This is a genomic window from Providencia sp. 2.29, assembly GCF_015832305.1.
GTDB lineage: Bacteria > Pseudomonadota > Gammaproteobacteria > Enterobacterales > Enterobacteriaceae > Providencia > Providencia stuartii.
Map to the genome: position 1 here is coordinate 2650237 of NZ_CP065420.1, position 57671 is coordinate 2707907.

Annotated in this window: 54 protein-coding genes and 3 tRNA genes (2 of these 57 only partly in view); 30 read left to right on the plus strand and 27 right to left on the minus strand. The window is 41.6% G+C overall.

The window, feature by feature from the left end:
* The 6 genes from I3B46_RS12185 to pspA form a co-directional block, all read right to left on the minus strand.
* Positions 1-13, minus strand: partial view of a YcjF family protein gene (locus tag I3B46_RS12185; RefSeq protein ID WP_004919253.1) — the 5' portion only. 1043 nt of this gene lie to the left of the window's left edge; 13 of the gene's 1056 nt are visible here — the first part of the coding sequence; it begins with the start codon at positions 11-13; its stop codon lies beyond the left edge, outside the window.
* Positions 10-1407 (minus strand): YcjX family protein, encoded by a 1398-nt coding sequence (locus I3B46_RS12190; RefSeq protein WP_060561304.1) that lies wholly within the window; start codon positions 1405-1407, stop codon positions 10-12. The genes I3B46_RS12185 and I3B46_RS12190 overlap by 4 nt, the downstream gene beginning before the upstream one ends.
* 120 nt (positions 1408-1527) lie before the next feature.
* Positions 1528-1710, minus strand: coding sequence for a hypothetical protein (locus I3B46_RS12195; RefSeq protein ID WP_004919249.1), 183 nt, complete (start codon positions 1708-1710; stop codon positions 1528-1530).
* Between the two features lie 89 nt (positions 1711-1799).
* Positions 1800-2153, minus strand: a complete 354-nt coding sequence (gene pspC, locus I3B46_RS12200; protein ID WP_014658236.1) for an envelope stress response membrane protein PspC — start codon at positions 2151-2153, stop codon at positions 1800-1802.
* A complete protein-coding gene (gene pspB / locus I3B46_RS12205) occupies positions 2153-2383 on the minus strand; it encodes an envelope stress response membrane protein PspB (protein ID WP_004919244.1) in 231 nt (76 codons plus the stop codon). Before pspB ends, pspC begins: the two co-directional genes overlap by 1 nt.
* Positions 2384-2463: 80 nt before the next feature.
* The gene (pspA, locus tag I3B46_RS12210; protein WP_004919242.1) at positions 2464-3135 is read right to left on the minus strand and encodes a phage shock protein PspA; all 672 of its coding nucleotides are present in this window, start codon (positions 3133-3135) and stop codon (positions 2464-2466) included.
* Positions 3136-3419: 284 nt separating this feature from the next.
* On the opposite strand from pspA, the gene pspF reads away from it, so the two are divergent.
* The 8 genes from pspF (at position 3420) to fabI (ending at position 12214) form a co-directional block, all read left to right on the plus strand.
* The gene (gene pspF / locus I3B46_RS12215; protein WP_004919240.1) at positions 3420-4433 is read left to right on the plus strand and encodes a phage shock protein operon transcriptional activator; all 1014 of its coding nucleotides are present in this window, start codon (positions 3420-3422) and stop codon (positions 4431-4433) included.
* 550 nt (positions 4434-4983) lie between these two features.
* The gene (locus tag I3B46_RS12220; RefSeq protein WP_004919238.1) at positions 4984-5592 is read left to right on the plus strand and encodes a hypothetical protein; all 609 of its coding nucleotides are present in this window, start codon (positions 4984-4986) and stop codon (positions 5590-5592) included.
* A gap of 366 nt (positions 5593-5958) precedes the next feature.
* Positions 5959-7632: an ABC transporter substrate-binding protein SapA gene (gene sapA / locus I3B46_RS12225; protein ID WP_053110861.1), complete on the plus strand. Its 1674-nt coding sequence runs from the start codon at positions 5959-5961 to the stop codon at positions 7630-7632.
* Between the two features lie 2 nt (positions 7633-7634).
* Entirely contained in the window at positions 7635-8600 is a 966-nt protein-coding gene (gene sapB, locus I3B46_RS12230) for a putrescine export ABC transporter permease SapB (RefSeq protein WP_004919233.1), read from the plus strand.
* Positions 8587-9477, plus strand: a complete 891-nt coding sequence (sapC, locus tag I3B46_RS12235; protein WP_004919231.1) for a putrescine export ABC transporter permease SapC — start codon at positions 8587-8589, stop codon at positions 9475-9477. Before sapB ends, sapC begins: the two co-directional genes overlap by 14 nt.
* Positions 9477-10472: a putrescine export ABC transporter ATP-binding protein SapD gene (sapD, locus tag I3B46_RS12240; RefSeq protein WP_004919228.1), complete on the plus strand. Its 996-nt coding sequence runs from the start codon at positions 9477-9479 to the stop codon at positions 10470-10472. The genes sapC and sapD overlap by 1 nt, the downstream gene beginning before the upstream one ends.
* On the plus strand, positions 10472-11275 hold the full coding sequence (gene sapF, locus I3B46_RS12245; RefSeq protein ID WP_014658233.1) for a putrescine export ABC transporter ATP-binding protein SapF: 804 nt from the start codon (positions 10472-10474) through the stop codon (positions 11273-11275). Before sapD ends, sapF begins: the two co-directional genes overlap by 1 nt.
* A 150-nt stretch (positions 11276-11425) precedes the next feature.
* Positions 11426-12214, plus strand: a complete 789-nt coding sequence (gene fabI / locus I3B46_RS12250) for an enoyl-ACP reductase FabI (RefSeq protein WP_004919224.1) — start codon at positions 11426-11428, stop codon at positions 12212-12214.
* A gap of 64 nt (positions 12215-12278) precedes the next feature.
* On the opposite strand, the gene I3B46_RS12255 is transcribed toward fabI, so the two are convergent.
* Entirely contained in the window at positions 12279-13145 is an 867-nt protein-coding gene (locus I3B46_RS12255; protein WP_040133071.1) for a DUF817 domain-containing protein, read from the minus strand.
* Positions 13146-13394: 249 nt separating this feature from the next.
* Here I3B46_RS12255 and gstA point away from each other — a divergent pair, with 249 nt between their 5' ends.
* On the plus strand, positions 13395-14000 hold the full coding sequence (gene gstA, locus I3B46_RS12260) for a glutathione transferase GstA (protein WP_014658232.1): 606 nt from the start codon (positions 13395-13397) through the stop codon (positions 13998-14000).
* 54 nt (positions 14001-14054) lie between these two features.
* Here gstA and pdxY read toward each other — a convergent pair whose 3' ends face one another.
* The 4 genes from pdxY to anmK form a co-directional block, all read right to left on the minus strand.
* Complete coding sequence (gene pdxY / locus I3B46_RS12265) at positions 14055-14918, minus strand: pyridoxal kinase PdxY (RefSeq protein WP_036940029.1); 864 nt, start codon at positions 14916-14918, stop codon at positions 14055-14057.
* A 238-nt stretch (positions 14919-15156) separates the two neighbouring features.
* Positions 15157-16431 (minus strand): tyrosine--tRNA ligase, encoded by a 1275-nt coding sequence (gene tyrS, locus I3B46_RS12270; RefSeq protein ID WP_004919214.1) that lies wholly within the window; start codon positions 16429-16431, stop codon positions 15157-15159.
* A 159-nt stretch (positions 16432-16590) separates the two neighbouring features.
* Complete coding sequence (pdxH, locus tag I3B46_RS12275; RefSeq protein WP_004919212.1) at positions 16591-17244, minus strand: pyridoxamine 5'-phosphate oxidase; 654 nt, start codon at positions 17242-17244, stop codon at positions 16591-16593.
* Positions 17245-17268: 24 nt separating this feature from the next.
* Entirely contained in the window at positions 17269-18387 is a 1119-nt protein-coding gene (anmK, locus tag I3B46_RS12280) for an anhydro-N-acetylmuramic acid kinase (RefSeq protein WP_041705626.1), read from the minus strand.
* 542 nt (positions 18388-18929) lie between these two features.
* On the opposite strand from anmK, the gene I3B46_RS12285 reads away from it, so the two are divergent.
* The gene (locus I3B46_RS12285) at positions 18930-19397 is read left to right on the plus strand and encodes a glycine zipper 2TM domain-containing protein (RefSeq protein ID WP_014658229.1); all 468 of its coding nucleotides are present in this window, start codon (positions 18930-18932) and stop codon (positions 19395-19397) included.
* Positions 19398-19892: 495 nt separating this feature from the next.
* Here the strand turns inward: I3B46_RS12285 and slyA are convergent, their stop codons facing one another.
* Together slyA and I3B46_RS12295 are read right to left on the minus strand one after the other, a co-directional pair.
* Entirely contained in the window at positions 19893-20327 is a 435-nt protein-coding gene (gene slyA, locus I3B46_RS12290; RefSeq protein ID WP_036940025.1) for a transcriptional regulator SlyA, read from the minus strand.
* A 555-nt stretch (positions 20328-20882) separates the two neighbouring features.
* Positions 20883-21122 carry a DUF1289 domain-containing protein gene (locus I3B46_RS12295; RefSeq protein ID WP_004919204.1) on the minus strand — a complete coding sequence of 80 codons (240 nt, stop codon included), beginning with the start codon at positions 21120-21122 and terminating at the stop codon, positions 20883-20885.
* Positions 21123-21293: 171 nt separating this feature from the next.
* Between I3B46_RS12295 and gloA the strand changes: the two genes are divergently transcribed.
* Together gloA and rnt are read left to right on the plus strand one after the other, a co-directional pair.
* A complete protein-coding gene (gene gloA, locus I3B46_RS12300; RefSeq protein ID WP_014658227.1) occupies positions 21294-21701 on the plus strand; it encodes a lactoylglutathione lyase in 408 nt (135 codons plus the stop codon).
* A 118-nt stretch (positions 21702-21819) separates the two neighbouring features.
* On the plus strand, positions 21820-22461 hold the full coding sequence (rnt, locus tag I3B46_RS12305; RefSeq protein ID WP_004919199.1) for a ribonuclease T: 642 nt from the start codon (positions 21820-21822) through the stop codon (positions 22459-22461).
* Between the two features lie 80 nt (positions 22462-22541).
* On the opposite strand, the gene I3B46_RS12310 is transcribed toward rnt, so the two are convergent.
* Positions 22542-22889, minus strand: a complete 348-nt coding sequence (locus tag I3B46_RS12310; protein ID WP_014658226.1) for a Grx4 family monothiol glutaredoxin — start codon at positions 22887-22889, stop codon at positions 22542-22544.
* 701 nt (positions 22890-23590) lie between these two features.
* On the opposite strand from I3B46_RS12310, the gene sodB reads away from it, so the two are divergent.
* Positions 23591-24169 carry a superoxide dismutase [Fe] gene (gene sodB, locus I3B46_RS12315; RefSeq protein WP_014658225.1) on the plus strand — a complete coding sequence of 193 codons (579 nt, stop codon included), beginning with the start codon at positions 23591-23593 and terminating at the stop codon, positions 24167-24169.
* 75 nt (positions 24170-24244) lie between these two features.
* Here the strand turns inward: sodB and cydH are convergent, their stop codons facing one another.
* Positions 24245-24328 carry a cytochrome bd-I oxidase subunit CydH gene (cydH, locus tag I3B46_RS22690; RefSeq protein ID WP_101495216.1) on the minus strand — a complete coding sequence of 28 codons (84 nt, stop codon included), beginning with the start codon at positions 24326-24328 and terminating at the stop codon, positions 24245-24247.
* A gap of 269 nt (positions 24329-24597) precedes the next feature.
* On the opposite strand from cydH, the gene purR reads away from it, so the two are divergent.
* Positions 24598-25623 carry an HTH-type transcriptional repressor PurR gene (gene purR, locus I3B46_RS12325; RefSeq protein WP_014658224.1) on the plus strand — a complete coding sequence of 342 codons (1026 nt, stop codon included), beginning with the start codon at positions 24598-24600 and terminating at the stop codon, positions 25621-25623.
* On the opposite strand, the gene punR is transcribed toward purR, so the two are convergent.
* Positions 25624-26529 (minus strand): DNA-binding transcriptional activator PunR, encoded by a 906-nt coding sequence (gene punR / locus I3B46_RS12330; protein ID WP_040133068.1) that lies wholly within the window; start codon positions 26527-26529, stop codon positions 25624-25626. It lies immediately after the preceding gene.
* Between the two features lie 123 nt (positions 26530-26652).
* Here punR and punC point away from each other — a divergent pair, with 123 nt between their 5' ends.
* The 4 genes from punC (at position 26653) to I3B46_RS12350 (ending at position 30594) form a co-directional block, all read left to right on the plus strand.
* Entirely contained in the window at positions 26653-27876 is a 1224-nt protein-coding gene (gene punC, locus I3B46_RS12335; RefSeq protein ID WP_004919190.1) for a purine nucleoside transporter PunC, read from the plus strand.
* Positions 27877-28235: 359 nt separating this feature from the next.
* On the plus strand, positions 28236-29384 hold the full coding sequence (gene cfa, locus I3B46_RS12340; protein WP_014658221.1) for a cyclopropane fatty acyl phospholipid synthase: 1149 nt from the start codon (positions 28236-28238) through the stop codon (positions 29382-29384).
* Positions 29385-29536: 152 nt separating this feature from the next.
* On the plus strand, positions 29537-30292 hold the full coding sequence (locus I3B46_RS12345) for a helix-turn-helix transcriptional regulator (RefSeq protein ID WP_004919186.1): 756 nt from the start codon (positions 29537-29539) through the stop codon (positions 30290-30292).
* 26 nt (positions 30293-30318) lie between these two features.
* Complete coding sequence (locus I3B46_RS12350) at positions 30319-30594, plus strand: putative quinol monooxygenase (RefSeq protein ID WP_004919184.1); 276 nt, start codon at positions 30319-30321, stop codon at positions 30592-30594.
* A 160-nt stretch (positions 30595-30754) separates the two neighbouring features.
* Here the strand turns inward: I3B46_RS12350 and I3B46_RS12355 are convergent, their stop codons facing one another.
* Positions 30755-31411 (minus strand): riboflavin synthase, encoded by a 657-nt coding sequence (locus tag I3B46_RS12355; RefSeq protein ID WP_004919182.1) that lies wholly within the window; start codon positions 31409-31411, stop codon positions 30755-30757.
* A gap of 284 nt (positions 31412-31695) precedes the next feature.
* Here I3B46_RS12355 and I3B46_RS12360 point away from each other — a divergent pair, with 284 nt between their 5' ends.
* From I3B46_RS12360 to I3B46_RS12385, 6 genes are all read left to right on the plus strand, one after another.
* Positions 31696-33069: an MATE family efflux transporter gene (locus tag I3B46_RS12360; protein ID WP_004919178.1), complete on the plus strand. Its 1374-nt coding sequence runs from the start codon at positions 31696-31698 to the stop codon at positions 33067-33069.
* Between the two features lie 158 nt (positions 33070-33227).
* Positions 33228-33304: transfer RNA gene (locus I3B46_RS12365), tRNA-Val, on the plus strand.
* 27 nt (positions 33305-33331) lie between these two features.
* A tRNA-Val gene (locus tag I3B46_RS12370) sits at positions 33332-33408 on the plus strand.
* Between the two features lie 26 nt (positions 33409-33434).
* A tRNA-Val gene (locus tag I3B46_RS12375) sits at positions 33435-33511 on the plus strand.
* Between the two features lie 403 nt (positions 33512-33914).
* Positions 33915-35327 carry a pyruvate kinase PykF gene (gene pykF / locus I3B46_RS12380; RefSeq protein ID WP_104873422.1) on the plus strand — a complete coding sequence of 471 codons (1413 nt, stop codon included), beginning with the start codon at positions 33915-33917 and terminating at the stop codon, positions 35325-35327.
* 549 nt (positions 35328-35876) lie between these two features.
* Entirely contained in the window at positions 35877-36113 is a 237-nt protein-coding gene (locus tag I3B46_RS12385; RefSeq protein ID WP_004919171.1) for a major outer membrane lipoprotein, read from the plus strand.
* Between the two features lie 93 nt (positions 36114-36206).
* Here the strand turns inward: I3B46_RS12385 and I3B46_RS12390 are convergent, their stop codons facing one another.
* From I3B46_RS12390 to ydiJ, 9 genes are all read right to left on the minus strand, one after another.
* A complete protein-coding gene (locus I3B46_RS12390; RefSeq protein ID WP_014658217.1) occupies positions 36207-37280 on the minus strand; it encodes a L,D-transpeptidase family protein in 1074 nt (357 codons plus the stop codon).
* A 326-nt stretch (positions 37281-37606) separates the two neighbouring features.
* Positions 37607-38023, minus strand: coding sequence for a cysteine desulfuration protein SufE (gene sufE, locus I3B46_RS12395; RefSeq protein ID WP_004919167.1), 417 nt, complete (start codon positions 38021-38023; stop codon positions 37607-37609).
* A gap of 170 nt (positions 38024-38193) precedes the next feature.
* Entirely contained in the window at positions 38194-39432 is a 1239-nt protein-coding gene (gene sufS, locus I3B46_RS12400; RefSeq protein WP_004919165.1) for a cysteine desulfurase SufS, read from the minus strand.
* 7 nt (positions 39433-39439) lie between these two features.
* Positions 39440-40744, minus strand: a complete 1305-nt coding sequence (sufD, locus tag I3B46_RS12405) for a Fe-S cluster assembly protein SufD (protein WP_004919163.1) — start codon at positions 40742-40744, stop codon at positions 39440-39442.
* A complete protein-coding gene (gene sufC / locus I3B46_RS12410; RefSeq protein ID WP_004919160.1) occupies positions 40719-41465 on the minus strand; it encodes a Fe-S cluster assembly ATPase SufC in 747 nt (248 codons plus the stop codon). The genes sufD and sufC overlap by 26 nt, the downstream gene beginning before the upstream one ends.
* 45 nt (positions 41466-41510) lie before the next feature.
* Positions 41511-43010 carry a Fe-S cluster assembly protein SufB gene (gene sufB, locus I3B46_RS12415; RefSeq protein ID WP_004919158.1) on the minus strand — a complete coding sequence of 500 codons (1500 nt, stop codon included), beginning with the start codon at positions 43008-43010 and terminating at the stop codon, positions 41511-41513.
* Positions 43011-43026: 16 nt separating this feature from the next.
* Positions 43027-43407 carry a Fe-S cluster assembly scaffold SufA gene (gene sufA, locus I3B46_RS12420; RefSeq protein ID WP_004919156.1) on the minus strand — a complete coding sequence of 127 codons (381 nt, stop codon included), beginning with the start codon at positions 43405-43407 and terminating at the stop codon, positions 43027-43029.
* A 369-nt stretch (positions 43408-43776) separates the two neighbouring features.
* The gene (gene menI / locus I3B46_RS12425) at positions 43777-44193 is read right to left on the minus strand and encodes a 1,4-dihydroxy-2-naphthoyl-CoA hydrolase (protein ID WP_004919152.1); all 417 of its coding nucleotides are present in this window, start codon (positions 44191-44193) and stop codon (positions 43777-43779) included.
* The gene (ydiJ, locus tag I3B46_RS12430; RefSeq protein WP_040133064.1) at positions 44190-47246 is read right to left on the minus strand and encodes a D-2-hydroxyglutarate dehydrogenase YdiJ; all 3057 of its coding nucleotides are present in this window, start codon (positions 47244-47246) and stop codon (positions 44190-44192) included. Before ydiJ ends, menI begins: the two co-directional genes overlap by 4 nt.
* Before the next feature lie 269 nt (positions 47247-47515).
* Here ydiJ and ydiK point away from each other — a divergent pair, with 269 nt between their 5' ends.
* Positions 47516-48631 (plus strand): AI-2E family transporter YdiK, encoded by a 1116-nt coding sequence (ydiK, locus tag I3B46_RS12435; RefSeq protein WP_014658214.1) that lies wholly within the window; start codon positions 47516-47518, stop codon positions 48629-48631.
* A 746-nt stretch (positions 48632-49377) separates the two neighbouring features.
* Here ydiK and ppsA read toward each other — a convergent pair.
* Entirely contained in the window at positions 49378-51753 is a 2376-nt protein-coding gene (gene ppsA, locus I3B46_RS12440; protein WP_014658213.1) for a phosphoenolpyruvate synthase, read from the minus strand.
* A gap of 271 nt (positions 51754-52024) precedes the next feature.
* Here ppsA and ppsR point away from each other — a divergent pair, with 271 nt between their 5' ends.
* The 5 genes from ppsR to I3B46_RS12465 form a co-directional block, all read left to right on the plus strand.
* Positions 52025-52885, plus strand: coding sequence for a posphoenolpyruvate synthetase regulatory kinase/phosphorylase PpsR (gene ppsR, locus I3B46_RS12445; RefSeq protein WP_004919142.1), 861 nt, complete (start codon positions 52025-52027; stop codon positions 52883-52885).
* Between the two features lie 127 nt (positions 52886-53012).
* Positions 53013-54062 carry a 3-deoxy-7-phosphoheptulonate synthase gene (locus I3B46_RS12450; protein ID WP_014658212.1) on the plus strand — a complete coding sequence of 350 codons (1050 nt, stop codon included), beginning with the start codon at positions 53013-53015 and terminating at the stop codon, positions 54060-54062.
* Positions 54063-54279: 217 nt separating this feature from the next.
* Positions 54280-54465, plus strand: a complete 186-nt coding sequence (gene hemP, locus I3B46_RS12455; RefSeq protein WP_004919137.1) for a hemin uptake protein HemP — start codon at positions 54280-54282, stop codon at positions 54463-54465.
* Between the two features lie 103 nt (positions 54466-54568).
* On the plus strand, positions 54569-56707 hold the full coding sequence (locus tag I3B46_RS12460) for a TonB-dependent receptor domain-containing protein (RefSeq protein WP_231405851.1): 2139 nt from the start codon (positions 54569-54571) through the stop codon (positions 56705-56707).
* 114 nt (positions 56708-56821) lie between these two features.
* Positions 56822-57671 carry the 5' portion of a TonB-dependent hemoglobin/transferrin/lactoferrin family receptor gene (locus I3B46_RS12465; RefSeq protein WP_104873420.1) on the plus strand. 1151 nt of this gene lie beyond the right edge of the window, so the window shows 850 of its 2001 coding nt (coding positions 1-850); its start codon is at positions 56822-56824; its stop codon lies beyond the right edge, outside the window.

Sequence of the window (57671 nt, forward strand, 5' to 3'; positions counted from 1 at the left end):
TTGGTTCATTCATTTCAATTTATCTCCCAACAAGAACTCTAGTGCACTGTCCATCCGAATATGAGGTAACGGCTGATCTAACGGTGTTTGCCGAGGACGGAAGTTTTCAAACTCAAACCGCTGCTTTTGCCAAAAGACTTCACTCGGAAGCCTTTTTGGAACCTCCCCTGGATAGAATGTCATCGATTGACCATCGCTCAAACGTTCCCCTTTTAATGCTGGCAGCTTTTCACCTTGATAATCAACAATACCACTCTCTGTGGCTTGGATAGACGCAAGACCAATACAATCCATGCTAATTCCTTCGAATGCTGCGTTTTGCCAAGCCTCTTGGACCAACTGCTGTAATAACGACACTAGGTTAGCATGTTGATCTGGCGTGACATGGTCAGACTTACTTGCAGCAAATAGCAGCTTATCTATGCAGGGGGAAAACATACGTCTTAGTAGCGTTCGTTTACCATAATGGAAGCTACGCATTAGCTGTGTCAGAGCCATGCGCATATCGTTAAATGCGTCCGGACCACTGTTTAAAGGTTGTAAACAGTCCACCAGAACAATTTGCCGATCAAACCGTTGAAAATGGTCTTTATAAAAGCCTTTTACAACATTCTCACAGTAATATTGATAGCGACGCTGTAGCATACCAATGTTGGTATGCTTATCGGCTTGCGCCAGTTTTTTCTCACCATATTTTTCGATATTCGGCCATGGAAAAAACTGTAATGCTGGCGCTCCAGCAAGCTCCCCTGGAAGTACAAAACGTCCGGGTTGAATAAAATGTTGGCCTTGCGCTTTACACTCTTCTAAATACGTGGTGTAGGCCGTGGAAATTGCCGCGAGTAAATTTTCATCGGCGGGTGCGAGTGGGTCACATGACTCACATAATGTTAACCATGCTTGCGCAAGCTTACCTCGCTCCCCTTTTTGTAAGGTCTTCATTTGAGAAGACCATTCTAAGTAGCTTTGATCAAGCATAGGAAGGTCGAGTAACCATTCCCCTGGATAATCGATAATTTCCAGATATAAAGAAGAGTTATCAACAAAATGACGAAAAAATGAGTCTTCTGAGCGATAATGTAATTTCAAGCGTATTTCACTGACACCGCGTGTCGGCGTTGGCCATTGAGGGGGATGACCATATAATTGTGCGATCCCTTCATCATACGTAAAGCGCTGGATCGAAAAATCACGTTGCGGTATCCGTTTTACACCCAGTAAACGGTTATCTCGTGCGGCTGAAAATAGCGGTAAACGCGCACCACTATTTACATTTAATAGCTGATTTACAAGAGAAGTAATAAATGCTGTCTTTCCACTACGACTCAGCCCAGTTACGGCGAGCCTAACATGGCGATCGACACTACGATTCACCAAATCCGTCAATTCATTTTGCAGCCGTTTCATATTTCTCCCACTCGCTCAAATATTATTGATGCCTAATTTAGCATAAATTCAGCATCACTAATTTGTTGAGTGCAATTTGTTTTTATACGGTTCAATCAATAACCACTGTATTTTATACGATTATTTTACTATCCGTTTTGTTAAATAACCGATGACCCACTTACTGCCTACTATTTTGAGTATTTTGCCAAGAATACCTCCTGGCCCATAAGTTATGGCAAGTGTTGCAACTATCTTCAACCCTTTACTGAGTGCTTGTTTTTTGGCTTGTTGTTTGAGTTTACGTTTAATATTCGTTTGCATAGTGCCACCGCATGAATTTAAGCGTTGGATAGACATTTTAGGGAATAAAACAAAAGTCTTATTCCCCGAAATGTGAGGGCGCACATTAATTATAAATGACGAAACTTACTATTAACGGTATAGGTATCTGAGGTGACATAGCGCTCTATTTGGCGTAAGCGTAGTTCACCTGATTTTAACTGTGCATCAATTTCATTAAATAGTTTTGAAACTTCAACACTAACATCTTGACCTTGATAACCACTTGGAGCTTTAGGTAACACAAAACACATGACGATATATAAGACCAGTGTTAACCCGAAGCTCATAAAGAGTGCCAATATGGCAATCACCCTGACTAAGGCAACCGGTAAATCAAAAAATTGTGCGATACCGGCACACACTCCGCCAAAAACACGACGGTCAGTTAATCGATATAATTGGCGATTGCGAAAATCGGTCATTATTTTTGCCTCCAATTAGGATGTTCCGCATCCAGAATATCTTCCAACGTTTTAATGCGCTGTTGCATACGTTGTGTCTGCTCTGCAAGCTGAGTTAAACGTTGGATTTCATTTTCTGTTAGCTGGCTCCCCTGCCTGTTATTCTGTTTGTTGTAGTGTAACCACAACCAAAACGGCAGAATAAAAATGAGAAAAACAATCAGTACGAGAGACAGAAAAACATAGCCCATCACATTTCCTTATATCAAATGGTGGTATCCGCCTTCCCTAGCGCAGCCATTCGCTACGCTAAGGTTTAGGGATTACAAAATTACTGTTCTTTATTAGTGTTGATTTTAGCCTTTAATGCCGCTAATTGTTCACTAATTTCATCATCTGCTTTCAATTCAGCAAATTGTTGTTCCAATGATTTTTGTTTACCAATACCGTAGCTCTGAGCTTCACCTTCCATATGGTCAATACGGCGTTCGAACTGCTCAAAACGTGCCATTGCTTCGTCTAACTTACCACTATCGAGTTGACGACGAACATTACGGCTAGATTGTGCCGCTTCTAAACGCACCATCATGGATTGCTGTTTAGCGCGCGTTTCTTGCAATTTATTTTCAAGCTCAGTGATTTCACCTTTCAAGCGCGTTAGCGTCTCTTCAACAATAATAAGCTCATGTTTTAAGGTATCAACCATTGAGTTGACTTTTTGCTTTTCAATCAATGCGGCACGCGCAAGATCTTCTTTATCTTTCACAAGAGCCAATTCCGCTTTTTCTTGCCAATCAGCGACTTGCTTTTCGCCCATTTCGATACGACGCTCTAAACCTTTTTTCTCCGCTAAAGTACGAGCCGATGTCGAACGGATTTCAACTAGCATGTCTTCCATTTCCTGAATCATCAGGCGGATCATTTTTTGCGGATCCTCTGCTTTGTCCAGCAAAGATGCGATATTTGCATTAATGATATCGGCAAAACGTGAAAAAATACCCATTATTTATTTCCTCTTGATGGATTTTATCATTCAGTAGAGCCTCAACCCGATTTTGGCTTCCAACCAATACGTGATGCTCCGTTTAACTGTTTTCATCCGCCACATAACGTTGTGACAAGGACATTCCTTCTATTACGATTAATTTAGTGCAATCAGCGTGCCAACTTTCATAAAAATACATAACAATTTGAATTATAACCAATAAATTATTTTTGTATTCATTAGCGTCAATCTAGACTATATTTTAAATAGGCCAACAAAACCAACTATTGGTAAAAATAACCATGAAAAACACTAATGATACAATTATTGGTAACTCATCTAACTTTTTAGATGTACTTGAACGGACGTCTGAACTGGCTCAACTAAATAAACCCATATTAGTCATTGGTGAGCGCGGTACAGGTAAAGAGCTAATTGCCGATCGCCTACACTACCTTTCTCCTCGTTGGCAAGAACCCTTTATCTCCCTAAATTGCAGTGGACTCAATGAGAATTTGCTAGATTCTGAATTATTTGGCCACGAAGCAGGCTCATTTACGGGCGCTCAAAAACGCCATCAAGGTCGTTTCGAACGGGCAGATAAAGGCACGCTGTTCCTCGATGAACTTGCTACTGCGCCTATGTCCGTACAAGAAAAGCTTCTTCGTGTTATTGAATATGGCGAACTTGAACGTGTTGGTGGCAGTCAATCTCTGAAAGTCAACGTGCGTTTAGTGTGTGCGACAAATGCAAATTTACCTGAATTGGCAAAAGAGGGCCGCTTTCGGGCAGATCTACTCGATAGGTTAGCCTTTGAAGTGATCCGTATTCCACCTTTACGTGAGCGAGTGTCCGATATCATGCTCTTAGCCGAACATTTTGCCATCGCAATGTGTGGTGAACTCAAACGCCCATATTTCAGCGGCTTTAGTCCAAAAGCACAGCAAGCGTTAGAGCAATATCCGTGGCCGGGTAATATTCGTGAATTAAAAAATGTGGTTGAGCGTTCCGTTTATCGGCATAAAGATAATGATGCGCCTGTTGAAACAATTATTTTTGACCCTTTTGGTGAGAAACTCGCCGCCCTCTCAAACCCTGAAAAGATACCAGAGCAAAAAATATCATTACCCTCTTTGCCATGTGATTTACGCCTTTGGCAGCAGCAAAGTGAAAAACAATTACTTGAGCAAGCTTTACAACAGAGCCAATTTAATCAGCGTAAAGCCGCTCAGCGGTTATCTCTAAGTTATGATCAGCTACGTGGGTTAATTAAAAAACATCAAATTAATCTTGATAATTTATCAACTAATAATTAAATCGATATGATACTAAAATAAATTGAAAGCTCTGTTATTTATCTCTTATGGTGTTAAATATCCATTTCAGTCAACGTCAAAACGAAGCTGACTGAACATGGCATGATTGTCTTTAACAGTACTTAAATGCTATTTCTCGGCAATAGTAGCTACATTTGCAATTAATGAGTGATTAATCCATAAACTATCTTTTCTCCCTATTAATAGTATTATTCGTAGGGGGAGTAAGAACGTATATTTTTATTTGTTGTGTACAACATAATTGAGTAGATAAATAATGACCGAACTAAAATAGCCGATGTGATTTTTTAAATATTGTTAATCTTCATATATCACTCTACTATTACATTAAAGGATAAATGGCTAATATCTCGATTAGTAAATATACGTACATCTAATAAGTGTGAAATAAACTGCAAGTAGAGCTATCAAGTTAACTGAGTTTAATTTAATTAACATTACGAAAGCTAATCACTTAATTTTTATTTTATACGTTACTTGTCATTGACCGTTTTGTCACTGTTTATGGCTATATTTTTGAGGGTATAAAATGGCTATCATAAAAAAAATGATTTTATTCTCTTTATTGATAAGTTGCACTTACTCTGCACATGCAATCGGTATTATAAAAGCACTTTCTGCATGCGATAGTCGTTTTTTTGAAGAGATAAAACATAACCAAGAATTCGCAATGATCCCCCAAAATATCACTATCGCTGAATTATTTAGTCAATCAGGCATCAATATTCCTTTGCAATACACCACTAAAGATGGTTTAGAACTTACCCACTTTATTGCCATTGCTATTGATCTTGAGCGTTATAAAGAAATTTCTAATAACCGGATTGGGGGAAGGTTTTATTACTGGGGGTTTGAAACATCCATGCCAGAACAAGATGTCATTCAACATTTATCTCAGCACATCCCCCTGATTGAAGGGGCTGGCTATTTTGTCGCCAATTCAAAAATGCGAAATGCGATTTCTGAACCTTGGCAAAAAAACCTCACGCCAGTTAGCGGCCTGATCCCTGTTGGTGATTCCGCTGAAAAACTGTTTTTTATCGAAGCCAACAAGGAAAATAACACGGTTAAAATTATGTGTACTTTACAAGGCAATGTTGAAGAAAAGGATTTACAAGCCGTTGGGTTAATACACTAGCCGACCCTTATCCGTTTTGATATGTATAATCTATCTATTTTGAGATAAAAAAAAGCCAGCACCCATGCTGGCTATAAAAAAACACTGGAAGCAATGTGAGCAATGTCATGCCTGACCACAAGCTTTTTGCTTAGGAGGCAAAGCGAATGATAATAGTTATCAGTACCATTTGTAAAGCGGTTTAATGAGATTTTTTCTCATTTAATTATAATTAGATGAATTTTAATAATATTATTTTCCTTTTTCAGACTGTTTTCTATTCATGACGGCCCTGCTTGTCCTAAAAATAAACACTATTTTTGCTTATATCCTGTCAGCCCCTTTTTACGCTACAATAGGATATTTAAGGTTAACGATATCAGTGCTATGCGCTTAATAATTCTTTGGCTTCTATTTACTTTTTCACTGGTCGCTCAGGCTAACGATGTGTCATATCAGGATACTGCGGCGAATGATGTTCCCAAAAACATCCGTCAAAACGGTTTTATCTATTGTGTTAATGGCATTGTTACCACTTTCAATCCCCAGTTAGTCAGTAGTGGCCTAATTGTCGACCCCTTGGCAGCGCAAATTTATGATCGCCTGCTAGATGTTGACCCTTTTACCTATCGGTTAATTCCGGAAGTGGCGTCACGCTGGGAGGTACTGGATAATGGCGCAACTTATCGATTAACACTGCGTAAAGATGTCAAATTTCAACAAACACCGTGGTTTACTCCAACACGTAATATGAATGCCGATGATGTTGTTTTTAGCTTCGCTCGCATGTTTGAAGTTAATCATCCTTATCACTACATTAATGGCGGTCACTACCCCTATTTTGATAGTTTGCAATTTGCCAATAGCGTACAAAGTATTCGTAAATTAAATGATTATACGGTTGAATTCCGTCTGAATGCCCCTGATGCTTCTTTTCTATGGCACTTAGCGACCCACTATGCGCCTATTTTATCGGCTGAATATGCCGATCACCTCGCTCAAATTAATCGCCAAGAGATGATTGATTGGCGCCCTGTCGGCACCGGACCATTTCGCCTTGATGACTATCAAGCAGGCCAATTTGTCCGTCTGTTTCGTAATGATAACTACTGGAAGGGTGAACCTCGCATGAAAGAGGTGGTTATTGATATGGGCGCTGGCGGTACGGGGAGAATCTCAAAATTGCTTACTGGCGAATGCGATGTGTTGGCTTACCCTGCCGCCAGCCAATTGTCAGTGTTACGTGATGACCCACGTCTACGCCTATCAATGCGTTCAGGCATGAATATCGCATATTTGGCTTTCAATACCAGCAAGCCCCCTTTGGACCAACTCAAAGTGCGCCAAGCCATCGCTTATGCCATTAATAATGATCGCTTGATGCAATCTATCTACTACGGCACAGCAGAAACTGCCGCTTCGATTTTGCCTCGAGCTTCTTGGGCCTATGATAATCAAGCCAAAGTGACTGATTATAACCCCGAGTTAGCCAAAAAAATGTTACAAGAGCTAGGACTTGAAAACTTGCAACTTGACCTTTGGGTGCCTGTTTCATCACAATCGTATAACCCTAGCCCATTAAAAATGGCTGAACTTATCCAAGCTGATTTGGCGCAAGTAGGCATTATCATGAATATTCGCTCTGTCGAAGGCCGTTTTCAAGAGAACCAATTAATGGATCGCTCCCATGATATGACTTTAGCGGGTTGGGCGACCGACAGTAACGACCCAGACAGTTTCTTCCGTCCTTTGCTGAGTTGTGCCGCGATAGCTTCTCAAACCAACCTAAGTCATTGGTGCAGCCCTGCTTTTGACGAAATACTGCATAAAGCACTGTTAACGGAGCAACTTGCCGCCCGTATTGATTACTATCATCAAGCCCAACAGCTACTGAGCGATAATTTGCCTGTTTTACCTCTCGCTTACTCTTTACGTTTGCAAGCCTATCGCTTTGATATGAAGGGCCTCGTGATCAGTGCATTTGGTAATACTTCATTTGCAGGCGTGTACAGAGATATGAATGAAAATAGCCAAAAAACAGGTCATAAACAGGAACAGTAACCATGATCATCTATTCGCTGCGTCGTTTACTTTTGCTGTTAGTCACCGTTTTTTTTCTCTCTTTGGTGAGCTTTAGCCTCAGCTATTTCACGCCTAATGCGCCTTTAAGCGGCGCATCGCTTATTGATGCTTATCTATTTTATTTCGATGGTCTACTCCACTTTGATTTTGGCGTTTCCAGTATTAATGGTGAACCCATTACAGAGCAATTAAAAGACACGTTCCCTGCAACAATGGAATTGTGTATTTTAGCCTTTATGTTTGCCCTGATCGTCGGTATTCCTTTAGGGATGATTGCCGCCTTTTGGCGAAATAAACCCGCGGATATTGCAATCAGCACCTTTGCATTACTTGGCTTTTCTGTACCCGTCTTTGTGTTAGCGTTAGTCTTGACACTGTTTTTCTCACTACGATTAGGCTGGCTGCCAGTGTCTGGGCGTATTGATCTTCTCTATAATCTAAAATCTGTTACAGGTTTTGCATTAATTGATGCTTGGCTTTCCGACTCACCTTATCGCCAACAAATGATCATAAACGTACTCGAACATATGATTTTACCTGTATTAACACTGGCTCTGGCTCCGACTACCGAGGTCATTCGTTTAGTTCGAAATAGTACTGAAGAGATAGCCAGTGAAAATTACATTAAAGCGGCTGCAACGCGTGGGTTATCACGACTTACCATTATCCGTCGTCATATTTTCCACAATGCGATCCCGCCAATTATCCCTAAATTAGGCCTACAATTCTCTACCATGTTAACACTGACCATGGTGACCGAATTGGTATTTAACTGGCCAGGACTGGGGCGTTGGTTAGTCACCGCCATCCGCCAACAAGACTACTCTGCTATTTCTGCTGGCGTCATGTTGATTGGGGCCTTAGTGATTACCGTTAACGTACTGTCTGATATTTTAGGGGCAATGATGGATCCGTTAAAACATAAGGATTGGTATGTCCTCAGATAATTTTTATCGTGAACAGAAGATGCCTTCCCCTACGCGGGTTGTCTGGAATATTTTTTCATCTGATATTCTCTCGATGATCGGTTTCTATGGCGTGCTATTTTTATTGGCGCTCTCTTTTATTGGCCCTTATATCGCGCCCTATACCATCGATCAGCAATTCTTAGGTTACCAATTATTACCGCCTTCTTGGTCTCACTATGGTAATGTTGCCTTTTTCCTAGGTACTGACGACCTCGGCAGGGATATCCTAAGCCGCCTCATTTTGGGCACAAAATCGACGTTCGGCGCGGCATTATTAATCACTTTTATTGCCACCCTAATAGGCCTGATATTAGGCTGTCTAGCAGGGATGACACGGGGCTTAAAATCAGCGGTTTTCAACCATATACTTGATACATTGTTATCCATCCCGTCTTTGTTACTTGCCATTATCGTGGTTGCATTCATGGGCGCGAGTTTACAAAATGCTATGCTCGCAATCTGCTTAGCCCTGATCCCTCGCATGGTGAGAACAATTTATGTTGCTGTTCACGATGAGCTAGATAAAGAGTATATTGTTGCTGCTAGGCTTGACGGCGCATCAAATATTTTTATTTTGTGGTATACCGTATTACCTAACATTACCCCAATCTTAGTAACAGAGCTGACGAGAGCACTTTCTATCGCTATTTTGGATATTGCCGCGCTGGGCTTTCTTGATCTGGGTGCACAGTTGCCCTCTTCTGAGTGGGGAGCCATGTTAGGGGATAGTTTAGAGCTTATCTATGTCGCCCCTTGGTCAGTCATTTTGCCCGGTGCAGCAATTATGATAAGTGTCTTATTCGTCAATTTACTCGGTGATGGCTTACACCGAGCAATCAATGCGGGGGTTGAATAATGCCATTGTTAGACATCCGCAATTTGACCATTGAATTTATGACAGCCAACGGCCCAGTCAAAGCCGTTGACCGTATTTCGATGACCCTTACTGAGGGGGAAGTCCGTGGCTTAGTTGGTGAGTCTGGCTCAGGTAAAAGCCTCATTGCCAAAGCCATTTGTGGCGTCACCAAAGATAATATCCGTGTTACCGCCGACCGCTTTCGCTTCCAAGATATTGACTTACTTAAACTTAGCCCTCGTAAGCGTCGTCGGTTGATCGGTCATAATATTTCGATGATTTTCCAAGAGCCGCAATCTTGTCTCGACCCCGCCGAAAATATTGGCAAGCAATTGATACAGGCTATCCCAGGCTGGACTTATAAAGGTCGTTGGTGGCAACGTTTTAATTGGCGTAAGCGCCGAGCCATCGAATTATTACACCGCGTGGGGATCAAAGATCATAAAGACATTATGCGTAGCTACCCTTATGAACTTACTGATGGTGAATGCCAAAAAGTCATGATAGCCATTGCAATTGCGAATCAGCCACGTTTATTGATAGCCGATGAGCCAACCAATGCGATGGAGTCCACTACCCAAGCACAAATTTTCCGACTGCTCGATAAGCTTAATCAAAACAATAATATGACTATCTTGTTGATCAGCCATGATATGGAAATGATGTCAAAACTCGTGGATAGAATTAACGTGCTTTATTGTGGTCAAACTGTTGAAAGCGCAACACCAGAGGATATTTTGCAACGCCCTCGCCACCCCTATACACAAGCACTGATTCGTTCAATACCTGATTTTGAAAGCCCGATTCCCCATAAAGGCCGATTAAATACCCTTCCGGGCGCCATCCCATCGCTGGAACATCTTCCAATTGGCTGTCGCCTTGGCCCCCGCTGCCCTTATGCACAACGGACATGTATCGTGGCTCCACCTCTACGTAATATCAAAAACCATCTGTTTGCCTGTCATTATCCGCTAAATACGGAGGAACCATCCTGATGGAAACGTTACTTGAGGTTCGCAATCTCACCAAAACTTTTCGTTTTCGCGAGGGGCTATTCCGCCGTTATGAATTAGAAGCGGTGAAACCATTGAGCTTTAACTTACAGGCAGGCCAGACATTAGCCATTATTGGTGCCAACGGTTCGGGGAAATCAACCCTTGCTCGTATGTTATCCGGCGTCACGGAGCCGACCGCAGGCGAGATTATGATCCGCGGTCACCGCCTCAGTTATGGTGACTACAGTTACCGTAGCCAGCGTATCCGTATGATATTCCAAGATCCCAGCACCTCGCTAAACCCTCGCCAACGTATTGGTCAAACCCTTGAGTTACCACTAAAGCTGAACACGGAACTGACCGGTATTGAGCGAGAGCGCCGTATTATTCAAACGCTTCGCCAAGTGGGTCTATTGGCCGATCATGCAGAATATTACCCTCATATGCTTGCGTCAGGCCAAAAGCAGCGTGTCGCATTGGCAAGAGCGCTAATTTTACAGCCTGAAATTATTATTGCGGATGAAGCATTGGCCTCCTTAGATATGTCAATGCGTTCACAAATTATCAATCTGATGTTGGAGTTGCAGGCAAAGCAGGATATTGCTTACATTTATGTCACGCAGCATTTAGGAATGATGAAGCATATTAGCGATAAAATGTTAGTCATGGATAAAGGGGTTGTCGTCGAGCGCGGAAATACTGCTGAAGTGCTAGCGTCACCACTTCATGATGTCACCCGTCGATTGATTGAGAGCCATTTCGGCGAACCTTTATCCATTGACGCATGGCGACAGGATATTTGACTGCTCCGAGGAGAACAGCAAAATACCCTTCTTTATGCAATACATGGTAAGATATCGACGATTCGTCAATAAAAAATGCGAAAACTACCCAAGACACGGTGTCTTCTGTTATATTCGCGTTTTCAATAGAAAATAAACAAGGATAATGCTATGGGTTTTTTAACCGGCAAACGCATTCTAATCACTGGCGTTGCCAGTAAATTATCAATTGCATACGGTATTGCTAAAGCAATGCATGAACAAGGCGCTGAACTGGCGTTCACTTATCAAAACGAAAAATTAAAACCTCGTGTCGAAGAGTTTGCTGCATCTTTAAACTCTAACATCGTTCTTGAGTGTGATGTTGCTGTTGATGCAAGTATTGACGCTATGTTTGCTGAATTAGGAAAATCCTGGCCTAAATTTGATGGCTTTGTCCACTCAATCGGCTTTGCACCAGCAGATCAGCTTGACGGCGATTATGTTGACGCGGTAACACGTGATGGTTTCCGTATCGCTCACGATATCAGTGCATACAGTTTTGTTGCGATGGCAAAAGCATGCCGTAACATGCTAAACCCAGATGCTTCTTTACTGACGCTTACCTATTTAGGTGCTGAGCGCGCTATTCCTAACTATAACGTAATGGGTCTTGCTAAAGCCTCTTTAGAAGCTAACGTTCGTTATATGGCAAATGCAATGGGTCCTCAAGGTATCCGTGTCAACGCGGTTTCAGCAGGCCCAATCCGTACACTCGCGGCATCAGGTATCAAAGACTTCCGTAAAATGCTGGCACACTGCGAAGCTGTAACGCCAATTCGTCGTACAGTCACTATCGAAGACGTGGGTAATACAGCGGCATTCCTAAGCTCAAATCTTGCAGCAGGTATTACTGGTGAAGTCGTACATGTTGATGGTGGTTTCAGCATTGCCGCAATGAATGAACTGGAACTTAAATAAGTTTTAGTTGATTGATGACAAACGCCATCTCCGGATGGCGTTTTGCTTTTAAAAACAACCGCATTTAACGAGCGATTGTGACATTCGCCTTAATATGTTTAAGATGAACGACAATCGTAAAAGTCACAATGACTAATAAAGACCAAGCTCCCCACTTCCCTGCATGCACAACCGACCACGCACCAATTTGGTTCGGGTATTGCCAAACCCCAAAAAAGGTTCCGAAATTTTCCGCTAACCAAATAAAAAAGCCGATCAGCATAAACGCAAGTAATAATGGCATTCGCCGCTCTTTATCTAAGGGAGTATAAAAAACGGTACTACGTGCATATAGGCCAAAAATAAAAGCCGTTAAATACCAACGGTAATCATCAATATAATGATGGCTAAAAAAATTAATGTATATCGCTAAAGCCACCAATGTTGCCATCCAATAAGGTGGGTAATGCTCAATACGCACTTTAAAAAAACGCCACGACTGAATAATATAGCTACCAACAGCCGCATACATAAATCCTGTAAATAGAGGAACTCCCCACAGTTTACTATAGGCTTCATCGGGGTATTGCCACGAGGCTATTGTCGCTGAAGTTTTAAACAACTCCATGATAAACCCCACTAAATGGAAAACACAAATCGCTTTTAGCTCATCCCAAGTCTCTAACTTTGACCAAACAAGAAAAGCCTGAAATAGTACTGCAAACACCAGTAAAATATCATAGCGAGGTAAACCAAATAGCCCTTTAACAGGAACAAGAAACAATGCTAAAAAAAAGAAGCCCGCAAATAAGCATGAGCGTGCATTGATTAAGCCAAAAAACCAAAATTCTAAAATAAAACGCTTAAATCCAGTACTCTGATTAGGCGTATGCGCCATTAATACGTTATCAAGTTTATTTAATATTTTTAATTTGTTACACATACTTTCCATGTTACAAGCCTAACGTTATAAAGTGGCGACTCTGTGATAGCTGATTTTGAACGCGGATCCTAACAAGTTCCACACAATAAAAGATAAGGCATTAGTCTTAATTATTTACTAAAGTTACATCTAATCATCTGCCTATTCTAAAACGAATAAATACTGACATCTTAAAGCAAATGCTTTCTCATGCGTCATGATATACTATGGATGATATTAGTCTGCTGATTGCCAATATAACTATTTAGGAGTTTTATGATGAAATTGTATTATGCTCCCGGTGCTTGTTCCCTTTCCCCTCACATTATCTTGCGCGAAACAGGGCTGGATTTCAGCATTGTGCGTGTCAATTTAAAAGAGAAGAAAACCGAAAATGGCGAAGATTTCTTAGCTATCAACCCGAAAGGGCAAGTTCCTACTTTAATCTTAGATGATGGCGAACAGCTAACTGAAGGAGCCGTGATCGTCCAGTATCTCGCTGATCAAAAACAAGATAGAAATCTAATCGCGCCAGCAGGTACGATGAAACGCTACCATCAATTGGAGGCTCTGAATTTTATTTCTACTGAGCTACATAAGAATTTTGCACCTTTATTCACGCCAGGCACTCCTGATGAGTATAAAGAGATGGCTAAAGCGACACTCATCAAAAAATTCCAATATGTTGATGATGTACTGGCTAAAAAAGCCTTCTTTGCCGATGACAGCTTTACTGTTGCTGATGCTTATTTATTTACTGTGAGTAACTGGGCAAAAATCGTCGGTGTTGATATTACTCATCTGAAACATTTAACAGAGTACCGAGATAAAGTCGCTAAGCGCCCTAAAGTCCAAGAAGCATTAGCTGCTGAAGGTTTGATCTGATTTTACTGTAGCGCTCCATAATGGAGCGCTACCTGTTCTATTTGTTTGCACACTTTAATCAAGTGCGGTTGCACAGAATTTATGTTCTGGTGTAACCATCTTATCCTGCGCCGCAACTAATTGAAGCTCATACTCACCCATTACTTTGGTTTGTAACATCACCTCATAAACAGCGGCAGCTACATGCTCTAAAGCTTTAGGCAAACTTTCACCTTTTAATAAATTCACCAGCATCAAACCACTCGTCAAATCCCCCACTCCTACCGGCTGCTTTTCACCAAAATCAACCAAAGGTCGGCTCACATGCCAGCTATGCTCTGCGGTGACTAAAATCATTTCAAAACGATCGGCTCTGTAGCCCGCTCGACTTAGATGTTTGACTAGAACAATTTTAGGCCCTTTGCGACATAATTGACGTGCTGCTTCCACAGCTTGCTCTACCGTTGCAATGGTTTTTCCTGACAGTGTTTCTAACTCAAGTAGGTTAGGTGCGATGATGTCACTAGCTTGTAAGGCTTGTTGACATAAAAACTCAGCGACTCCTGGAGCAACGATACATCCTTTCTCTGGATGCCCCATTACCGGGTCACAAAAATAGAGCGCCTGTGGATTTGCTGCTTTGACTTGTTTGACAATCGCAAGAATATCATTGCCTTGCTCAGCAGAGCCGATATAACCGCTTAAGACGGCATCACAAATGTCTAATTTATGAATTTTAGCTAAGCCGCTAACAATCTCTGTTAAATGTTGAGCGGGAAAAACTGTGCCCGTCCATTGCGGGTACTGCGTATGATTGGAAAATTGTACGGTGTTGAGTGGCCATACATCGACGCCCATACGGCACATAGGAAAGACAGCCGCACTGTTTCCTGCATGACCGAAAACAACATGGGATTGAATTGAGAGAACACTTTTCATGGAAGACCCAAGGAATTGTTAAATCGAATGAAGCGAAATCAGTGATTCACCATTGCGTATATAGATTCAAAATAATTCCAAATAGATGTGACCAACCAATGAGGCAATACTAACGTTCATAAAAACAGGTATGTTCACAGTAACTCAATATATTTAGTCAATCATGCCATCTGAAAAATATGATGAATACAAATAGCCCGAGAACTTCTCGGGCTAGTAGGACAAAGGTTCGTCAGCGTTATTTCCAGTTGATTAAGCAGTCGTTTTTCTTACCACGACGGATCAGTGTGAAACGCCCAAACAGGCGATCAGAATCACTGAACACATACATTGGATCGGTCTGTTTTTGACCGTTAACTGCCACCGCATTTGAACTAATTGCTGTTCTTGCCTGTCCTCGTGAAGGCGTTAACTCTGAATCAACAAGCGCTTGCTGTAAGTCAGCACCATTTTCAAGTGTAATGCATGGCATACCATCTTGAGCCAGTTGTTCAAAATCTGCTTCGGTCAAATCAGACACTGCACCAGAGAAAAGGCTTTCAGTAATACGACGCGCCGCGGCTAAACCTTCTTCACCATGTACCAGTCGAGTTACATTTTCAGCTAAAACATATTGTGCACGTGGCGCTTTACCGCTGTTTTTATCTTCTTCTTCAAGTGCATCAATTTCGCTTAACTCCATGAAGGTAAAGAATTTTAAGAAGCGATAGACGTCAGCATCAGCCGTATTGATCCAGAATTGGTAGAATTTGTATGGACTGGTTTTCTTAGGATCAAGCCAGACTGCACCACCTTCAGTTTTACCGAATTTAGTACCATCTGATTTGGTGATTAACGGTACAGTCATACCGAATACTTGGTTTTGATTTAAACGGCGAGTCAAATCAATACCCGAAGTAATGTTACCCCACTGGTCAGAACCACCAATTTGTAACTCAACACCATGCTCTTTATTGAGGTTTGCGAAGTCATAACCTTGCAGCAGGTTATAAGCAAACTCAGTGAAAGAGATCCCCACATCATCACGATTTAGGCGTTGTTTTACCGCTTCTTTGTTGATCATTTGGTTAACAGAAAAGTGTTTACCAATATCACGTAAGAAAGTCAGCACATCCATTTTACCAAACCAATCGTAGTTGTTGGCTAATTTAGCGCTATTATCGCCACAATCAAAACTTAGGAAAGGCGATACTTGATTACGGATTTTTTCTACCCATTCTTGGACGGTCTCTGCGGTATTTAATTTACGCTCAGAGGCTTTAAAACTCGGATCGCCAATCAGACCCGTCGCGCCACCGACCAACGCCACAGGCTTGTGCCCGGCTAGTTGGAATCGTTTTAAACACAGCAAGGGAACCAGATGTCCCAAGTGCAAGCTGTCGGCGGTAGGGTCGAAGCCGCAATAGAGAGAGATAGGGCCTTGCGCCAGTCTCTCTGCTAACGCATCCTCATCCGTTACCTGGGCAACGAGGCCCCGCTCTTGCAATTGTTTAATCAGGTTATTGCTAGACATCAATGACTCCATCAGTTGAATTTTGTCTATCTATTTTTAGTAAAATGACCTCGAGCTGGGAGTGATTACCCAATCTCGTAGGTGTCGCTTGTCAGTTTTCGTAAACGAACCTATAGCATAAAGCGCCTAGCTGTGAAGTGCCAGCTAAAAAACATTTAATTACGGCGCTAATCTATCAATTTTCCAGCCATCCCCGTCTCGCTGATAAATAAAACGGTCATGTAACCGGTTGGCTCCCCCTTGCCAGAACTCAACACTATTGAATACCACACGGAAACCACCCCAAAAACTCGGTAGTGGCACTTCGCCATTTTGGAACTTTTGTTTTAGTTCTAAAAATTTACCTTCCAAAATGCTACGCGCTGAAATTCTGGATGATTGCTGAGATGCCCAAGCCGCAATCTGGCTATCTTTTGGACGACTATGGAAATACTTGACGACCTCAATAGGGTTTAAACGCTCTGCCACCCCTAAAAAACTCACTTGGCGCTCAAGTGGGTACCATGGGAAATGTAAGCTGACTTTATTGTTTTTTCCTAAATGCTGCGCTTTTCGGCTCCCCATGTTGGTATAAAAGACCAACCCTTTTTCATCGAAGTGCTTTAACAAAACAATACGTTGATACGGCTGACCTGTTTCATCAACAGTCGCAACACACATTGCAGTAGGATCACTTAAATTCGCTTCACAGGCCTGTTTTAACCACTTCTCAAACAGATCTAGTGGGTCTGCCGTTAAGTCAGATCGCCTTAAACCACCTTTCGTGTATTCACGGCGTAATGCTGCTAACTCTAAATTTTGTGCGTCATTCATCGTTTACTTATTTCCTTAACGCAATTATTTTTCATCGATATTCGCGGGATAAATCGCACCTAACACCGTTTCACGTTCAGCGCCTGTCACGGATGCAAGATTCCCCGGCAAATTAGCCATAGTTCGAGCAGCCAGCCATGCGAAAGCTAATGCTTCCATATCATCACCGCTTAAACCATATTTATCACTTGGCCCCACCTCTGTCCCCGGAAGCAAAGCCGCTAGGCGCTGCATCAAAAAGCTATTTTTTGCACCACCCCCACAAACAATTAAACGTTCACAGCCGCCACACAGTAAAATCTGCTCGGCAATTGACGCGGCGGTTAATTCACATAAAGTCGCTTGCACATCTTGAGGCAAAATATCAGGGAAGTCAGATAAGTGCTTATCTAACCATTGCATATTAAAATATTCACGCCCAGTGCTTTTTGGTGCCGACCGCCGGAAGTACGGATCACGTAACATCGCCTTGAGCAAAGGTTGATGTACCGTACCTGTACTCGCCCAATGACCATTTTCATCGTATGCACACTGTTTATGACGCCATATCCAGGTATCCATCAACATATTACCAGGCCCGGTATCGTAACCTTTGACATAAGCCCCCGGCAGTAAAGCGGTAATGTTCGATATGCCACCAATATTTAATATAATTCTTTTTTCTATTGCATGGCCTAATACTGCCAAGTGGAATGCAGGTACTAATGGAGCCCCCTGTCCACCATAGGCCATATCGCGACGCCTAAAATCCCCCACCGTCGTAATGCCTGTTAATGCAGCAACTCTATTGTTATCGCCCAGTTGTGTGGTAAAAGGTTGCGGGCCATCGGGTTCATGCCAGACGGTTTGCCCATGGCAACCAATTGCAATGATATCTTTTGCGGGAATGCCGGCTTTCGCCAATAATTGATTCACAGCATCGGCATAAAGTGACCCTAATTCACGGTCAATTTTTCCTATTTCAGATAATGTGGTTTCTTGGCCTTGGCAAATATTAAGAATTCTTTTTTTTAGCTCCACAGGAAACGCAACACTAATGCTTAATTGCTCAGCAACAAATTTATCGCTAATCGCTGCAAGAACAACATCAACCCCATCTAAGCTGGTTCCTGACATAATCCCTATATAACGACCTGACTTTATCATTATTGTTCCTTTAGGTTGCATAACGCTTTGTGAATTTAAGCTTCAAAAGATTGTGCTTTGATGGGGGAGTTTGTCAACCACACATTGTAATTTCTCGGGCTGACTCGCAGAAAAAAAGTCAGTACACGGATCCTGACGATTTTACGTTTAAAATATCGACAATAAGGTTATTTGGGCGCTCGAATATCTACCTAGCCAATTATAAGTTATAGTATAATTAACAAGCTAAGGTATTTATCAATGCAAACAAGGGTCGTCATTGGGTAATTAGAACAATTTTTGTGCAATTAACACACAATGATATTTGTATCGTCAATTTATTTAATGGAAACATTTAACAAAGTGTGCCTTACTTTATGAAATATTTCCTACTTTGAGATATTTTACCTAGTGTTTACACTTTGTTTAAAACAAAATCAGTAGTCTGATACCCGTTTTAGCCCTACATCATAATGGTCATCTTCATATTGTGATTATGGTTAAAACAACAATCCAATGCTATGTTAGTGCCACAGACAGCAAGTCTCATAGGAGTAATTATGCTTAAGAAAGTTTTCGTCGGTGTTGTAGCAGTCACTGTATTATCTGGCTGTGTCAATACCAGTACACTTTCTGGTGATACTATTTCAGCTAAAGACGCGAAACAAGTACAGACTGTGACTTACGGCACTGTGCTTAATGCTCGCCCTGTTACTATCCAAGCAGGTGATGATGGAAACGTTATCGGTGCAATTGGTGGTGCGGTACTAGGCGGCCTATTGGGTAACACCATTGGTGGCGGCTCTGGTAAAACGCTTGCAACCGCTGCGGGGGCTATTGCGGGTGGTTTAGCAGGCCAAGAAGCCCAAGGTGCGCTGAATAGAAGCCAAGGTGTACAGTTAGAGATCCGTCTTGATAGCGGCAAAAACATTGTCGTCGTTCAAAAACAAGATCCAAGTGTTTTCCGTTCTGGCCAACGTGTCATGATTGCAAATAGTGGCGGCACGGTCACTGTTTCTCCACGTTAATCTTAGTATATGTTCACCGGCAAAATTCTGACCGGTGAACATATCTTCTTAATTTTAAGGTTACCTAAACCATTGTTGTGTAGTCATCATACATCTACAGTTTCACTTCCTTATTGGACTTTGGATTTGACATCTTATGCAGTACCAACAGACCGTTGAACATCTGTAAATAACTGACAAATATTAATGTTTGCTTAAATTCCAATGATTATTTTTACGCTGTTTGATTTGTTCCTCAAAACACAATTAATCTAAAAAGTATCACTTGCTACTCAAGTTAACAGCAGTAAACTTTAAACACCCTTCTATCTTATAAATCAGTTAAAATAAAAATGATTTATCATCAAACAATAAATAAAGCCAATAATTTAGTTTCATACTAATTTATTAGGCGAAAAAATCAGAAGAAAAGTTCTATCAATAAAATAGATAATTAATCTTGTCATAATGATTTAAAGTTTAATAATGTACTTAGCTCATTAATAATTTCACTAATTATAAATCTCCTTGTAATCGTAAAATATTTTTCTCTAATTTCAGTAACAATAATGATAACTGACCCAGTTCATCCTGTGTAATATTTCCTAAAATCTCTTTGCGTGTATTATCAATTACCTCATCAACTGTTTTGATAAATGGCTCAGACTCAGGTGTCAGTTTTATTCTTTTTGCACGACGGTCATTCGCACAAGTGTGACGAGAAATCAGTTTTTTTTCCTCTAACTGATCTAACGTTCTCACTAATGAAGGTTGCTCAATACCAATCGCTTTTGCAAGTTGAATTTGCGACTGCTCCGGCGGTAGCTGGCTAATATTATGTAACGTAATCCAATGCGTTTGCGTTAGCTTAAGTGGTTTCAAACGATGATCAATCAGTGATCTCCACATGCGTACAACACGTGATAAATCAGCTCCTATTTGTGACTCCAATGTTCCCTCCTTATATAACACTATTCTGCCCAACAAATATACAACCCATAAATTATTCTTTAAATTATATATTCACTCCTTCTTGCTATGACAACTAATTATTAGAAAAAACCATGATAAATACCTATTTATAGTCATAGTCAATCATTTGATTTGTGATTTTAATCACCCATTAAATCCACTCATTTTATATATTAAACATCGTTTTATTTACTCACATAGACTATCAATGATCTTGTTAATAAGAATAGCCTTACTCCTCTTTCGAATCTATCTATTTTAACCCTTATAGTAATTACAATTAACAATAAAAAAGACAATTGCCGATTACTCCTTTAAAAACAATTAAATATAGTTAATCTTAAAATCATGCCATTTTCGGTAGCTTTGTCCTTATTTTATTATTATTTTGAATAACTAAAATTTAATTGAAGGATATATGAAGTAATTAACTATGTTTTATTAATTTCATTTCAATTTAATTACGCTTCAACGAATAGTCGTTAAAAAACTTTAATTAAAAAGATTGATGGGGAATGAGTGCGTTGATAACAATTAAAAAAGCTCTTGTTGAGGTGAAGGTGAGTCATCTTGCTGAGTTTTGACGGCTATTGAACGAATATAGCGCTGACGACATAAACGTAAGATATTACGCTTTTGGCTATCGGTAAATTTTAACCATCCGAAACGTTCTTCCCTAGAGCGAAAGCAACCACGGCAATAACCTTGCTCATTGGCTTGGCAAATCCCACGACAAGGGCTTTGAATTTCAAAAAACTCGAGTTGCTCTGCCATACTGATATCACCTAACTAAAAACACCAATTAATGATATACTCCACTAATACGATTATATCTATTATTTGTTCAATAAATAAACCTATTTCATTGTGTTAAAGATAATAGGTACGTTATATTAGTCGTTAAAACGATTCAGTTTCATTTAGTTAATTCAAGGGAGTTCTCTTATGCGCTTACTACATACCATGTTACGTGTGACGGATATGCAGCGTTCAATTGATTTTTACACGAAGGTTCTCGGTATGCGTCTACTGCGTACCAGTGAAAACCCTGAGTATAAATATTCATTGGCATTCGTGGGTTACAGTGACGAAAGTGAAGGTGCCGTAATTGAGCTCACCTATAACTGGGGGGTTGATAGTTACGAATTAGGCACAGCTTATGGCCATATTGCCCTCGGTGTCGATAACGTCGCTCAGACCTGTGAAGATATCCGCCGTGCAGGTGGAAATGTGACACGTGAAGCAGGCCCAGTCAAAGGTGGTAGTACAATTATTGCTTTTGTAGAAGACCCTGATGGGTACAAAATCGAGCTAATTGAGAACAAAAGTGCTAGCAAAGGCCTCGGTAATTAATTCATTTCGATTCTTAAGTCACTAGGCAGTTCATATGCTGCCTAGTGTGAGTTTATCTGCAAAACTTTTCGGTTTTTGGCATAATAACCAACAACCGGAAACCTAAAATGAAAGCCTAATGTCTGATAAAAATAATCCTAACGCACTGGTTAGCCGCTTCAGGGGCTATTACCCTGTTGTCATTGATGTAGAAACTGGTGGGTTTAATGCCAAAACGGATGGTCTACTTGAAATTGCCGCCATCACGCTCAAAATGGATAAAGATGGCTGGTTATCGCCTGATGAAACACTTCATTTTCATGTTGAACCCTTTGAAGGGGCTAATTTAGAACCCGCTGCGTTAGCTTTTACGGGGATTGACCCAACTAACCCTTTACGTGGTGCTGTTAGTGAGTATGAAGCACTGCATGCCATTTTTAAAATGGTACGAAAAGGGATGAAAGCGACCGATTGTAATCGAGCTATCATTGTGGCTCACAACGCCACATTCGACCACAGCTTTGTCATGAATGCCGCTGAACGTGCGGGTTTAAAACGTAACCCTTTCCACCCTTTTGCGACTTTTGATACCGCTGCATTAAGTGGCCTTGTTTTTGGGCAAACGATTTTAGCTAAGGCCTGTGTCGCAGCAGGGATCCCTTTCGACGGTAAACAGGCTCACGGCGCTTTGTATGATACAAACCGCACTGCTCTTCTTTTTTGTGAGTTAGTTAATAAGTGGAAAAAGCTCGGTGGATGGCCACCAGCGGAGCAAGAGTAAAAAATAGCCGTATCCGAAATAGAAAGACCGTATTAGTCTAAACGCTTAATACGGTCTTTTTAGATACATTAATGACGAGATTACTCAGCTTTCGTCTCATCAGCAGGACGGTACTTGTCTGCTGTTTCTTTAATCAGTGACTGTAATTCACCACGCTGATACATTTCCATGATGATATCACAACCACCTACTAATTCACCGTCAACCCATAATTGGGGAAATGTTGGCCAATTTGCGTATTTTGGTAGCTCTGCACGGATATCTGGATTTTGCAGGATATCGACATAAGCGAAACGTTCACCACAAGCAGATAACGCTTGAACTGCCTGAGCAGAAAAACCGCAGCTAGGAAGCTTAGGAGAGCCTTTCATATACAGCAGGATTGGGTTTTCTTTAATCTGGCGTTCGATTCTTTCAATTGTCGTCATTTTTACTTCCTTAACATTAATATAATTAGTATATTTCTTGTTTTTCAATCAGATAAAAAATACAGAACAAAAAACATACTACATAATACTACATTTCACTCTTAATACATCAATGAGTTAAGCTGCGATTACGAATGAAAAAGAGGGGTGTTAAGCCCCTCCTTTGGTTTGCTTGTATTGTGACTTATTTATGATTCAAGTCAAATAAATCTACTACCTAGCACGCTCCCTGCTCTGCATCACTCTTTTCCTACCATACTCTCCCGCAATGATAAAAAACCAACGAATAACAGTCTCACTGAACTATCAGCTTATCTCACAAATTTATTTGGTATTAGGGAACAATCAGGAGAGCGACGGTAGTTATGAGCTAACTACACGTTAGTCATCCACCCGCTATTGAAAAGCCATACGTTCATCTCCCCGTTTACAGTTACGGTGAAACTCTGCTGATAAAATAATATCCCTATGATTTTACGGTGTATTTATCAGTAAGATTTGTTAAGATAACCCTATAATGACTAAGCCTACAATCAGGCAGCCATATCGTGCTATTATTAATATATTAAATAATAGTTCATGCCGCATAAATGTTCAGTTTATGCACATTAACAGCATGATCATGGCTATAAAAATATTCGCTCAACTTTATGAGCACTACACCCATATGTGTTGTTTTACACCTAAACAAGGAGTACGCAATGTCTTTTGAACTACCCGCTCTACCTTATGCTAAGAATGCTCTAGAACCTTATATCTCGGAAGAAACACTCGAGTACCATTATGGTAAACACCATAATACCTATGTTGTTAACCTGAATAACTTAGTCAAAGGTACTGCTTTCGAAGGTAAATCACTGGAAGAGATCATTAAAACCTCAGATGCTGGTATTTTTAACAATGCGGCACAAGTTTGGAATCACACTTTCTACTGGAACTGCTTAGCGCCAAACGCTGGCGGGGAACCAACAGGTAAAGTCGCAGAAGCGATTAACAAAGCATTTGGTTCTTTCGCTGAATTTAAACAGCAGTTCACTGATGCAGCAACCAAAAACTTTGGTGCTGGTTGGACTTGGTTAGTTAAAAAAACTGATGGCAGCTTAGCGATTGTAAATACCTCTAACGCTGGCACCCCTATCTCTGGTGATGACAAACCTCTTCTTACTGTCGATATTTGGGAGCACGCCTACTATATTGACTACCGCAATGCACGTCCTAAGTATTTAGAGAACTTCTGGGCGCTGGTTAATTGGAAATTTGTTGAAGAAAATCTAGCTTAATTGATTTTTATCACTAACAATAAGGGCGAGTATTCACTCGCCCTTATTCATTCTACCTTTATTTAAAAGGCAAAATTAGAAAATATGTACTGCAAAAGCAATGATCACAGCCAAAGAACCTAACGCTGCTAATAATCCAAATTTAAAATCTGTATCCATGAGTTCCTCTCATCAAACGAACAGTTAACCAGCAACATAACCATAACTTTAACATGGTTAAATAAGTATGACATGACGATTTATAAAAACCAGTGTCTATATCACAGGTTATAACATCAATTATTTCTTTTGTTTTTGCGCTAGATCAGACAAAATCGATAACAAATCGCTAAATTATTGCCAGTTAAGGTACTATGCCTCAATATGCTGGTAATTTTTAATAAGAATTCATGACAAGACCGCTTATTGGTCAGGAGTTTTTTTTCCCCATGGCAACGATTAAAGATGTGGCGAAGCGCGCTGGCGTCTCCACCACAACCGTATCCCATGTAATTAACAAAACACGCTTTGTAGCCGATGATACTAAGGCTGCTGTTTGGGCTGCAATAAAAGAACTCAATTATTCGCCGAGTGCCGTTGCTCGTAGTTTGAAAGTTAATCATACAAAATCCATCGGCTTGCTCGCGACATCGAGTGAGGCACCTTATTTTGCTGAGGTCATTGAGTCTGTTGAAAACAGTTGTTATGAGAAAGGCTATACTCTAATTTTATGTAATTCGCATAATAACTTAGGTAAACAACAAGCTTATTTACAGATGCTGGCACAAAAACGTGTCGATGGCCTACTCGTCATGTGTTCTGAATATCCTGATAAACTAATCAATATGTTAGAAGATTACCGTAACATCCCAATGGTCGTTATGGATTGGGGAACATCACGCGGTGACTTTACTGACAGTATCATTGATAATTCATTCCATGGCGGCTATCTCGCGGGTCGTTACTTAATTGACCGAGGCCATCGCGATATTGCGGTGATCCCCGGCTCTTTGGAAAGAAATACAGGGATTGGGCGGCTCACTGGCTTTAAAAAGGCCATGGAAGAGGCGAAGGTCACTTTACGTGACGAATGGATTGTTCAAGGCGACTTTGAACCTGAGTCAGGCTATAAAGCCATGATGCAAATTTTGAGTAATAAGCAAAAACCCACTGCCGTATTCTGTGGTGGTGACATCATGGCGATGGGCGCCATTTGTGCCGCTGACGAAATGGGGCTACGGGTTCCTCAAGATATTTCCATTATAGGTTATGATAATGTGCGCAATGCACGTTATTTCACCCCTGCATTAACCACAATACATCAACCTAAAGAACGCTTAGGCCAAATGGCATTCGCTATGTTACTAGATCGCATAGTGAATAAACGTGAAGATGCACAAACAATCGAAGTGCATCCACGTTTAGTTGAACGGCGCTCAGTGGCTGATGGTCCGTTCATCGATTACCGCCGCTAATTAAGGAGCTAGCCATTCGGCGTTGAGTGTTTCACTGTCTCCTAAGTATTCAAGTAACCAACTCAACGCCGGTGAGGTATTTTTTTCAACCCAAGTTAAACAGCATGGGCTTGGCGGAAACGGCTGTGTTAATTGTAATGGCACAAGCTTTCCAGCGTCACAAAATGGCGCTCCGCGGTGTTCAGGTACCATCCCAACACATAACCCATTCACTAAACACGCCATTCCATTTTCCCAAAATGGCACGACTAAACGCCGCTGGTTATCTAGTGCCCATGTATCGCGTTTGGGTAGGTTCCTTGATGTATCTTCAAGGCACAGACTTGGGTATTCACGCATTTGGTCATCCGTTAATCCTCCCTTTAACTGCGCTAATGGGTGGTTAGGACTGGCAACACATAACCATGACATAAACCCCATATCACGAAAACTATAGCGTTCGCCGATCGGTGAGGCGCGTGTTGCACCAATAGCCACATCGACACGCCCATCCGCAAGCGCATCCCAAACACCGTTAAAAACTTCAGGATGGATATACAACTCAATGTCTGGGAAGTGGCGATAGAAATCGAGGATCAATTGCTCCGTTCGTTGAGGTTTCACTATGCAGTCAACCGCAATACTAAACTGCCCTCGCCAGCCATTTGCGGCTTGCTGACACTGGTGGCGTGTCTGTGTCATTTTTTTGATAACAGATCGACTTTGCTTGATAAATATTTCCCCAGCCTCTGTTAAAACAACATCGCGGTGACGGCGCTCAAATATCGGTACTGCAAGCCATTCCTCGACTTGCTTGACCGTATAGCTAATCGCAGAAGGCACTCGGTGAAGCTCCTCTGCTGCACCACTAAAACTCCCAGTTCTTGCAACTGCATCAATCACTTCTAAGGAATGAGCTGACCACATAACGATACCTTTCAAAAATTTTGATAGCACATTCCAAATATTACCGTTTCACAATGTAAAAATACAACCTATACAATAGGGTATCTATTAACAATTTTGTAAATTTTAGATAAGTAATCTGCCATGACAAATACAGCGACAAAAAACTCCCCAGGCTTTATGTTCTACCTTGCTGGGTTGAGTATGCTAGGGTTCTTAGCTATTGATATGTATCTTCCCGCATTTGGGTCAATGCAAACTGCATTAAATACTTCTGAAGGCGCAATTAGTGCTTCTCTAAGTATCTTCTTAGGGGGATTTGCCCTTGCTCAACTGCTATGGGGGCCTTTATCGGATAAGCTAGGTCGTAAACCGATCCTCATTGCCGGTTTGTCACTCTTTATTTTAAGTTGTTTAGGGATGTTATGGGTCACCAGTGCAACACAACTGCTTATCTTACGTTTTTTACAGGCAATTGGCGTCTGTAGTGCAGCCGTTCTTTGGCAAGCACTAGTTATCGACCGTTATGACTCCTCTAGTACGCAAAAAGTGTTTGCGACCATTATGCCCCTAGTTGCTCTTTCTCCTGCTTTGGCGCCTTTATTGGGTGCATGGGTGCTTGAGCATTATGATTGGGAAATTATCTTTGTTGTTTTAATGGCCGTTGGGGTTTTATTATTACTTCCGACATTTTTATTAAAAAATGTTGCCCCAAAAGAGATCATTAGTAGTACATCAGGAAAAGAGTCCGTTTCATTTTTAAAATTACTCAGCTCACGTATATACAGTGGTAACGTTTTGGTTTACGCATCCTGTAGTGCCGGTTTCTTTGCTTGGTTAACGGGGTCACCTTTTATTTTAAGAAATATGGGTTTTGACCCAGCAGATATTGGTCTGAGTTATATTCCTCAAACTCTTGCCTTTATTATTGGTGGTTATGGATGTCGTTTTTTATTAATCAAAGTCCGTGCTGAAATCTTATTTCCATTATTATTGATCGGCTATGCTGTGAGTATGTCAATTCTGTTTGTAATGGCAATTTATACCACACCAAGCCTAACCATGATCTTAATCCCCTTTTGTTTTATGGCAGCAATGAACGGTGCTTCTTACCCAATTGCAGTTTCAAAAGCGCTGAATGCCTACCCTCAGGCAAGTGGTAAAGCTGCCGCATTGCAAAATACCTTACAACTGGGATTGTGTTTTGTCGCCAGTATATTAGTTTCCGCATTACCTTTTGATCCGCTACTATCCACAACAGGTGTCATGGCAATAACAATATTACCAATGATTATTGGTTATTTTGTTCAAAATACAAAAGATTGCACTGAATCATCACGGAAAAATGCAGAATATCAGCCTCAATAACTAATTTTGCTATCAGCCACTACTCTGTAGTGGCTGATTTGGAATAAAAAACCTAATTAAGTCGTCTTTTTAAAATCATCCACTCTTTATTTGACATTCCAATTCTGTATATTTACTTTCAAATTCTACTTTTCTGGCTAAAGTGACATTTTTCGCCATTGTTAAATAAAACTATCGCTTCTATACTCGGATAATACTTAGTCCGAAGTGATTTTTGAGTTAATAAATATTGATGGTTTAAACTCAGGGCGCGACGGTATAAATGCGCTCCTGTCTTTGTGAAGCTATTCTTCGCAACCCTACACTTTCAGCAAACTGAAATTCTATCTCAAAAACCTTCATCTCAAGTTGGAGAGCATATGAGCACTTGTGTAGATGAAACTAAAGCGAAAGTTTCGAATTGGCAAAGGATCGCAGAGTCTTTATTAAACCAAGCAGGCATAGAAATAAACGGCTCTCGCCCTTTCGATATTCAAATACATAATACCGATTTTTATAAAAGGGTTTTACAAAAAGGGTCTCTCGGTCTTGGCGAGAGTTATATGGACGGCTGGTGGGACTGTGAGCGCTTAGATATATTTTTCTATAAAGTATTGCAAGCGAAACTCGACACTAAGCTGCCGAATAACCTTACCGATATCATGAAAGTCGCTATGGCGCGCCTAAGAAACCTGCAAACCCAAAAACGGTCTTGGATTGTAGGAGAAGAGCACTATGATTTGGGTAATGATCTTTTTACCCTAATGCTTGACCCTTATATGCAATATTCTTGCGGTTATTGGCATGATGCGACATCACTTGAACAGGCACAAATTAATAAATTGGATCTAATTTGTCGCAAACTGCAAATAGAGCCGGGTATGCGCCTTTTAGATATTGGTTGTGGCTGGGGAGGCTTAAGCGCCTATGCCGCTCGCCATTATGGCGCCTCTGTTACAGGGGTCACTATCTCTAAAGAGCAACAAAAACTCGCACAAGAGCGCTGTAAAGGCTTAGACGTTAATATCATTTTGCAAGATTACCGTGAGTTAAATGATAAATTTGATCGCATCGTCTCTGTCGGCATGTTTGAACACGTTGGCCCTAAAAACTACGCAACCTATTTCGATGTGGCACGTAGGAATATTAAAGACGATGGCTTATTTTTGTTACACACAATTGGCTCTAACAAAAATAAAGTCAATGTGGACTCGTGGATTGGTAAATATATTTTCCCAAATGGCGTATTACCCTCTATTCAAAATATTGGGAACTCAAGTGAAGGTAAATTTATCATGGAAGATTGGCACAATTTTGGGGCTGATTACGATAAAACGTTAATGGCTTGGTATGAACGCTTCTTAAATAGTTGGTCAGAACTAAGTAATAATTATACTCCTCGCTTTAAACGTATGTTTACCTATTACTTAAACTCTTGTGCTGGCGCTTTCCGAGCAAGAGATATTCAGTTGTGGCAAATCCTCTGGAGTCCGAACGGCGTTAGCGGAGGCATTAGAGTTCCTCGGTAACACAATTACGGAATATTCCTTCTTATAAAGGCTCTATTATTGAGATGAATCTCTTTATAGAGCCTTTAATAATGCATAAATATTATTTTAATTAGTCTTTCGACTAAAAAACGTTATTATAAGTGATTCGAACAACTCGCTATGTAGGAATTATGCTCAAACAGTATTATCCGCCAACGGAATTGAATGGTTTTATCAGTTCGATTCTAATTATCAAGAAATTTACAACACCGATTAAAATTTTTCCTGGTACTGGCGCAGAAATTTGGGTTTCTACCAAAGCGTTACGTCTGTCTACTGATCACCATCAACAAGTCAACAAATATCAGCTTGTTATTCCGCGTATCGACACTTTTACCGCAGAGCCTAATCATGGGAAGCTCATGGTATTGCGTGTACGCCATGATGCCGTGCGTTTTTTATTACCTAAACGCATCTTAACTTATACCGATATACCGACCGCGTTAGCCGATATATGGCAGGATCCTTGGTATAAAGAGTTATCGAAATCATCCTTTAAAGGACTACTTGATTGTTTTAATGCGACGAAAGTCTCAAAACAGCATCAATTAGTGGATGATATATTGGCGATCCTCTACCGAAATCCAACCAAAAAGATTAATGATATTGCTGATGAAATGGGATACAGCGCACGTTTTATACAAAAAGAATTTTTAAAAGAATATGGCATTACCCCTAAAAGATATCAGATAAATTGCCGTCTAGAACAACTACTTAAGGCAATGCTTGCCGAGCAAGATACCTATCGCTGGTTAGAAACAGGCTATTATGATCAGTCCCATTTCTATCGTGATTTTAAGCGTTATTTCACGATGACGCCGTCTGCTTTTTTGAAGTCTCATTATTCGTTTTTTTACAATACAAAAGCCAAGTTCCCTTTAAGATAGTTCTCGATACACATAAGGAGAACGGAATGAGTATTGTTGTATATGCACAAATCACAACAGAAAATAAGAATGGATTTTTAACCAAAGACATAATCAAAAATTTAGCTAAGCTAAGTCGTCGTGAGCAAGGATGCATTAAATATGACCTTATCACTAAAGAGGATGGTTACATCGTTTTTGAAGAATGGGAAAGTACCGATGCGCTTGAAATGCATAAAAAGTCAGCGCATTTTAAACGGCTCGTTGAAGCAATTGAACGTGATAATGCTAGCATTTCTATTAATTTTAGCGAAAAAGCATAGTGGCGCAAATTAATACTTGGTACTAAAAAACCCAACAAAAGTGCAAATACAAGGGATTTCCCCTTAAGATAGTAAAACTTATCAGACTTTTAATGCTATAACACCAGCTAACTCCTCGGTGCTATAGCATTTTCAGTTTCCCTCATACAAAGGGTTACATTTAGTTATCGCTTGCCTGTGTAATCGCTTCTTGAGCTTTTTTTTCCTGCTCTTTCTGCAATAAAACTCGTTCGACTGTATCAACTATCGCTTGAGTTTGTGGGTCTATTTCAATGTTCACTTTATCCCCCAGCCGTTTCAAACCTAATGTGGTTCTTGCTAAGGTTTCAGGGATCAGATGTACACAAAAACGGTTATTGATTACGTCACCGACAGTGAGACTGATCCCATCAATCGCAACAAACCCCTTGTGTAAAATATATTTCATCAATGCTTTGTCATAGATAGACAACCAAATTTGATGATTATCTTCTGATGTGAAGATTTTACTGATCTCTGCGGTCGTCACAATGTGGCCTGATACCACATGGCCGCCTATCTCATCACCATACTTTGCAGCTCTTTCAATGTTAACAACATCACCAACCTTCAATTCACCTAGGTTGGTTAGCCTGAGTGTTTCCTTGATTAAATCAAAGCTAACATATTCGCCATCTATTTTTGTTACTGTTAGGCAACAACCATTATGCGCTACGGAAGCGCCGGTCTCTAAGCCGACAAGCAGTTCTGGTGTAAATTTCATCACATGGGTACGAAAGTTAGCTCTCTCTGTAACCTCAACAATTGGGGCAGTCCCCTGAACGATACCTGTAAACATAATGATTCTCAGTGCTATGAATTGATAGTCTCAGTTTACCTAAACATTCTTAGAGATCTATCTAATTTGAGTGGTTTGGCTCAACCTATGTGTGAATTTGTGTAACATTATCATGCCGCTCCATACACAACTTTCTTTCATATTAAGAACAACAGATCATTGGCTTAAGTTATCAAAAGAGTTAAAATATAAAGTTGCTATTAACTATTTGATTTATCAAAAATCATTAGCATTTCTTTCTCTATATTCTATTAATCAGTATTTATTACTCTAAAGGTGTATGCGTGCAGAAATATTTTACAGAAGCGCGTAGCTTGCTCGCTCTCGGCATTCCGATCATTCTTGCTCAATTTTCACAAACGGCGATGGGTTTTGTGGATACCGTGATGGCAGGTAGTGTCAGTGAAACCGAGATGTCAGCAGTTGCAGTTGGATTTTCTATCTGGCTGCCAGCTATTCTTTTTGGTCAGGGGTTATTAATGGCACTGACACCTATCGTCGCACAGATGAATGGTTCTGGTCGCCGTCAGTTAATTGGTAATCAAATTCAGCAAGGGCTATGGCTAGCGTTCTTCCTTTCACTGGGTGTGATCTTTTTACTTTATAATAGTAAGTTAATTATTGGTAACATGCCGCATATTAATGAAGAGCTAGCAGATAAGTCTGTCCGTTTCTTACATGCGATTATGTGGGGTGCGCCCGGCTATCTATTTTATCAGGTCTTTCGTAGCCAATGTGAAGGTCTATCCAAAACCAAACCAGGCATGGTGATTGGTTTTCTCGGCTTGATGGTCAACATTCCCATTAACTATATCTTTATTTATGGGCATTTTGGTGCGCCTGCATTAGGTGGTGTGGGTTGTGGTGTCGCAACTGCATCAGTCTACTGGGTAATGTGCATTATGATGCGTTGGTACGTAAAAAGAGCGGGCTCACAACGCGATATTAAGGCGACACAACCCTTTGCTTCCCCTAACCCACTTATTATGAAACGTATTTTTGTTTTAGGTGCACCTATTGGGTTAGCGTTATTTTTTGAAGTGACACTATTTGCCATCGTCGCATTGCTGGTTGCGCCGCTGGGTGTCGTGGCAGTTGCAGGACACCAAGTTGCATTAAACTTCAGCTCGGTCATGTTTATGTTCCCATTGTCATTGGGTATCGCTGCCACTATCCGTGTGGGTTATAACCTTGGACAACAATCGACTGAAGCAGCGAAAGTCTCTTCTTATACCAGTTTGGCAGTTGGCTTATTAGTCGCATGCTGTACCGCGATCCTGACGGCAACCTTACGTGAACCTATTGCGTTAATGTATAACAAAAGCCCTGAAGTAGTTGTTCTCGCTTCAAGCCTCATGCTATTTGCAGCGATTTACCAGCTTTCAGATTCGGTGCAGGTCATCGGTGCAGGTATTTTACGCGGCTATAAAGATACGCGTTCTATCTTCTTTATTACCTTTACCGCTTACTGGATTTTAGGGTTACCTGTGGGTTATGTACTCGCATTAACTGACTTTATCTTCCCTGCGATGGGGCCTAAAGGCTTTTGGATCGGATTTATTGTGGGTCTAAGTGCGGCTGCCGTGGGTATGGCCACCCGTATTTGGTGGATCCATAGGCAACCTGATAGCGTTGTTTTACTTCGTTCAACGCGCTAATTGATGGAATAACAAGCAAATTATTCGATTGGGGAATGTATTTTTGCTTTAGTCGCTGTAAATACGAGCAAACTATCACGAAAATACATTTTCCCCTTGCCAGAACGGCGGTAGGACGTTAATATTCGTTCCCGTTGTCACCCTGACAGTTTTGAAACGCGTCCGTAGCTCAGTTGGTTAGAGCACCACCTTGACATGGTGGGGGTCGGTAGTTCGAGTCTACTCGGACGCACCATTTCAAAAACGTCAATGAAATTGCAATGCGTCCGTAGCTCAGTTGGTTAGAGCACCACCTTGACATGGTGGGGGTCGGTAGTTCGAGTCTACTCGGACGCACCATTTCACAACGTCAATGATATTACAATGCGTCCGTAGCTCAGTTGGTTAGAGCACCACCTTGACATGGTGGGGGTCGGTAGTTCGAGTCTACTCGGACGCACCATTCAACGATGTTATTCACTGTTTCTCCCTTGTTTTCTTATCTGCTCCACCGTTTTTGTGACCACCTTCTCGTGTTGCGCAACAGCACCGATAAAATCTTCAATTATTTTGATCTGAAATATCTCTTCACTCAATTTTGCAAAATTTGATTTGTCTCACAGTTTTTTGTTGTCTATAATAATCGCACAAGCTGAAAGGTTTCATCAAAAATAAATCAGTAAGTTAGCTTTAGTGCATTAGGTTACAATCATAATAATTAGCATAAAAAATGTGATCTAATCCACAACATAATTGCATTGAACACCAGACTGTCGCCTATTCTTAATACAATGCGTTGCGCAACAAAACGTATTCATGAATCGACGACAATACCGATTTCCTTTATAACCTTTAGATAGACTGCCATGAAAAAAACGAAAATTGTTTGTACCATCGGTCCAAAAACCGAATCAGAAGAAAAATTGAACCAACTTCTTGATGCAGGCATGAATGTCATGCGTCTCAACTTCTCTCACGGCGACTATGAAGAGCATGGTCAACGTATCAAAAATCTACGTGCAGTCTGTGCGAGAACTGGCAAACAAGCCGCTATCCTGCTTGATACTAAAGGGCCTGAAATCCGCACTATGAAACTTGAGGGCGGTAACGATGTTTCTCTCGTTGCTGGTCAAACTTTTACATTCACTACAGATACTTCAGTTATCGGTAATAAAGACAGAGTTGCTGTAACTTATGCCGGTTTGACCGCAGATCTTAACGCGGGTGATACCGTTTTAGTCGACGACGGTTTAATTGGCATGAAAGTGAAAGATGTCACCGCGACAGAAGTGATCTGTGAAGTCTTGAATAATGGTGATTTAGGTGAGAAAAAAGGCGTTAACCTACCCGGCGTCTCTATTGGTTTACCTGCTCTCGCTGAAAAAGATAAAGAAGACCTGATTTTTGGTTGTGAGCAAGGCGTCGATTTTGTCGCCGCGTCGTTTATCCGTAAACGTTCTGATGTGGAAGAAATCCGTGCTCACCTGAAAAAACACGGTGGCGAAAATATTCAGATCATCTCCAAAATTGAAAACCAAGAAGGTTTGAATAACTTTGATGATATCCTAGAAGCGTCTGATGGTATCATGGTTGCCCGTGGTGACTTGGGTGTTGAGATCCCTGTAGAAGAAGTTATTTTCGCCCAAAAAATGATGATTGAGAAATGTGTTGCTGCACGTAAAGTCGTGATCACCGCAACGCAAATGTTAGATTCAATGATCAAAAACCCACGCCCTACTCGCGCTGAAGCAGGCGACGTGGCAAACGCCATCCTTGATGGTACGGATGCTGTGATGCTTTCAGGTGAAAGTGCTAAAGGCAAATACCCTGTTGAAGCCGTTACTATCATGGCAACGATTTGTGAGCGCACAGATCGCATCATGCCAACCCGTATTGATAACCAAAAACCAGGCCAACGCCTACGTGTCACCGAAGCGGTTTGCCGTGGCGCCGTTGAGATGTCTGAGAAGTTAGACGTTCCACTGATTGTCGTTGCTACTTTCGGCGGTAAATCAGCCAAATCAGTCCGTAAATACTTCCCTACCGCGCCTATTTTAGCGCTAACCACTAACGAAGAAACCGCTCGTCAGTTGTTATTGGTAAAAGGTGTAGTACCAATGAGGGTTGGTGGTTTCACATCAACAGATGATTTTTACCGCGAAGGTAAACGTGCAGCTTTAAATAGCGGCTTGGCGAAAGAAGGTGATGCTATTGTGATGGTATCTGGTGCATTAGTTCCAAGCGGAACAACCAATACATCTTCCGTACACGTGCTGTAATTAGCAATAGCTTAAAATCCATAACGTCTTAAGACATCGTTTAGGGCGTAATTAAAACGGGGAGAACTTTGTTTTTCCCGTTTTTGTTTTTTTAAGTCATGTTTCAATAAATGAATGTTTGTCATTCTGCCTGAGCACAATAAATGGTTGCCATTTTCGCTCATCCAACACTTATACTATTAGTCGAATAAGGTAGGATGTTTTGTTTTAACATAAAATGCTTCCGGTAGAGAATATTTTGATTTATGGCGTTATTGCAATCTATTATTCATTTGCTATATTAGACTAATATCTCAAAGAGAGTTTGATTTGATTGAATAATAGCCTTGAGAGTTGAGAATACATTTTTTCTTATTTTTCCTACTGTCTGGCTAAAAGTATTTCTAGCAAAACTGGAAATTAAGTACTAGCATAAGAAAAAGTAAGTACCATTCCTGAACACATTGCGTTGTTCATATGGAATAAGTAGATGTAGAAACAATCTGATATCTATTTTACTGGGCGCTTACTTTGGTATTTTCAAGATAAATCTATCTAGAGGGTAAAATAATGATTCGTACTAAAATTGTTCTGGGCTCTATCGTTCTAGCTTCAGCATTACTGGCGGGTTGTTCTAACAGCACTGAAGTGCAAAAACTCTCTTCAGACGTGCAAACTCTGAATGGTAAAGTTGATCAACTGAGCAACGATGTCCAGACTATTCGCGCTGAAGTTCAAGCTGCACAACAAGAAGCAGCTCGTGCTAACCAACGTCTTGATAACCAAGTTCGTTCTTACAAAAAGTAAGTTTGAATTAGCAACGGTATAACAGTCTACTGTTTTATACCGCATAATCTTATATGTAGAGGGCCTAGATATTAGGCCCTTATTTTTTACCTGTTATTCGTTTTCAGATCCCTGATAGACAGGTTGAGGCTGTGAAATAGTAAATTCATCAATCGGATTCAACGCTGGATATTTACCCTGTTCATTGATGACTTCATCCGTTTGACTGCCACTCACGCTGTACTCCGGTTCATATTGCCTTTCAACCCCCTGCTCCTTGTTAACCCTCACAGGCAACCCTGAACGCCTTGCCAGCTCTTTTTCCACTAATGCTTTATCAATCTCTTCATTTTCAAGGAAACGTTTAAAATCATCAGAGAGCGGTATCGGCATTGTTTGTGGATCATCTGAGGCTTTCTTGGAAAGAGGTTGGTGTACTTCGATGTAATAGCTACCATCGGCTTCTTTTGAATATTTAACCGGTTGATTGATCACTTGCACTCGCGTTCCTTTAGGAACCGTTTTAAACAGAGCTTCAATATCATCTGGGCGTAGACGAATACAGCCTGAGCTAACACGCATACCAATACCAAAATCAGCATTCGTGCCGTGAATTAAATATTCACCTCTGCCATATGCTAAACGTAACGCGTAAAGCCCCATTGGGTTGTCTGGCCCTGCGGGTACCACCGCAGGCAAAGTGATCCCTTCTTTGGCATAATTTTTACGAATATTCGCCGTTGGCGTCCATGTGGGATCTTTAATGGATTGGCTCACAGATGTCACCATTTCCGGTGTATCACGCCCTAATTGACCAATTCCGATAGGATAGACCACCACTTCTTTACTACCTTCAGGATAGTAATACAGTCTTAATTCGGCGAGGTTAATAATAATCCCCGTCCGAGGTGTTGCTGGCAATAACATTTGCGTCGGAATAATCAACTCTTTGCCAGCTTCGGGTAAATAAGGATCCGTACCGGGGTTCGCTTCTAGCATCGCCAGTAAACCAATTTGATATTCGCTGGCAATCATTTCTAATGAACGACCATCATTGGGAACAACATAGTGTGTATTTTCCCCGATAAGGCGCGTATTGCTATCTGGTAATGGATAATCCTTCGCTTGTACTGGCGATAGCAATACACTTGCCACAAACAAACTTGCCACAGTTAACGCTTTCTTCATACCGACTCCAGGGAATACCAAACTATGCTCTAATAACTTGAGGGGTAGCTAGGCAGCAAAAAAGCAGCCACGAGAAATTCAAATGGAGCTTAGCCACAACTCGACGATTCGAAGCGGATAGACATCGCTTCTCATTCAAGATGTACATAATAGCAACTATATTGCTCATCTTTAATACCCGTTGAATATTTTGTAAGTAGTAATCGTTATATCATTGATGAAACAATGAGTTAAGCTAAATCGAAGAGTTAATCATGAATACAAGGGATGGCTGCTCAGAACAGTTCAAAAAAACAAGCAGGGAAATAGTATTCCCCGCGAGATAATTATTGTAGCTGTGTTGCTCGGGAAAGGATTGTCCGGATCATCGCATTAAGGCCCTGAGTACGCGACGGCGTCAAATGCTGCTCCAAAGCAAGTTGAGCGAAAAATGATTTGACATCTACTGACAAGATCTGCTCAGCCGTTTTCCCCTGAAAAAGAATAATGACTATTGCAACTAACCCTTTCACGATCGCCGCGTCACTATCACCAGCAAAACAAATGCTACCATCTGGCTGTTTTTGCATATCTATCCAGACTTGGCTTTGACAACCTGCAATCAAGTTACTATCGCTACGTTGTTGCTCTGTTAATGGCGTTAAGCGCCCACCAAGCTCTATCATGTATAGATAACGCTCTTCCCAGTCTTGGCAACGTGCAAAATTCCGTAGCAATTTATGTTCATCGGGTAAAGCTGGCATACTTCTTTCCTTAATTAATCACAAATGTCTCTAAGGTTAGTCAACCTGATTCGTTTTCTCTGCTGATTAGCAAATCGTTCAGTTAATAGGAGCAGGGTTAATAAATGAAAAAGCCAATAACATATTGGCTTTTTCAGTCAATGATAACAAAAACAATCAGGCTTTAACGCCTAGCCTAACAATTTTTTAATGCGCTGTAATGCATTGAATAAGGAATCTATCTCTTCTTTGGTCGTATAGATACCTACCGAAGCGCGACACATTGCAGGAACATTATAGCGGTCCATCAATGGTAATGCACAATGGTGCCCAGTACGGATAGCAATACCATATTGATCTAAAAAAGAGCCAACATCGTAAGCATGATGTGTGCCGAGGTTAAATGCAATCACCCCTTCACGTTGATCGTTACCGTATAGGGTTAATGAGGGAATTTCTTTTAATTTTTTAGAAGCATAGGACATCACTTCCTTTTCATAAGCAAAGGCTTCTGCTCTCCCTAACGCATTGAGATAATCAAAGGCCGCCCCTAAGCCAATAATGGCGCTAACATTGGGGGTTCCTGCTTCAAAACGCCATGGCGCATCCGCATAAGTGATCCCGTTTTTAAGACTGACATGGCGGATCATTGCTCCGCCCCCTTCCCACGGAGGCATCTTATCTAAAAGTGATTTTTTGCCATACAGAATGCCAATCCCTGTCGGCCCATACAGTTTATGCCCTGAGAAAGTATAAAAATCACAGTCTAACTCTTGCACATCAACAACACTGTGCATCGCACCTTGAGCGCCATCGACTAGCACATACAACTCAGCCCCACAATTAGCCGCTAAAGCCCTCGCTTGCTGAATAATCTCTTTAACGGGGTTAACGGTGCCTAGCACATTAGAGATGTGAGTAAAGCTCAATAACCGTGTTTTGGCATCAATGAGTTCACCAAGTTGCGTTAACAGTAACCGCCCATCATCACTAACAGGAATGACCCGAATTTCAAAGCCTATAGATTCGGCTAATATGTACCAAGGTACGATGTTGGCGTGGTGTTCCATCTCAGTAATGACAATATTATCGCCTTTACCGATAAATGTTCGCCCGAAGGTATTGGCAACAAGGTTGATTGCTTCGGTTGTGCCTTTAACAAAAACCATTTCTTCTGCTGAAGAGGCATGAATAAAATCAGCCGCTTTTTGGCGTACCTCTTCCATCATGCTTGTCGCTTGCGCGCTGAGGGTATGTATCCCACGATGTACCGCAGCATATTGATGCAACGTAAACTCGCTCTCTTTTTCAATCACTTGCAGAGGCTTCTGTGCACTTGCTGCACTATCAAGATAGACCAAAGGATGATTATTCACACTTTGGGATAAGGCAGGAAAATCCTGCCTAACTGCTGTTACGTTGTATGTCATACGCGTATTAGACCTCTGCTAAGCGTTGGCGAATATTCGCCATGACGGCTTGTTTGAGTTCTTCATTTTCAATCGACTCAGTCAACTCCGCTGCAAAAGCAATGATAATCATATGTTTTGCGGCTTTACCGTCAATCCCTCTGGAGCGCAGGTAAAATAACTGCTCATCATCAATACGGCCTACCGTTGCACCATGCCCACACTTCACATCGTCAGCATAAATTTCTAGCTGAGGCTTAGTGTCAACTTCTGCTTTATCACCCAATAATAACGTGTGATTGCTCATTTGACCGTCTGTTTTTAAGGCATTTGGCGCCACTTTGATCATGCCATTGAACACGGCTTTACTTCCGTCCATGGCAATGACTTTATGTAATTGTCGGCTTTCACACTGACCTACATTGTGTTCAAGGTAAGTCCGAGTATCGACAATTTCACTGTCTTTTGGCAATAACAAGCTATTGAGTGAAAAATGCCCATTTTCACCCATCAGTTGTGCGCTCGTATGATGGCGCGTTAGTGCTCCACCCAGCAAAAAGCTGCTGCTTAATACTTGGCTATCGCGACCAACCACGATGTCATTATGAGCAAAATGCTGAGCCACATTGTTTTCGTTATTCAGTTTGAAGTGCTGATATTGCGCATTATCCCCCACTTCAACTGTTAAACGGCCCCCAGTAAAATGGGCTTTATCGTTAAAACTGACAAAATGCTCGATCACTTGCGCTTTGCTGTTTGCATCTAACGTGATGTGATAGCGATATTGGCTAGTATTCACCGTATCGCCATCACTACCGCTGGATATATTCAGTAGATAAAGGGGCTTTTGTGCAATTTGATTTGCACCTAGGTGAATAACAATTGGCTGTTGAGCAAGACTTTCCGTTAAATGCAAAAAGATCTCACTATTAACCGCATCGGGCAGCATATCTTGGCTATCTAATAGCGCAACTTGAAATGGCCCCATATCGATAGAGCTAAGTGTTGAGCTATAGCGGCCATCAACAAGTACGATTCGATAGGCATCAATCGGAAGCGCTAAAGCTTCACACGCTTTTTCGTCAAGATCTTGTTCTGCAAAACGATAATGTGTATTCAATACCGAATGCAACGGCGTATAGTGCCAATCTTCATGACGAAAAACCGGTAAACCGACTTGTTTAGCTTTTTCCCAATGTGCCGCCGCATGATGCGATTTCGCCCCAGAGCGTTGCTCAAAAAGTGTTGCAAAACGCGCCATCGCTTGCTCATTTAATGCAGCTACCTGAGCACGTTTTCCTGCTCTTTCACTGTTGGTCAATAAGCCAGCCATAACCTTGCTCCTCCAGTTTTTTCGCCAAGCTGAAATCACCTGATTTGATGATTTTCCCCTGATACAGCACATGCACAAAATCAGGTTTGACGTAATCCAGAATGCGCTGGTAATGCGTCACAATGATAAATGAACGGTCTGGAGAGCGCAGTGAATTGACACCATTGGCAACGGTTTTCAATGCATCAATATCTAACCCTGAGTCAGTTTCATCTAAGATGCAGAGTTCTGGCTCAAGAGCAGCCATTTGCAGAATATCATTACGTTTTTTTTCACCGCCGGAGAAGCCCACGTTAACAGAGCGTGTCAATAAATCTTGAGGCATCTCCAGTAAGTTAATTTTATCTTCAATAAAATCTTGGAAATCAAAACGATCTAAAGGTTCTTGCTGACGATATTCACGAACCGCATTGACGGCCGTTTGGAGGAAGAATTGGTTACTCACCCCTGGAATTTCTACTGGGTATTGGAAGGCTAAGAAGATACCCTCACCAGCTCGCTCTTCTGGGTCCAACTCTAGCAAATCTTTACCTTTGAAAATGACTTCGCCACTGTCGATGTCATACTCTTCACGACCAGCGAGTGTTGCAGATAACGTACTTTTACCTGAACCATTCGGACCCATAATGGCGTGAACCTCACCCGGTTTCACTTCCAATGATAAGCCCTTTAATATTTCATTGCCTTCTACACTTACATGTAAATTTTTAACACTTAACATATCAACATGCCTTTAGCGCTTTTGCGCATATAAACCTGATTGTGATCAGCCCACACTGTGCTCTAGGCTGATTGCCAGCAATTTCTGTGCTTCTACCGCAAACTCTAACGGAAGTTCCGAGAAAACGTCTTTACAGAAACCATTTACGATCATTGAAATCGCATCATCTTCACTAATTCCACGCTGTAAGCAGTAAAAAAGCTGATCTTCGCCAATGCGAGAAGTGGTCGCCTCATGTTCTAGCTGAGCGGTGTTATTTTTGACTTCAACGTAAGGGAATGTGTGTGCTCCACACTGAGTACCAATAAGCATCGAGTCACATTGAGTGAAATTGCGTGCATTATGTGCACTTGGTAAGATTTTCACTAAGCCGCGATAGCTATTTTGGCTTTTACCCGCTGAGATACCTTTAGAGATGATCGTCGAACGCGTATTTTTACCAATATGGATCATTTTAGTGCCGGTATCGGCTTGCTGGTTACCGTTTGTCAGTGCCACAGAGAAAAACTCACCAACCGAGTTATCCCCTTTTAAGATAACACTTGGATATTTCCAGGTGATCGCAGAACCCGTTTCAGATTGAGTCCATGACATTTTCGAATTCTCACCTTCGCACAGCGCACGCTTAGTCACAAAGTTAAGAATACCACCTGCTTCACTGTCGCCACCGGAGAACCAGTTTTGAACCGTTGAGTATTTCACTTCTGCATCTTTATGGATGATGACTTCGACGACCGCAGCGTGTAACTGATAGCTATCACGGACAGGTGCTGAACAGCCCTCAATGTAGCTGACATAGCTTCCTTCGTCGGCGATCAAAATCGTCCGTTCAAATTGCCCTGTTTTTGCAGCATTAATACGGAAGTAAGTGGAAAGCTCCATCGGACAACGTACCCCTTTCGGGATATACACAAAAGTGCCATCCGATGCCACCGCCGCATTGAGCGCAGCAAAGAAGTTATCGTGACTAGAAACGACAGTACCAAGGTATTTTTGCACCAACTCAGGGTACTCTTGGATAGCTTCACTGAATGAACAGAAAATAATGCCGTGTTTAGCAAGATCATCACGATATGTTGTAGAAACAGATACTGAGTCAAAAATAGCATCGACCGCCACGGCCTTCCCTTCACGAACAGGAACACCGAGTTGGTTGAAGGCCTCTTCAACTTCAGCCGTTAGATAATTATTGGTTTCTGTAACACCAGTTCCTTGCTTCGCACCGGATTGTGACCCGCAACTGTCATCACAAGAACCACAAGATGGCGCTGAGTAATAGCTGTAGTCTTGATAATCTAAATTTGGATAATGGGCTTTTAACCAGTGTGGCTCTTCCATTCCTTTCCAGTGATGATAGGCATCAAGGCGGAATTTTAGCATCCACTCTGGCTCATTACGTTTTGCAGAAATCGCTCGGACAACATCTTCGTTGATCCCTTTAGCCATTTCATCTGTGGCGACATTCGTAAAAAAGCCTTCTTTATAACGCTGGTCATTTAGCCAGCTTTGAACTTCATCGCCAATTTCTACATTGCTCTGAGACATAATCTGACTTCACATATTAAACACCGAAGCTTTCACCACACCCACAGGCATGTTGCGCTTTCGGATTATTGAATTTAAATATCCGATTAAGCCCTTCTTGGACATAATCGACAACTGTACCATCGATAAATGGCATGGCTTCTTTAGGTACATACAGACGTGCACCATCATGTTCAAAGAGTAAATGATCCTCTGTTGGGTTCTCGATCATCTCGAAAACATAGCCAAAGCCAGCGCATCCAGACTGTTTAACACCCAGCGAAAGCCCTTTAGTTTCAGGATTTTGCTCCATCAATTTTTTGATTTGTTTCGCCGCGCTATCAGTTAGGCTGACACCTTGCCAATTCGTTTCGTCTATAGAAAAAGTTTCTACGCTGTCATTCACATTTGCAGTCATATTGACCCCACAATTCTCATGGCTTTTCAGCCAGTTATCAGGAGATTAACTCCGTTTATCCTATGGTAACGATAACCTTTGTCACTTCAACCATTTGTTTTGAAAGGTTATACCTATTCTAGCTCATTTTTTACGCATTTTGCGCTTATTTATACGCCATCGTGTGTAAAAATGTACACTAACTCATTAAAATATAACGATTAAAAAAAGTTACATTTTTTTTAATATTATGTACTCATCAATACACTTAAATGGCACAAATTAATAAAGATACATTTATTATACAACTTAATCGGCAAGACAAAAATTGAAATTCTGATGAAATTGTTGAAGGAACCTCAACCCTATTCGAGTTGAGGTTAATGGGTATCAATCGGAGAGTACCGCGGTCGTTAAACGAGAAGTACAACACAGTTGCCCTTTCTCATTGAAAATATCAATATTCCATACCTGCTGGCGGCGCCCTAGGTGAACAGGCTTACAAACGCCTTTCACTACACCTTGGGTTGCCGAACGAATGTGATTAGCATTAATTTCAAGGCCAACAACACGTTGTTCCCCTTCACTGCATAGGTAACCTGCTATTGAGCCTAATGATTCCGCCAGCACAACAGAAGCGCCCCCATGTAATAAACCAAATGGCTGTTTTGTTCGTTGGTCGACTGGCATAGTGCCTTCAAGGTAATCATCACCATACCCCGTGATCTCAATACCTAGATGGCCTAACATACAGCCTTTGGCCATTTCTGCCATGTGGTCAAGCGTAAATTTACGTCTCCAAATCATTCAACTATCTCCAATAACGCCTGTATAGGGTGTTTTATTTGTGTATTTTCCATACGTTTTACTTGGCTGCGACATGAATACCCTGTGCTTAAACAACGCTCTTTGGGTAATTTCTCTATCGCGGGTTTCCACGATAAATTATAGATACCTTTCGAGTTTTTGATATTCGCCACTTCATGACCATAAGTCCCAGCCATACCACAACACCCTACACTGATGTTTTTAAGCTCTTGACCATAACGTTTAAACAAATTTGCCCACTGAGTCGCACTATTTGGCAATGCGGTTGTTTCCGTGCAATGACCAAAGAAATACCATGGGGCAGACGACACCTGACGATGCTCGGTAGGCTCAGGCAATGTCACTAGCCACTCATGAGCAAGTTGTACGGTAAAACGGCACTGCTGCGCCCCTAAAATCTCACGGTATTCATCGCGATAACACAACACTAATGCAGGATCGACGCCAACCATAGGTAACTCTAATTTGGCGACCCGATTTAGAAAATCAGCGGTTTTCTGCGCTGTTTTGGCAAAGCGAGCAAGGAACCCTTTGACATGTTGCGCCTTACCATTCGGTGAAAATGGTAATAAAACAGGTTTAAAGCCCAATTTTTCGATTAATTTGACAAAGTCCGCCACGACTTTTGCATCGTAATAACTGGTGAATGGGTCCTGTACTACCAACACATGGTTTTCACGTTGTGCAGGAGACATCGACTCTAACTGCTCCAGCGTCACTGTCATCGCCGCATGCCCTGATAGCTCTTGCTTTAAGGTAGGTTGAGAAAACAGCGGGAGATCGACCATTCCGATCGTCTGCTCACTTAATTTCTGTACCCATGGCTGACGTAAGAAAAAGTTAAATACACCCGGCGCTTTCGACATCAAGGGGGCGCTATTTTCCACTCCCGCCACAATATGATCCCGCACAGGCCTTAAATATCGGCTGTGATATAGCGCTAAAAATTTGGCTCTAAATGAAGGCACATCGATTTTGATCGGGCATTGTGTTGAGCAAGCTTTACAAGCTAAGCACCCAGACATCGCGGCTTTAACTTCATGAGAAAAATCATAATCCCCTTTTTTCGCCTGCCATGTATTGCGTGTTTTCTCAATCAAGCCGCGTAGTGATGGACGGTTTTCTTGTATTCCTTTTTCTAAGCTTTCTGGCGTGACGCCTTGGTTAGAAAGAAGCCGTAACCATTCACGAACGAGGGTCGCACGCCCTTTTGGCGAATGGATCCGCTGTCCACTTATTTTCATTGATGGACACATAGGGCTTTTCACATCAAAGTTAAAACATAGCCCATTACCGTTACACTCCATCGCCCCACGGAACGTTTGGCGTACCTGTACAGGTATTTGGCGATCATAGGTGCCTCGCTTAACTGCATCCACCTGTTTCATTGGCGCATCAATACCGGCTGGCGGACAGATTTTACCTGGATTCAGACGGTTATCTGGGTCAAAAGCGGCTTTGATATTCCGTAACTCGTTATACAGCACTTCACCGAAAAACGCCGGGCTATATTGAGCGCGGAACCCTTTACCGTGCTCCCCCCATAATAACCCGCCATATTTGGCAGTCAGCGCGACAATGTCATCTGAAATTTGCTTCATCAACACTTCTTGTTGCGGGTCACACATATCTAAAGCAGGACGTACGTGTAAAACCCCCGCATCCACATGCCCAAACATCCCGTAATTCAGATTGTGGCTATCCAGCAGTGCTCTAAACTCTACTATGTAATCCGCTAGGTGTTCAGGTGGTACGCAGGTATCTTCAACAAATGGGATCGGTTTAGCAGCCCCTTTACTATTTCCTAATAAACCAACCGCTTTTTTACGCATATTGTAAATACGGTTGATGTCATCCAAATCATGACAGACTTGATAGCCAATCACACCCGCTTGGTGATTGGCCATTAACTCATCTAAACGCTGGCACAGGCTCGTGGTTAAGTGATTGATTTCGTCCTCATCATCCCCACTAAATTCAACAATATTAAGGCCCAGCATCTCTTTGTTTGGTACATCGGTGATTAATGCTTTCACGGAATGCCAAACGATATCTTCCCGTGCTAAATTCAGTACTTTTGAATCGACGGTTTCGACAGACAGAGCTTTTGCCTGCACCATAAACGGCGCATTACGTAGTGCAGATTCAAAAGAGTCATATTTAACGTTCACCAAACGGCGTACTTTTGGTAAAGGGGTAATATCCAACGTGGCTTCGGTAATAAAAGCCAGTGAACCTTCCGACCCCGTTAAAATACGCGTCAGGTCGAATTCACTAAGGTCATCATTAAACACATGACGTAAATCATAGCCCGTTAAAAAACGGTTCAATTTTGGAAACTTTTCTTCAATCAAAGGGCGCTGCTCTAAACAGCGTTCAAGTACGGTTTTGTAGATACGCCCTGTGACAGAATCCTCTGACGCAATCGTTTGGGCGAGTGCGATAGGCATAGCGCGTGTTTCAAGGCATTCCCCTCCCAGCAAAACCGCTTTAACACCCAGCACGTGATCTGAGGTTTTACCGTACACCAAAGAGCCTTGCCCCGATGCATCGGTATTGATCATCCCCCCTAATGTGGCTCGGTTACTGGTGGACAACTCAGGTGAGAAAAAATAGCCATAGGGTTTGAGAAATTGGTTTAGTTGATCTTTCACCACACCCGCTTCTACTTTAACCCAGCCCTGTTCAGGGTTAATTTCTAGAATGCGGTTCATATAACGTGACATATCAACCACAATCCCTTCGGTCAATGATTGACCATTCGTTCCTGTGCCACCACCTCGTGGGGTGAAGGTTAATTCTCTGAATTTTTCTAACCCGGCAACACGGGTTATAATTTGGACATCCGCACTCGAACGAGGAAATACCACCGCCTGAGGTAATAATTGATAAATGCTATTATCGGTCGCCATTGATAAGCGTTCCGCATAGCTAGTGCCATTATCGCCTGTAAAGCCATGTGCCTGTAGTTGGTGCAGAAATTCAATAACTAGTTTACTTAAATGAGGTGCTTCAGTTATACGCGGGATCATTATTAACGATGACTCTTGTTGTTTAGTGTTCGCATTACTCGTTATGTACTATCTTTATTTTAAGTAGCACAATAGTGCCTGATTGGTTTACGGAGCTTCCCCCTGCAAAACCCGTTTTCCTTAAAGAAGGTACAACCGCTGATGACATTGTCAGTGATGGAACCATATCACAATATTGTTTTTTTTGATCGTGAAAAAGAAATTACGTTATTTTCACCTGAAAAAATGGCTCACTTGCAGTGTTTTTATTTGTTAAGGATTAGGCATTAATGGAAAAATCGCAAAAACGTCTCGACTTACCCAAACTTATTTTTGGCTTCGCATTTATCATTTTAATGATAGCGGCCTGTTTTTGGGTACTGAACCCGTTTATTCTTGGTTTTGTATGGGCTGGTATGATGGTGATAGCAACATGGCCACTACTCCTACGCATTGAAGCAAGGTTGTGGAACAAGCGTTGGTTGGCGGCTTTAGTCATGGTCTCCTTAATACTTTTACTATTCGTTATACCGCTGGGTATTCTTATTGGCAGTATTATTCAAAATAGCACTCCGCTAATTGAACTCGCTAAGTCACCTAACAGTTTGCGCTTGCCTGATCTAGAATGGCTTAACAGCGTCCCTTTCGTTGGTGAAAAAATTTATTACGCTTGGCATAGTTTGGTTGCTAGTGGCGGTAATGCACTGTTAGCCAAAGTCCAACCCTATTTAGGACAAGCTGCTGGTTGGTTCCTCGCACAAGCCATCAATGCCGGCCGTTTTATGTTCCATCTCGCCTTAATGTTGCTATTTAGCGGTTTACTCTACCTCAAAGGCGAATCCGTGATGTTAGGTATCCGCCATTTTGCCGTTCGATTAGCAGGGATACGTGGCGATGCAGCGGTAGTCTTAGCCGCACAGTCAATCCGCGCCGTTGCATTAGGTGTCGTCGTCACCGCCCTTATTCAAGCTATTGTTGGCGGTGTAGGGCTTGCTTTATCGGGTATCAGCTATGCGGCTATCTTAACCGTTCTCCTCTTTATCTGCTGCGTTGCTCAGCTTGGCCCGCTACTGATTATGGTACCATCCGTCATTTGGCTATTCTGGACAGGGGATACAACATGGGCAATCATCCTCGCTGTTTGGGCTGCTGTTGTCGCAACTATGGATGGCGTTTTACGTCCATGGCTGATCAAAATGGGGGCTGACTTGCCGATGGTGCTCATACTTGTTGGGGTTATCGGTGGTATCCTCTCCTTTGGTATGATTGGTTTGTTTATAGGTCCGGTCGTACTTGCGGTGTCATACAGTCTATTAAAAGCCTGGATGAATGAGGTCGCCATACCAAATGAAAACCTTGAAGAAACAGAAAAGTTTCTCGAAGAAGAGTTTATGAGTAAAAAATAAATTTACTTTAAACTAACCAACAGTATGCTCTCTATTAAGCATACTGTTGGATTATCGATTATGTTCATTAATATTTAGAAACAATATTTAACAGACTAATGTTAGTATTCAAGCTCATTTGTGATATTATCTTTTTCGTTGAAACGAATTCTCTTTATGATACAGCGACTAATAAATATATTAAGAGTGTTCTTAGTGATTATAATTTTTAATTAATTTATTATCTTCACATCGAATTACGTTTTGATTAATACGAATCTCAATATCATGCTTATTTAATTTAATGCGTGATTATCCCAATAGAATTGCTGTGTGTAGTCTTTGCCTGTCAGCCCATGATAGGCTTTTTTTTTATTTTTTTCCCAACATGAATTTTATTCATCATCCTAGGCCTCGCCGGCTGGCCTGCAACTAAGGCAATGACTTCATCTTTTATTACTCCCATTTTGAGTAAGTAATATCACCTTATAATTCTTTATATAGTTATTTATATAGCATCACTTATTGATTTAACTCAAAATGATTAACACTAATGGATCGGTTTATTAACTTTCTAATATTACTTAATCCGTGTAAACACCTATTAATTCTCATCCAGTATTTAAATTTACTTATATTAGATATTAATTAATAACTGATAGCTTCTATTGAAGTTGACAATCGGTATATTCAATTTGATTTATAAAAAAAGCCGACAATTATAATTGTCGGCTTGAGACTCTCGTCTTAAATAATAGATTAATTCATTATGAATCAGCTAATTTTAACCAAGTTTGTACAACGGTATCTGGGTTAAGAGAAAGACTATCTATTCCCTCTTCAACTAACCATTGCGCAAAATCTTGATGATCCGATGGGCCTTGACCACAAATACCGACATATTTGTTTTGACGTTTAGCCGCTTGAATCGCCATCGATAACATGGCTTTTACGGCATCATTGCGTTCATCAAATAGCTCAGAAACGACTCCAGAATCCCTATCTAAACCTAAGGTCAATTGGGTCATATCGTTAGAGCCAATAGAGAAGCCATCAAAATGTTCAAGGAATTGGTCTGCCAGTAATGCGTTTGATGGGATTTCACACATCATAATGACTTTCAAGCCGTTTTCACCACGTTTGAGGTCATGCTTCGCTAATTCAGCCACTACGGCTTCCGCCTGAGCGACAGTCCGCACAAATGGGATCATCACTTCAACGTTTGTTAGCCCCATCTCATTACGTACCCGCTTAACGGCTTCACACTCAAGAGCGAAACAATCTCGGAAGCTATCTGAGACATAGCGCCCTGCTCCACGGAAACCTAACATTGGGTTCTCTTCTTCCGGCTCATAAATATCCCCACCGACAAGGTTGGCATACTCATTAGATTTAAAGTCAGAAAGACGCACGATAACCCGTTTTGGCCAGAATGCTGCCGCTAACGTCGAAATCCCTTCAGTCAACTTACCAACATAGAATTCAATGGGATCATCATAACCTGCCATCATGGTGCGAATTTCATTTTGTAGCTCAGGAGTTTGTGAATCGAACTCCAGTAAAGCTCTTGGGTGAACACCAATCATTCGGTTAATAATGAATTCTAACCTCGCTAAGCCAACCCCTTCGTTTGGTAAACAGGCAAAATCAAATGCACGATCTGGGTTACCCACGTTCATCATGATCTTGACATCAAGCGCTGGCATTTCGTCAACGGCGGAGCTATGAATTTCAAATCCTAGCTCACCTTCATAGACAAACCCTGTATCCCCTTCAGCACAGGAAACAGTCACCTGACTATTTTCCAGCAGGCGCTCTGTCGCATCACCGCAACCGACCACAGCGGGGATACCCAATTCGCGGGCAATAATCGCCGCATGACAGGTACGACCGCCACGATTGGTCACAATCGCAGCCGCTTTTTTCATGATAGGCTCCCAATCTGGGTCTGTCATATCAGTAACGAGTACGTCGCCAGCTTGGATCCTATCCATTTCATTTAAGTTATGGATCACTTTAACATGGCCTGAACCGATACGATGCCCGATAGCACGCCCTTCAACCAACACATTCCCTTGTTGTTTTAATTGGTAACGTTCCATCACTTGTTGATTCGAGCGAACGGTTTCTGGGCGAGCCTGAACAATGTACAGACGCCCATTATGACCATCTTTAGCCCATTCGATATCCATTGGGCGACCATAATGTTTTTCAATCTGTAATGCTTGGCGCGCCAGCTCTTCAACTTCGTGATCAGTCAAAGAGAAACGATTGCGTAGTGCTTCTGGCACATCTTCAATCTGTACTTGCTTACCGTGCTCTTGACTGTTCGCATAAACCATTTGTAATTTTTTCGAGCCAAGAGTACGACGCACAATAGCTGGACGATTATTCAGCAAGGTGGGTTTATGCACATAAAACTCATCTGGGTTTACTGCCCCTTGCACAACCATCTCGCCTAAGCCATAAGCTGAGGTGATGAAGACGACTTGGTCGAACCCTGATTCAGTATCAATGGTGAACATCACGCCAGAAGATGCTAAATCTGAGCGCACCATTCTTTGAACACCCGCGGAGAGTGCCACTCCACGGTGGTCATAGCCTTGGTGGACACGATATGAAATCGCGCGGTCATTAAATAAGGAAGCGAATACGTGTTTAATAGCAACCAATACAGCATCGATGCCTTGAACGTTCAAGAAAGTCTCTTGCTGCCCTGCGAATGAAGCATCAGGCATGTCCTCTGCTGTTGCAGATGAACGTACAGCAAACGAGGCATCTTTTTCACCTTCAGACAGTGTTTGGTATGCCGCACGAATATCACTTTCTAACTGTGGTGTAAAAGGGGTGTCGATAACCCATTGACGGATCTTTTCCCCCGCCGCAGCGAGTTGATTAACATCATCAATATCCGTTTCATCTAGCAGCTGATAAATGCGCTGATTCACGCCGCTCTGCTCAAGAAAATCATTAAACGCCTGTGCGGTTGTCGCAAATCCGTTAGGTACGGATACACCAAGATCGGACAGGTTGGTAATCATTTCACCGAGCGAGGCATTTTTGCCGCCAACACGGTCAACATCATTCATCCCTAATTGGTTATACCAAAGTACATTACACGGAGTGAGGCCATTTGTGGACATTGAAAGCGATCCTTTATCTTTATCTAGCAATTTAGTGACAAGGTACAAATCGTAAAAAATCTCATTGGCGATAATTCGCCTCACGAAATAGACTAGCACAGACAATATCTGAATATAGACTGGTGAATCGTTCCAACTAGCAAGAAAAAATTTTTGTTCTAAAAATTGTTCAAATATTGGCTATACTTTCCCCTATAAACTATTTTTTAAACTTTAATCAAATATAATATCTCTCTAAAACCAACGAAAAATACAACAAAAGACACTATATATGAGCGAAATAACCGCAACTAATCATAAAACAAACCTCACAGAACGAACTGTTTTTTTTATTTCAGATGGAACCGCAATAACCGCAGAAACGCTAGGACATGCTGTTTTGTCGCAATTTCCCTTAGTTTTCAATTCCTATACGCTACCTTTTGTCACCACAGAAGCACGTGCGCAGGAAATAAAACAGAAAATTGATACGATTTATCAAGAGACTCAAAACCGTCCACTGGTGTTCTATTCCATCATTTCCCCCTCCGTAAAAAAAATTATTACCGACAGCGCCGGTTTTTGTCAGGATATTGTGCAAACCTTGGTTGCCCCTATTCAGCAAGAAGTGGGGTTAGAGCCTGAGCCTAAACTCAACCGTACCCATGGCTTATCGCTACAGAATATCAATCAATATGATGCTCGCATTGCTGCTATCGAATACACATTAGCCCATGATGACGGTATTTCCTTGCGCAACCTAGACCAAGCACAAGTGATTTTGTTAGGCGTCTCCCGTTGTGGTAAAACCCCTACCAGCCTCTATTTAGCCATGCAATTTGGTATTCAAGCCGCTAACTATCCATTTACGGCAGACGATATGGATAACTTGCAGTTACCCGCTGCACTACGCCCTTATACGCATAAATTATTTGGTTTGACGATAAGCCCGGAAAGACTAGCCGCTATTCGTGAAGAGCGACGTGAAAACAGCCGCTATGCATCATTACGTCAATGCCGCATTGAAATTGCTGAGGTCGAGGCACTATTTAGACAAAACAAGATCAACTATCTCAATACAACCAATTACTCAGTAGAGGAAATTTCTGCCAAAGTCATTGACACGATGGGGCTAAAACGGCGTATCTTTTAGTCGAAATGTATTTTTTAAAAAATCTTTCATTCAATCTCACGTTGTAGGTTGAATTCGAGCCATTTTCGTTTATTGTGATCCTAATCACTGATACGGCTCTGCCTATTAAAGCTTTTGAGAAGAAAGAATGCAAAAAACTGATGAACTACGTACTCAGCGTGTGGATAGCTTAATTACCCCACAGACACTCGCTGACGAATTTCCTATTTCTGAGAAAGTGGCTGAAAACGTGACAGCGTCACGTAAGCGGATAGAGAAAATTTTATCGGGGGAAGATCCCCGTTTATTGGTTATTGTTGGCCCATGCTCTATTCATGATATTGATGCGGCTCTGGAATATGCTAATCGGCTGAATGTCTTACGTGAACGCTATCAAGACCGTCTTGAAATCGTTATGCGTACCTACTTTGAAAAACCCCGTACCGTTGTAGGTTGGAAAGGCCTGATCTCCGATCCTAATTTAGATAACTCTTGCCAAGTCAATACGGGGATACGGCTCGCCCGCAAATTACTTATTGATGTCAATCAGCTTGGGCTACCTACCGCAACAGAATTTCTCGATATGGTCACAGGGCAATATATTGCTGATTTGATCAGTTGGGGAGCGATTGGCGCAAGAACAACAGAAAGCCAAATCCATCGAGAAATGGCATCGGCACTCTCTTGCCCTGTTGGTTTTAAAAATGGTACTGATGGCAATATCCGCATTGCTATCGATGCCATCCGCGCAGCCAGCGCTCAACATATGTTTTTATCGCCCGATAAAAGTGGCCAAATGACCATCTACCAAACCAGTGGTAACCCACATGGTCATATTATTATGCGTGGTGGAAAGCAGCCTAACTACTCTGCCGGAGATATTGCAGCGGCTTGTGATAAGCTACGTGAATTTGAATTAGCTGAACATTTAGTCGTTGATTTTAGCCATGGTAACTGCCAAAAAATCCACCGTCGCCAACTTGAAGTCGCCCGCGATATTGCCGAGCAAATCAAAGGCGGTTCGACCGCAATTAGTGGTGTAATGGCTGAAAGCTTCTTACTTGAAGGCACTCAAAAAATTATTGCAGGTCAACCTCTAACTTACGGGCAATCCATCACAGACCCCTGTTTAGGCTGGGATGATACCGAGCAACTCATTGATATCTTGGTCCAAGCAGTAGAAAGCCGCTTTAAATAAGCTGACATTTTATTCCCCCACCGACTCTTTCACTCTCTCTGATAGGAAAGAGTCGAGTTCCTTTCCGCATAAATATTCACCAAATATTGACCTAAATCGATAAGCAACTCATGCATTGTAGTGATTTTGTCATCTAAATGTAAAAACCCCTTGATGTTACTTAGCAACTTAAAGATAATGATTCTCACTCTTAGTTTTATTATCAATTGGGCCAAATATGACTGATAACATCACTAAACCACCTATTGAAAATATCGCCAACTCAACCCTTCCGCCCGTAAAAGTTGACGTTATAGATAGTCATCAATTATTAGGCTCTGAAGGTAAATTAGCGATCCAACATCGCGGCGAGATATACCAGTTAAGGCAGACTCGTGCTGGTAAACTGATTTTAACCAAATAGTTTTTATTCAAAATTTATTCACAGCAAGCCACCCAGATCTTGTATCAAGGCAGCCAGCGATATTCACCACATAAGGAAAGGATTTCCTATGGAGTTTAAACTGATGTCTGTTACACCCACCATATCGTTAAATGGATCAAAAATAACCGTTTCCGCACTTGCGACAACACTCGCTATTTCAGGATTTAGCGCGGTTGCAACAGCAAAAAAGACGATAGGTGATACTGTTCATGTTACGACCCACCCTTTTCATCACGAAAATATTGCGGTGGCCGAGCAAGTCGATGTCATTGATGCTCAAGCCCCTGAATATCAATCAGCAAGCTCTGCCTTAGATTTATTAAAAGGCCAACCCGGTATTTTTGTTTCTGGTACTGGTGGAACCTACGGTCAAGAGGTTCATCTACGTGGCTATGATTCTCGTGGTGTAAAAATCACGGTGGATAACGTCACTCAAGATTTTAATTCTGGGTTATACAATGCGACATTTATTGACCCGTCACTGGTAAAAAAAGTCTTTGTCCATAAAGGTGCTTCATCCGTTGCTCATGGAAGTGGCGCGCTAGCGGGTGTCGTAGCGATGAAAACCGTGAATGCAAAGGATTTATTAAAGCAAGGGCAGGCATTAGGAGGCCGCGTTTTCAGTGGGGTCAACCGCAATGACCACAGCTACCTTGCCGGGGCATCGGTATATGGACATACTGGCCCTCTGGATATACTATTAAGTTATAGCCAACGTAAAAAATATTCACTCGCATCTGCGGATTTTCCAACTCAAGATAATCATGAGAAAGTGCATAATTGGTTATTAAAAACCACTTGGTATGCACACCCTAATTATCATTTAGCCTTACAGCTACGTGATTATCGTAATGATGGGTTAGGTCTCAAACAACCTACAGTAAACAACTCCGCTGATACGCGTTTTAAAAACACGCCCCACGAGCGCGATAGCCACCAGCGGGATGTTTCAATTAGTCAATATATTACCTCAAACCGTTTCCCTAACTGGCAAGCAAATTGGGATCTGTACTATACCGACCTCTCTTTGAGTCAGTTAGATAGAGAAAAAGCTAAGGCTGATAATCAATATCAACGCGAAAAGCGTACGCAATATACCTATGGTACCAAATTGACTAATCACTTTATTGTTCCTATTGAGGGCTGGGTGAATAACCAAATAGAAAGTGGTATCGAGTATTATCAACAACAGCAAAAACCCAATAAACACGCGATCAGCTACCCCCCTGCTCGACTAGCTAATATTTCGGGCTGGGTTAACAATGATATGACGTTACACCACCTGCCTATTACACTCTCAGCAGGAACCCGTTTCACAAGCTATGAAGCTTCACGTCAAGGGTTTGCAAAAAATAGAGACACGAATTGGTCGTCACGTTTTGCGGTCAGTATCACGCCGGCACATTGGTTAAACCTATACTCCTCTTACTCCGAAGGTTATCGGACGCCTCGTATGGCAGAGCTGTATAACAATTCTAATCACTTTTCGGTGATGGGCGGCTGGCTAACTTCCGATTTTAGACCTACGCCTGACTTACAACCTGAGACAAATAAAACAGTAGAAGTTGGTTTAAAAGCAAGTTTTGATGATCTGTTATCAAATGGCGATGAACTGCAATTTGGGTCAACGTATTTTGATACTAAAGCAAAAAACCATATTGCCGTTGAAGGTCGTTACACTAAAAAATACCATTTCATGAAAGGGCAATATCAATGGTTCCCTAATGAAATTTATTTTAGCAATGTTCCTTCCGCCACCATTCGAGGTATTGATAGCTTTATTCGCTACAAAACCCTCTGGTTTGATTTAAATATCAGTCATAACAAAACAACAGGTAAAGAGGACGGCACAGGCTATTCTCTCTCTTCCATTCGCCCTGAAACGCTACTCATTCGCTTCAATGCCCCTATTGCAACAACTGGCCTTAGTCTTGGCTGGGTAGGTGAATTTGCGGCTAAAACACAGTTCCAAGGCAATGCTAAGTACCAATTAAAACAACACAAATCTCAGCATGGACTCGATCGTTACCATAAAGAAGTCATCCAGTATGCAGGCTATAGCCTTCATGACTTTTATGTGAACTATCAAGCTGACCAATTTATAAAAGGGTTGAATACGACATTAACGATGAAAAACGCCTTTGATCGTCAATATGTCTCTTCGATGGGAGTTCCCCAAGAAGGCCGTAATTTCTATTTCAATGTGAGTTATCAATGGTAACCATTTAATAATTATAAAATAAATAATACTCGCCGGTTTGTTTCCCTGCATACAGATTTAGGCAAAATCGAAACTTAGGGAGCAAACCGGTAACACTTTATGGAGTATAACAATATGTCTCATGTTTTACGTTTATCCGTTCTGACAAGCGCAATACTTTCCGTTATGGCAAGCGCTCATGCAGAAACAACACCATCAAATCGCAATGATGTGATGACCGTCTATGCAACAGGTACTGAAAGAGATAGCTTCGATGCCCCAATGATGGTCACTGTGATCAAAAATGACTCACCTGAAACAAAAACGGCAAGTACGGTCAACGATATCTTGCGTAAAATTCCGGGGATCGGTGTTACTGGTACTAGTCGCACTAATGGTCAAGATATCTACATGCGTGGTTTTGACCGTCGCGGTATTTTAACCCTCGTCGATAATGTACGCCAAGGTACTGATACTGGTCACGTTAACGGCACATTTATTGATCCTGCACTGATAAAACAAGTCGAAATTGTTCGTGGCCCTTCAGCTCTACTGTATGGTAGCGGCGCGATGGGAGGTGTGATCGCTTGGGAAACCGTAGATGCTAAAGATCTATTACGTGAGGGTCAAAACAGTGGCTTTCGTGTCTTTAGCCAAGCTGCTACAGGGGATCATAGCTTTGGTTTTGGCGGTACATCTTTTGGGCGTACTGAGCAATTTGATGGTTTGTTTAGTTTTGTTACCAAACAAGTCGGAGATGTTCGCTTAAGCAATAGCGATGATATGGAAAACAAAGAAACCATCTCAAACCTACTCGCCAAAGGGACATGGCAGTTTGATGATAAGCAAAAGCTATCAGGGCAACTGCGCTATTACAATAACAATGCATATGAACCCAAAGATCCACAACAAATCGATATTACTAAGGATAATCTAAAGGTTAACCGCACTACACGTCAACGTGATGCCCAAGCGACTTACCAGT

Coding starts and splice junctions, on each gene's coding strand:
- pspF (WP_004919240.1), top strand. CDS start 3,420: ATGAAAAACACTAATGATACAATTATTGGTAACTCATCTAACTTTTTA.
- sufC (WP_004919160.1), bottom strand. CDS start 41,465: ATGTTAAGTGTTAAAAATTTACATGTAAGTGTAGAAGGCAATGAAATA.
- ppsA (WP_014658213.1), bottom strand. CDS start 51,753: ATGTCCACAAATGGCCTCACTCCGTGTAATGTACTTTGGTATAACCAA.
- I3B46_RS12460 (WP_231405851.1), top strand. CDS start 54,569: ATGTCTGTTACACCCACCATATCGTTAAATGGATCAAAAATAACCGTT.
- I3B46_RS12255 (WP_040133071.1), bottom strand. CDS start 13,145: ATGGAAAGTATGTGTAACAAATTAAAAATATTAAATAAACTTGATAAC.
- sapF (WP_014658233.1), top strand. CDS start 10,472: ATGGAAACGTTACTTGAGGTTCGCAATCTCACCAAAACTTTTCGTTTT.
- gloA (WP_014658227.1), top strand. CDS start 21,294: ATGCGCTTACTACATACCATGTTACGTGTGACGGATATGCAGCGTTCA.
- sapA (WP_053110861.1), top strand. CDS start 5,959: ATGCGCTTAATAATTCTTTGGCTTCTATTTACTTTTTCACTGGTCGCT.
- sufD (WP_004919163.1), bottom strand. CDS start 40,744: ATGGCTGGCTTATTGACCAACAGTGAAAGAGCAGGAAAACGTGCTCAG.
- sodB (WP_014658225.1), top strand. CDS start 23,591: ATGTCTTTTGAACTACCCGCTCTACCTTATGCTAAGAATGCTCTAGAA.
- I3B46_RS12390 (WP_014658217.1), bottom strand. CDS start 37,280: ATGAAGAAAGCGTTAACTGTGGCAAGTTTGTTTGTGGCAAGTGTATTG.
- pspB (WP_004919244.1), bottom strand. CDS start 2,383: ATGGGCTATGTTTTTCTGTCTCTCGTACTGATTGTTTTTCTCATTTTT.
- punC (WP_004919190.1), top strand. CDS start 26,653: ATGACAAATACAGCGACAAAAAACTCCCCAGGCTTTATGTTCTACCTT.
- I3B46_RS12295 (WP_004919204.1), bottom strand. CDS start 21,122: ATGGCAGAGCAACTCGAGTTTTTTGAAATTCAAAGCCCTTGTCGTGGG.
- ppsR (WP_004919142.1), top strand. CDS start 52,025: ATGAGCGAAATAACCGCAACTAATCATAAAACAAACCTCACAGAACGA.
- sufE (WP_004919167.1), bottom strand. CDS start 38,023: ATGCCAGCTTTACCCGATGAACATAAATTGCTACGGAATTTTGCACGT.
- I3B46_RS12195 (WP_004919249.1), bottom strand. CDS start 1,710: ATGCAAACGAATATTAAACGTAAACTCAAACAACAAGCCAAAAAACAA.
- pdxH (WP_004919212.1), bottom strand. CDS start 17,244: ATGAATGACGCACAAAATTTAGAGTTAGCAGCATTACGCCGTGAATAC.
- purR (WP_014658224.1), top strand. CDS start 24,598: ATGGCAACGATTAAAGATGTGGCGAAGCGCGCTGGCGTCTCCACCACA.
- ydiK (WP_014658214.1), top strand. CDS start 47,516: ATGGAAAAATCGCAAAAACGTCTCGACTTACCCAAACTTATTTTTGGC.
- I3B46_RS12385 (WP_004919171.1), top strand. CDS start 35,877: ATGATTCGTACTAAAATTGTTCTGGGCTCTATCGTTCTAGCTTCAGCA.
- pspA (WP_004919242.1), bottom strand. CDS start 3,135: ATGGGTATTTTTTCACGTTTTGCCGATATCATTAATGCAAATATCGCA.
- pdxY (WP_036940029.1), bottom strand. CDS start 14,918: ATGAAAAGTGTTCTCTCAATTCAATCCCATGTTGTTTTCGGTCATGCA.
- fabI (WP_004919224.1), top strand. CDS start 11,426: ATGGGTTTTTTAACCGGCAAACGCATTCTAATCACTGGCGTTGCCAGT.
- sapC (WP_004919231.1), top strand. CDS start 8,587: ATGTCCTCAGATAATTTTTATCGTGAACAGAAGATGCCTTCCCCTACG.
- pspC (WP_014658236.1), bottom strand. CDS start 2,153: ATGACCGATTTTCGCAATCGCCAATTATATCGATTAACTGACCGTCGT.
- rnt (WP_004919199.1), top strand. CDS start 21,820: ATGTCTGATAAAAATAATCCTAACGCACTGGTTAGCCGCTTCAGGGGC.
- sufA (WP_004919156.1), bottom strand. CDS start 43,407: ATGACTGCAAATGTGAATGACAGCGTAGAAACTTTTTCTATAGACGAA.
- I3B46_RS12350 (WP_004919184.1), top strand. CDS start 30,319: ATGAGTATTGTTGTATATGCACAAATCACAACAGAAAATAAGAATGGA.
- gstA (WP_014658232.1), top strand. CDS start 13,395: ATGAAATTGTATTATGCTCCCGGTGCTTGTTCCCTTTCCCCTCACATT.
- I3B46_RS12310 (WP_014658226.1), bottom strand. CDS start 22,889: ATGACGACAATTGAAAGAATCGAACGCCAGATTAAAGAAAACCCAATC.
- I3B46_RS12450 (WP_014658212.1), top strand. CDS start 53,013: ATGCAAAAAACTGATGAACTACGTACTCAGCGTGTGGATAGCTTAATT.
- punR (WP_040133068.1), bottom strand. CDS start 26,529: ATGTGGTCAGCTCATTCCTTAGAAGTGATTGATGCAGTTGCAAGAACT.
- cfa (WP_014658221.1), top strand. CDS start 28,236: ATGAGCACTTGTGTAGATGAAACTAAAGCGAAAGTTTCGAATTGGCAA.
- pykF (WP_104873422.1), top strand. CDS start 33,915: ATGAAAAAAACGAAAATTGTTTGTACCATCGGTCCAAAAACCGAATCA.
- hemP (WP_004919137.1), top strand. CDS start 54,280: ATGACTGATAACATCACTAAACCACCTATTGAAAATATCGCCAACTCA.
- ydiJ (WP_040133064.1), bottom strand. CDS start 47,246: ATGATCCCGCGTATAACTGAAGCACCTCATTTAAGTAAACTAGTTATT.
- sufB (WP_004919158.1), bottom strand. CDS start 43,010: ATGTCTCAGAGCAATGTAGAAATTGGCGATGAAGTTCAAAGCTGGCTA.
- I3B46_RS12220 (WP_004919238.1), top strand. CDS start 4,984: ATGGCTATCATAAAAAAAATGATTTTATTCTCTTTATTGATAAGTTGC.
- sufS (WP_004919165.1), bottom strand. CDS start 39,432: ATGACATACAACGTAACAGCAGTTAGGCAGGATTTTCCTGCCTTATCC.
- menI (WP_004919152.1), bottom strand. CDS start 44,193: ATGATTTGGAGACGTAAATTTACGCTTGACCACATGGCAGAAATGGCC.
- sapD (WP_004919228.1), top strand. CDS start 9,477: ATGCCATTGTTAGACATCCGCAATTTGACCATTGAATTTATGACAGCC.
- tyrS (WP_004919214.1), bottom strand. CDS start 16,431: ATGTCTAGCAATAACCTGATTAAACAATTGCAAGAGCGGGGCCTCGTT.
- I3B46_RS12355 (WP_004919182.1), bottom strand. CDS start 31,411: ATGTTTACAGGTATCGTTCAGGGGACTGCCCCAATTGTTGAGGTTACA.
- I3B46_RS12285 (WP_014658229.1), top strand. CDS start 18,930: ATGCTTAAGAAAGTTTTCGTCGGTGTTGTAGCAGTCACTGTATTATCT.
- I3B46_RS12190 (WP_060561304.1), bottom strand. CDS start 1,407: ATGAAACGGCTGCAAAATGAATTGACGGATTTGGTGAATCGTAGTGTC.
- sapB (WP_004919233.1), top strand. CDS start 7,635: ATGATCATCTATTCGCTGCGTCGTTTACTTTTGCTGTTAGTCACCGTT.
- cydH (WP_101495216.1), bottom strand. CDS start 24,328: ATGGATACAGATTTTAAATTTGGATTATTAGCAGCGTTAGGTTCTTTG.
- I3B46_RS12345 (WP_004919186.1), top strand. CDS start 29,537: ATGCTCAAACAGTATTATCCGCCAACGGAATTGAATGGTTTTATCAGT.